Source organism: Algoriphagus sp. 10J20-15 (assembly GCF_055809615.1).
In genome coordinates, this window is the sequence record NZ_JBVVUG010000053.1 from 1 (window position 1) to 57671 (window position 57671).

The window sequence follows — 57671 nt, forward strand, 5'->3', positions numbered from 1 at the left end:
GTGCATTGTTAAACAAGGCTATTGATTCATCCCACTTTTCATCCTGTTTTGTCGAGAGTTTTTTGGGATTGACCGGTGGGAAGTAGCTTAGATTTTTATTCATGGTATTTGTTTTGACTTAGGTTCTTTTCGAGCTCAAGCTTTTTGAAAAATAATGTTACCAATCCAGCAATGCTTATTGGAAAGGTTTTTTAGGTTTAGAATCCTATGATTTTGGCTTAATAATCCATAGAAATGAAGTTCCCGCTTAGGTCATAGCTATAGGTGAAAGTAGTTCCCCCGTTTTCCGGCTGTAGCAGAATCTGGTATTCAATTTTTGACTGCACTCCATCTTTGGGGATTTTCACTATTGCCATTTGAAGGGAAGGGTTTTGGATCTCCTTTTCTACCTCCAATTTTTCTTTGGATTTTTCTACCAAGTCTCCCAATTTGCCCAGGCTCGATTGGATCGCCCAATTGAAACATAAAGTCCGAAGCATTCATGCCGTCAGGTACTTCCAAAGTGATGTCAGAAGTTTGTCTCCAATTATCATTGGATTGCGTCCATTGCCCCATTTTTAGGGAAGATGGATCACTGGTGACAGTCACTGAGAGGATGTTTCCAATTGATTTATTATGTGTGATTGTTAAATCAGTGAAATATGCATCCTCTCCAAATTGGTCTTTCAGGTTTTCCTCTATGACAAGGAAGCCATCCGCATTTGCTTCTTGATTGCTCGTGCCACTACCACTACCACAGGCATAAAAGAATGTCAGCAAAAGAAATAGACAAAGGTTTTTAAGATTATTCATTTCTAAAAGGTTTAGGGTTATTCTTCTACTTCTTCGGATTCTCTACCATAGATATAGAATAGAGCTCCTCCAATACCGATCAATAAAAACCGAATGATCCAACCCATTCCGCTTCCCCAGATATCTATCCAGGATAATAGTCTGATGTTGTAATTAAAGATTGATAGGACCATTGACATGATCCCCATTGCAGCTAGTAAAAGTCCGCCTTTCCCGAGTTTTGATTTGATGTCTTCCATTTGAATTGATCTTTTAAATTTTATAAAAAGTGATCCAGGGTTTGTTATACCTTGAATCCCTGAAATCTTAAGATCAATCTTGGCAATTTTTTGTTGTGGTGAAATAGGCAGTCTATATCCGTATTACCTAACTGTATATTAGTGAAATGTTGACTGGTTTTCGTTTGGTTGAAAATTGGGGATAAGGATGTTTTTGTACATAAGAAGAGATTCTAATGCCTGTTGAACTCTAGAAAAGTTGTCAAAAAAGCTTCTTTTTTTCGGAAGGAAACGGGGATTTGCTTTCCGTTTTTTAAGTAAATTGTCCCTGATTTATCGTATTTGTCAATGAACTTCAGGTTCACCATAAAAGACTGATGGGGTCTAGTGAAATGTACTTTTTCAAGTTGTTCCTCATAGTTTTTGATGGGTTTGGAAGCCATGTATTTTTTTCCGTTTGATAAATGAAAAGTGGTGTAGCCTTTATCTGATTCGCAATACAACAGTTCGGTTAGGTCGATGACCTGAAAGCTGTCGCTTAAAGAAAGTACAAGCGTGGAATCATCTTGGTACCAGACTTTTTTAGTTTGATTGATCTGTTTTTTCTGTTGGACTGAACTTTTGCTTTGCACTTTTTTCAATGCGATTTGAAGCTCTTCCGGATCAACTGGCTTCATCAGGTAATCTACAGCACCTATTTTCAGTGCCTTAAGTGCAAATTCTTCATAGGCTGTAATGAATATGACCTTAAAGTCCAAATGTTCGGTTTGATCCAAAAAATCAAATCCAGTTCCATCCGAAAGGTTGATGTCCAAAAAAACAAGCTCAGGTTTGCAGGCATTTGCGACTATAACGGCTTCCTTGACAGATTCACATTCACCAATGATATTAACATCAGAACTGACTGAGTTGAGTAAATTGATCAGGCCTTTTCTGATATAGGCCTTGTCTTCAATGACCAGTGCATTCATGATTCTTGGCTTAGTTTATAGGGGATTGTCAAAGTCACTAGGGTCCCTTTTTTCATTGAATTTGGTTCTATCGGCTATGCTTATTTCTCCCTTCATTTTAAGGTCCTTGGAAAGTATTTTTAGCCGCTCCGAAGTGATAGTGGTAGCCAAAGATTTTTTGGTGTTTGATCGACTTCCAATTTGGGAATCTATTCCTATTCCGTTGTCGGAGATGGTACAGATAAGTTGTCCTTGGTCTAGCATAAGAGAAATATCAATTTTATTTTCTCCGGATTGCCCATTAAATGCGTGTTCTATCGCATTTTCGACAAATGGCTGAATAAGCATAGGAGGGATTTTTATCGCTGCCGGGTCAATTTGATCTGCCACATGAATTGAAAAATTGAATTGATTGTCTTCCAGATTATGGAGTGAAAGATAATTCTCAATTGCAGTAATTTCCTTGGAGAGCAAAACCAGTTTATCCCTGGAATTTTCCAATATGATTCGCAGAAGTTTGGAAAATTTGGAGAGATAGTTCACTGATTTACTTTCCTCTTTATTGAGAATCATCCCTTGGAGTACGGAGAGAGAATTGAAAATAAAATGTGGGGTCATCTGAGAGCGAAGCAGCTTTTGCTCCACGATGACATTTTTGGTTTTGGATTTTTCGTTTTTCAGCTTTTCAATAAAAATCAAAGTTCCCAAGACTATGGAAATCAATAGAATTCCTATAATGGCCCATAGGTAATTCTGCCTCGTTTTTGCCAAATCCTGAGAGGTGTCCAAAACGGTTTTTGTTAACTTCAACTCTCTGATATTGGCAGAATCCAGTTCCAACTTGTATTTATATTCGTATTCCAATTGGGCTATTTTTTCTATGTTTTCCTTATTGAAAAGGCTGTCGTCCAATATTTTATATTGCTTATGGCTGTTGAGCGCTTCCATATAATTTCCCGTTGCTTCATAAATTAAGGATAGCATTTCGGAGGCTTCTTTTTGATAGTTTAAGAACCTCGAAGCTGTGGAAATTTCATTGGCTTTCAGCGCCTTGGACAAAGCTGGGCCATATGCTTTTTGCTTTTCTAAAATTCTGGACTGTCCGATATAGGCTCCGGATAATGTCTCGACGTTTTCAATTTCTAAACTGATTTTTTCTGATTTAGTGAAGTAGCTGTTTGCGTTGGCAAGGTCATTAAGTTTTAGATAGGTTCCCCCGATATTATTTAGAATATAGGGGATTTCACTGGTAGCGTACTATTTGTTTACTTATTTCTAAGGCATTAAAATAGCTATTCAAGGCATTTTCATATTCCTCCAGATCTTCATAAACGGTTCCAATTCCATTCAAGGTATTGGAAACCCCTTGCTTACTGTTCATTCGCTCATAGATTCCCAAAGCGCTTTCAAAACTTTCCATCGCCTTTTCAAAATCTTTCTGGACTTTGTAAATCGTCCCAATATTCCCAAGGTTATGAGCCATACTGATGCTGTCTCCCAGTAACTCATTTTTATATAAAGATTTTTTGAAATGTTCCTGGGCTAGCGGATAATTGCCTTGCTGCATGTAGACGTTTCCCAAATTGTTCAGACTGTAGGAAATCCGCTGCTCGTTTTGATTTGCTTCGGCTATCGAAATCGCTTTATTCAAATGAGAAATGGCTTCATTAAATTCACCCAATTCTTCATATGCAGCTCCTAAATTCAAAAGACTTGCTGAAAGATTATCGCTTCCGATTTCTTCTTCAATAGCTATTGCTTTTTTATAATTCTCGATCGCATTCCTGAGCTCGCCTTTATTTTTATAAGTGATCCCCATAGCATTGTAACAGCTAGCTATTCCTTTTTTAATCGCCAGGCTTTCATATAGTTTTTGTGCCTGGTCATAATAATCCAAAGCCTGCTCATAATTGGATTGGATAGCTTCTGTTATGCCCTTGATAAAAATACTTCTTGCCTTACCTTTTTTAAATCCGATAGCATCTGCCAACTCCTTAGATTCGCTCAAATAATCAAGTGATTTTGAAATGTCTCTGCTGAAAAAGGAGAAAGCAAGTTCATTTAGAAGGTTGACCCGTATAGTGTCTTGATTTGTATGGAGTTCTAACTCTGATAGTAAGCTATCAATAACTTGGTTTTGCGCATATGCACCCGTCCAAATTAGGTGGAAAAACAATAAAATAGGAATCGTTCTAAAAGTAAATCGCATGTTTTTAGGACAAATCTGATTAAATGCAATTCAAAAAAATGAGGAAAAAAATAGGCCTTATTCCTATGCATTTTTAGAATCTTTTATGATTGTTTGTACTCTGATTGAGTTCATATTCTGGTCCAAAATACTAGTTTATATCCCATTTTAGTAAGAACGTTAAAGTTTTTTGGAAGAAATTTTTATTGCAAAAAATTACCGTTTCCTTCTAGGCAATATCCGCTGGGAAGGGAATTAGATCCGTAATGGGATATAATATCATGATAAAGTTTTTTAGAGGTACTGCTGAAATTTTATCTTACTGGGATATCTTTTTTTAATCGAATAATTAATTATCTTAACCTAAAATAGCAATTCTTAAAGAGTTGATTTTTCTATTCCCTTTTCTGCCAATTTACCATGTGAACTTCATAAAGCCAGAGCTCTTGCCTTTGATGGTTTACTCCGTTTCTTCTTTCTCTTAATGTTGAACTGCCCTCGGCTCGTACAGCAATATTTAAGCGGCGTTGTATAATTCTTGTAACAGGTTATTATGAATAGAGATATTATTAGCGTAAAACCTATCCTTACTTCATACACCCGGAAGGTCCAGGTGTTTTTCATTGGGGAGGAGTTGACAGATTAAGAAACGGGGGAACCCAACGTACCTACGCTATAATTACCACAGAAGCCAATCCATTGATGGTACAAATTCACAACATCAAAAGGCGCATGCCCTTGATTTTAGATCTTGGCAAGGCTAAGAAATGAATTGAACCAGATTTGGGCAAGGAGGAATTAAAGAAATGATGATCCGGTTTCAATGGAAAAAATGGCCGCTTACACCATCCCCTGATTGGTTACTTCAAGAAATGAAAATCCCAATGTAGTGGAGGTTATAGGGAAGGCGGAACATGCTGAACTCCTGAATTAGAACTTTATATAACCTCTTCTTTTATTATTTCAGGCAAGTCTTCTAATAGGTTGTGCAAATACCCTTCACCAATTGCAACTAACACAAATTTACCACTTTCAGACTTGGAGATTTTAACAGGGATTTCATGGCGATTTTCTAACATAAAAAAGTCCCATAATCCATTATTAATCCCTTCAATGGCCTTTTCTGCAGAAATTACCCATCGTTCTCCTGTGTTATTGATTCCACCAATTTTACTTATTATTATCGATCCTGAAGCGGTGGTTTCTTTTTCGACGAAATGTATTTTTAATCTATTCATTCTTGGCTATGGCTGGGCTGTATACAGATTGGTTTGAAATTAAGAAACGAGAATATTGAGTGGAAGGATGCATTGCGTTTAAAGTTTACAGGCAAATCATTTTATTCTGGGGTTTGTTTGCTTTACAAAAGCATTTCGTTTGTATTCCACAGGATAATTAATACGTAGTTCACCTTTATGCATTGAAAATTAAATTTTATCCCCTTTGCTGAAGTAGGAGTAAAGTAGCATTTATATTACCCTAATGCATAGCTAGGTAGAATACAATGTATAGGATTAAGATTGTCTTGCCTTTCTACAACGTATCAGAAGCAAAGGAGTAGCAAAAGTATATTGAGAATAATCCTCTTGAGTTTATTCTCAAATTGAACAGATTTTTAAAATTGCCTTTTTTTGAGCTTACTTACTGAAGTGTTTATTCTACTCAGATAGGAAATAAGAAAACATTAAAGTTTATGAAAAAAAAATAGGGTTTCTGTCTTTCGGACATTGGGCCAATCATCCTGCTTATACTACCAATCCTGCAAGCGATACCTTGCTTGATCTGGCTGTTGCTGCCGAAGAAATTGGAATGGATGTGGCTTATTTTCGGGTGCATCATTTTGCCCAGCAATTGGCTTCTCCATTTCCATTGTTGGCTGCTGTTGGAGCTAAAACTCACAAAATTGAAATCGGAACTGGTGTCATCGATATGCGATATGATAATCCATTGTACATGGCGGAAAATGTAGGTGCTGCCGATTTGATTTCTGAAGGTCGTTTACAGCTGTGAGTTAGCAGAGGATCACCTGAGCAGGTTATAGTTGGGTGGATGTATTTCGATACGAGTTGGAAAATGGTGAAACAGATGCTGAAATGGGAAGAAGAAAAACGTTGGAGTTTTATAACATTCTAAATGGTGTTGGCTTTGCAAAACCTAACCCAATCCTATATTTCCAAATCCTCCGGGATTACCGAAAATTGAGCCTTATTCTGAAGGGTTGCAGGATCATATTTGGTGGGGCTCTGCTTATTATTTCGAACTGGATGAAAAGAAATTTGAACTAAGGGTGTACCGAACGGTCAAAGTAGAGTAAGTTTATCTCTAGAGAAACCGCTTTTTCATCGATACTTCATCCTCAGCTTTTTCGGCTGTAGGTAAAATCAATGCGACAGCAACATGGTAAAGCAATTGCATACCTAGGATTTTAATAATGCCGACTATTTCAAAGGCAAGCACGAGGATATTAATTAGAACAATATTTGTATAGAAGTTAATTTAAAAATGAAAAAAAACTATAGTAGTATGGAAAAATTTGGCTTGATCATTTTAGGGATTCTTTTACTCGGGGCCATTGTGGTGCTTACGCTGGTGATGAAAATCATCGAGTTTTTTATGGGGGCAATCTTATTTGTATTGGCCATAATTCTTTTGATTTATCTCTACACTAAAATAAAAAATAAGGTTTCTTAACATCCAGAGTGTTTCTAAACCCTATCAAGTTTTTATCATATATTTATTGTAGGATCTTATTAGAATTAATGAGTAAAAATAGTATCTATACTAGTTTTACCCTCTTGAGTTGGGATATTTGTAAACTGACAAGCATATTCAAGCAGCTTAAACTAGAGGAGTTCAATAAACTTATTAAGTATTCAGAATTGTATAATTGGGATGTTGACCTTAAAAAAGAATTAGCTGTAGTATACCAAGCGCTTGTTCTAACTGATCTGGATCAGAAAATTTTATATGTGAATGAAGGGTTTCAGGGAATGACGGGATATTCTCCTGATTTTGCTATTGGGAAATCCCCGGCTTTTCTCTAAGGAAAAACCTCAGCTACGGAAAGGGTTCGCAATTTCGGACAGCAGTTAAGTACGGGTAAACGCTTTACAGAGTCAATTGTAAACTATAGAAAGAATGGGGAAGTTTACCTATGCGGGATTTCTATAATTCCTATTTCAAGTTCAGGTGGTGAACTAAGTCATTTTCTTGCTTTAGAGAATGAAATAAAGCGAGGATCCTTTCAAAATCTATAGGTTTTTTTGTTCCTAATGAAGGAAAGGACATTAAATGTCTTATGTAAAAGCTCTAATTGAGGTCAATTTAAAATCCAATATTCTCAATTTTCTGAATTCTGTGAATTTGAAATTACTGACACTGGCAGTAGTTGCTAATCAAATGATTTTAAGGTTGTTATTATTTAAGAAATGAGATGGATTTATTTTTTAATTTTCCGTCGATTCTGAATTAGGCTGGTGGCTAAAATAAAAGAATTAAGCGTTAAATTCGAAGAAGTGCTTCCTATAACCTGCAGTATTTATGAATAAATAGGACTAAACCTGGTATAATGGGAAGTCTTACTAAAGCTATTTTCGCTACAAAGAAATGCCAAAGACTAGGAAGTATGCCCTAGCAAAGTACAATTCTGTGGCTTCTAATTGATCAATGCCTTTATGGTAGATTATCTGAGAGTCTAAAAATAATCTGCATTCCGCTTAGTATTTGAGTCATATTCATTTCTACTAGCACTTTTTACTTTTGAATCCTGTTTCGGCCATGATTATGCAATAAGGGATACCTTATTTCTTGGAAAATTCCTTAGTTTCTATTTCGTTATTTATTAATTCTAAATCGATAAAGGGATTATTGTTAAATGTGTAATATGCGCCTTCTTAGTGATTACGGGGCTATGTAGTAATACTTTAAAAAGAAAATGATGGATACCGTATTTGTAGTTTTTTCAGCTGAATATCAGCTTATGGAGGTGAGATCCAGACAGTTGGAAGGTACTTTGCCAGTGTTTAGAATAGAGGCAGTTTTCAACAGGGAGCAAAAATGTTTAGAATGGATTGAATGGCATTCAACGGGTAAACAAACATGCTTATTGAGCTATATTGAAATTCCTGTAGATCTGGAAGTTGGACAAACGGAACAGAATCTTGATGCGTATACGGTTCATATGAATGCTGATTTTCAGATTCAAGAAATTTTTCTTGGTAAAAATTTGCCCATTTCTGAAGGTAAAAAATATTGTTTTAAAACAATTGAGAACGGCGATATTTTGGGAAGTCTTTGGGCTCGGGATTTTATAGACGCCTGCAAAGTAGCTTACATTGGGGCAAAAGAAACTTTGGCTAAAAAGTAATGCGTTTTATCATTTGTAATAATTCAAATGAGTTTTTTGAGCTCAACTTGTGTTAAAAAAAGTATAAAGCCGACAATAATCCAGCCGATCTATTCTTACTTTAACTTTATGGCCAACTTTGTTCCGGCTAGACTTGGTTTTTTCTATATTCTTTCCTGAAATTGGAAGGAGTGGTATGGTATATTTTTTTGAAGAGTTCGGTAAAATAACTCTGATTGCTAAACCCAACTTTCTCTTTGATTTCCTGTAAGCTATCGTCTGTATTTATTAATAGATCCTTGGCTAGGCTTAGGCGCAAATATTGAAGATATTCATTGGCAGTTTTACCATAAAAATGCCTAAAGCCGTTCTGGAATTTTTTTAAGTTTAAACCAACTCGCTGAGCGATCAAATTGACTGAGGTTATCGAATCAAGCTCTGATTTCATAATTCCTACCGCTTCCTTTATGGCATGGGCTTCTGATTTGCGAAGTATCCTTTTATCGGAATTTCCCCTTAGATCATCATCATATTGTATTAATTGCTGTCCAAGCATTCTGTAGGCCTGACCTTCCAAAGATATTTTTCGTATAAGATGATCTTGTTGTTGAGTTTTCATTTCATCGAATAATTCTCCAAGCACTAAGCTATTAACTGCCATTGTAATAAAATGTTTGGGATGCTTTTTCTGTCTTCAAATATAGATTGTAGGCCTGGTTTCGACTTTTTTAATTCACAGGCCATTTTCGCTTTAAACCTTTCTCTATCAACTTCCAGACTGTAAATCGACAGTAAAACGTATTTGCACTTAATTGAAGCACATGACCATTTTTTCCTTGGCTCGCTACAATGATATTTTGGTATTGCTGCAGGGAATGGGATTGTTCATCCTGCTCAAAATAATGTGAAAGGTTACCCTCCAGGCAGAATAGAAATTTTAAAGGATGAGTGAGGTTTACTGTAAAGCTCATTTCCAGATCGCAGTTGAACGTACAAGCGTAAATCAATAATCCCAACCCCCCTTCAAAGTTAATTCCTTTGATTACTCCAGAGCTCAAGCAGTAGGAAGATGTACGGTGTATTCTCCACAGTCATTTACAAAGCTTGAATCTAAACCACGTGCTATATCTGCAATTACCTCTTTGAGCGGAAGTGAGTGGATTTGGAGCTTTTTCATAGAGGCACAAGATATTGAGGGTTAAATAACAGGAAGTTTAATCCAATTAAGGCAGATGATTGATTCTAAGAACTATGTGTTTTTTTAAGTTTGTTGTCCATTTGATTATTTCATATCGACCACCACTATTACCATATTGTTATAAATTCATCGGGGAAAAGCATCCAAAGGTTGCACCTTTAAACAAAATAGTATTTCTAGTTTTAATAGGCAACTAAATAAAGGATAAATGCTGCCTCTTCACTTCTTTTGTATTAATTTTCATTTGTTTGAACTTACGGAAATTGATAGTTGGGATTGAAAAAGAAGTGGCGATTGGCTATGACTTATTAAAAATCAATATAGGGTTGATTGGAGTTACAGATACATGTAAATTATGGAATTTAGAATATGTTATTTTATTAGTGATTAAAGGGAACCTTTAAGTGCATATTCATGTATAATTATGATATATAAAATTGATAGTTTTTACCTATACAAAACAACATGAGAGAATTAATTAAAGAAGCTATAGCTGATCTTAAAAATGCTGATGGTTTTATTTATGTTACTGGAGATGGAAAACAGATTGATTTGCATGAAGCTGCCAGTAGTGGAATAGCAGTCACTCCTGTCAATCCGAAGAAAGAAGTAATTAAGAAATTAGAAGCTGCTGGACTTTTCCTGAAAGACACTGAATTTCATAAATGAATTGAATGAATTAATCTCCCTGGGATTCAGGAAAGGATGTAGCAGTAAAATCTTCCAAAAGAAGATCTTTCAGTGAATCTGAGAAAAATAAAATTGTAGAAGAATGGGCTAGAGTAGAGGCAACAGGCAAAAAAACTAAGGCTGCATTTGCTAGAGAAATAGGGGTGGGTTACCAGACATTAATTAATTGGTTAAGATGATAGGTCATTCACTTAAGTTGCATTAAACAGGAAAACCCTCAGCTAAGTAGAACTACGAGTCGTGGGTTTTGTTGTTTAACATGATAGGTTAAACAACCAATTACTTTCTAAATACTTAAGTCTGAAAAGGATATACTTTCCTAACTACGTTTTCGAGCTGACTGCTAAGTGATTAGTATATAAGGCTTTAGTTTTTGGTCTTTCAAGATTTGTCAATTTTTTATTACTTCAGTCAAATTAATTTACTGTCAACCAGTTATCTAAGTGTTTCCTAATTTTCTAAGATCTGATAAATCCGCCGCCCTCGGTTTTCCACCATAAACTTATCGGGTTTGGGCTATTTCGTTTTTTCACAAGAAAATCTGTGATGTTTTTTTTTAAAAAGGTGAGTTTTTGGAAAACGAAATGGAGTGCAGGCTAAAGGGATATCCAAATTAAATGAGGTGTATTTAGGTTTTTTAGAGTACGAATGTTATTCGGTCATTGAAAATCAGGAGAAAAGAATAATCAGTACCGTGGATGGACTTGATAAGTTGTGATTTTGTTAGTAAAAATACTGCTAAAAGATTCGCTGAAGGACTTTCCTAAAGTTCGACCCCGGTAATCCGACAATTTTATGGCACTAAATCTAAAGCTTGCAAATAAATAAATTGGATTTTAACATGAAGCTAGAAAGGGTTCCTTTTGTATTTCCTGTAAATCCTTTATTTTTTGTCAGGAGGCTATTTGTTGATTTAGGGATAAAGCTACTTATCATCATTGTCGGTTTATGATAGCTATTGCCTAAAATTTTTTCTAAAGTCCATTTTATATCTTAGTCAATAGCCAATTGAGTCAGTTCACTGTAGAACAACTTAATTTTTTTTGGATTTAACGGCTTGTGGAAATATTGAAGCACCCTCTCAAATTTTAAAGCTTTCTCTACCGTATCCAGTGATGAACTGTGCATAAACACCTTTATTTGATTATGAGGATCTATTTGATTTAAGGCTTCCAAAAAACCCCATCCATCCAAAACTGGCATACTGATATCAAGAAGAATCACAAGTAATTTCTTGGATTTTGAGCTTTTCTTTTCATTTAAATAGGTAGTAGCTATTTTCAAACCTCTTGTTGGGTCGCTACATAGTTCAAGTTCAAAGTTTAATCCTGCGGAAGATGAACCTGTAACAATTTGTTGGCGATTAACAGGCATAAATTATCATCGTCAACAACTAGGATATTAATGGGTTTCATCTGGCAATTCAATATAGAAGGATGTTCCCAAAGAGGGACTGGATTTAACTTTAATGGTACCACCTAAGGCACTGACTCTGACTCTGGTCATGTATAAACCAGTTCCCTTATGATCTGGGGTGGGAGTTATGGCGTCGTAAAGTTTGAACAACCTGTCTTTATATACCTCTAAATCAATTCCGACACCATTATCGCTTATGATTATAAGAGAAGAACTTTCTTTCCTTGAGGCTTTAATAGTGATATTTAGCGGGGTATTCGGTTTTCTGAATCGTATTGCATTATTAATTAGCTCCTTTATAATATTCCTTAAGTAATTTTCAACAGTGAAAATCCGAAATCCTTCAGGTAGTTGAATATCGAGTGTAATAGAGAAATCTATAAGTTCCTTCCAAAACCCGGTAATGATGGAGTGTAACAGTTCTTCTAACGATACATTGATCCGATCAGCATTTTTATTGTTTTGTAAGTGAAGTACATTGGTAACGATATGGGTAATTTCTAGTAAGTTGCTGACAGTAGTTCTTAAGTGGGAAAGAGTACTCCATTTTATCTTCAGGCGAATTCATTAATTCCATAAGCTGAACTAGCCCCTGCAGGTTAGCTACTTGGGAGCGAACATGATGATTAATAATATTGCCAAATTCAATAGAACGGTCATTTTGTAAAGTAACTTTATCAACCAACTCCAGTAATTGTACTTTGTTTTTTTCGAGAGTAGTAACATCAATACCTATAAAAAGGATAGTCGGGGTAGTTTCAGTTGTTTTACCTATGCTCGGAGGCAATCCCAGGCGATAATGGATTTTCTTCCCGAGGGATCTTCTCTTTCTAAAGAAAGAGGAAAAGAGATACCGGGAAACTGTAAGCATTTTCTGATAATCGTGCGGATTTTTGACTGGTTATCCTCAGAGTACTGCAGCAATTCATCTCTTCCTATCAGATCAATCGCATTATCCTGTCCCGTAAAAACTCGATTATAGGAAGAATTGGAATAAACAAGCTGACCAGTACTACTAAGCTCAAAAATTAAAATTTTCTTATTATTCAGTATTGTGTCGTAAAAATCTAGCTGCTTTTTGTTATCGGTTTTTACATTGGAAAGTAAATCTAAAGGAATTTTGTCTCCAGTAAGGTCCTGTATGGTGCCTTTAATGCGAATTATATGCTGGTTAGCAACAATTGGTATTCCTTTTATTCGAATAGTTTTACTGGGTTTTCCTTCATTCCTGAATGTGTGGTATCCGATATATTCTTTGCCTTTGTTGATGGCTAAAATAAAGTCGTAAGTCCTAAAAGTCTTATAATTCAAGATTCGTTGATCTAAGTGCATTGAATCAAGTGGGAATTCCTGTAGCCACGGTATTGACAGTACCTGTGGCCGCTTTTCTAGACATGAAGATATTTTTTGTGACTAGGTCATATTCCCATCCTCCAATTTCTGAAAGTGATTCAGATTCATAAGGAAAATTGTCGACTGTAGATTTGCCTGAGACAACTTCCAATAAGTTACTTTCATTTTTAAATACTACATAAATATCATTTTCACTTCTATGATAAATCATATGGATATACCTATTCCTTGGTAAACCAAAATTGAGGGTATACAGGTGGGAGTATTGGGTTATCTCTTTGTTTCTAATTAACACCTGAATTTCTTTGAAGAGCTTAAAGACATCGTTATTAGCCCTTAAAGGAGTGGTAAAATCCGGATTGATGAGGTCGTTAAATTGTGGTGACCATCCTGGAAACTGAGGTTCAGTAGGAAGTTTGTGCTGGGATTCCATCTAAGAGTATTGGTGGTTGCATCAGCGTAAAACCCACCAAAATCAGCTCTTCCGGAAGTTTTTTTTACAAAAAGTTCTTCTTCTGAACTATGGGTAAAGGAAAGTTTATTAAACTTTCCTTTACCGCTTTTAAGCAGTTCGGCTATGTGATTCGCCTTGTTCTGTAAATAGGAAAGCTGCTCTGATGTCAACTTCTTTGGAACAAAGTCAAAAATGCAGAGTGCACCTACACGTATGCCAGGCTCTAGCTCTATAGGCGCTGCGGCAAAAAACTTATACAACAAAGAGGTATGGTTGTAATGGTCTTTATACCTGGCATCGGCACCAAAGTTTTCAATGTTAAAAAATGGATTTTGACTTATAACCAGTTCCCTGGATAATGAAGAAGATGAATTTGTCTCATCTCTAAGAATTCCATATTTGGATTTAAACCAAACCCTATTTCGGGAAACAATAGAAATTGTTGCCCCAAAACAGCCAATTTCCTTAGTTATCCCCTCCGTAAGTCTATCAAATTGAATTTCACTGGGACTATCTAATAAGTCGTACTTGTCTATTAGTTCCTCTCTGAGTATATCATTATGCATTTTAGAGTTAAGTAAATTAGGATAATAAAAGTTGTTATGGGTTTAAAGGATGAAATTGGCTTGGATTATAGGAGAACCATGTTAATTCAAAATTTTGGAAGGTGTATTTTCCATTTGCCAGGTTTCTGTTCAGAAGAGGAATCCAACCGATAACCAGTATAATACACTTAATTAAAAGACAAAGAATAGATTTCTGTTTTTAAATCCATGGCGAATCTGTACAACAAGGAATAAAATCATATATAGCGATTAAATAATAGATATGACTTTAAAAAAATACGTGTTTATACGTATTGAGTGTCTTAGAAATATAAAACATATATTGCTATTTAAAATGCTTAAAAGTAATATTAAAGTGCAATAAATTAATTAATTTAAGTCTTTTTATGTTTGTAAACAGTTGATTTATAGAATGTTATGATGTATTTTGTTGTTCGGTAATTCTATATGTTAATTTATTAATTATTACTAAAATAATTTTGGATTTAAGGATCCTTTGCTAGATAAATTAGATTTTTAAAAATTGATCGTATGATCGTTCGCAAAGATGCAAGCAACCTTAGGTTGTGTGCTTTTCAGGTTGGAATACTACGATTACGCTCAATAGAAGTGCCCGTAGCCCGAAGTGGCCTCAATTCTTTACTTTAACATCTCGCGCATTGGGTTTGCTTACTTAGTGGTGAAAGCGTTCAGACAAATTAGACAAATATTAATATGGAAACTTTAATTTTTGGAAATTGGGAAAGTACAATAAGAACTGGATTATTAACAATATTGGGTTATCTGGCGATGGTATTTCTGCTCCGAATCTCAGGGAAGAGAACTTTATCCAAAATCAATACTTTTGACTTTGGGGTCACCATTGCTTTAGGCTCAATGTTTAGCCTCTATAATAGCGACCCATCGTCCTCACATTATTACAGAAAAGTTGTTAACCAACTGGGGGGTGAATTTCACTTAATAGCACCAAATTATTCAGGTTATGCTACTAGTGATTTTCCTTTTTCTGCCATATAGGAATACACCTTTGATCATATGGCCCTACCATGCACTCATTTATAAAATTAAAGGGATTAGACTCCAATGCTAAAATGGTACAAAATTATGGGGCTCCTACCGGTTTCATAATTTCAAGTGCAGAGCTAAAAAAGAGAAACTGCTACTATTACTCAACATATCAACGCTTACAAGGAAGGTATGGGGCAAGCTTGGTCAGGTAGTTAAGAATTCTGGAAAAACCATATGAAAGTGGTGAAAAAGTTTTGCAGCTAGCTTGTAGGGTTACAATGACACAGAAGATTTCAAACTGAGTATTTGTCTAAGAATAAAAAAACCAGACAGCTATAGAGCAGTCTGGTTTTTTGAATTAAGTAACTTTAAATTAACTAGCAGTTACATTAATATGAGTTTCGACAGCTGTTATGTTACCATCTTCGTCTTCTATAGTAAAAATAACGTGGTATTCACCCGTTGGAGCGTTAGCCGGTACATCGATGTGCTCGTGGAATTCAGCTTCTGTAAGACCATGATATCCCTCTTCATAAGATTTCCCCAAAATCCCATTCGACTTCACCAGCACCTGGTGTAATTCCATGGGCATGGACGTCAACAGTGATTTGATGGATCCCATTCACAGCATTGATCATAAATTCTACATGGAAATCAGTGCCTCTAGCCACCGTTTCGTCCATCTCAAAGTCATTGATAGTCACTGGTGACATGACTTCCAAATGCCCTTCAGTCTCTGTGGTTTTTCCTGCTTTATCAGTGACTTCAATAGTCACATGGTATTCTCCAGCAGGTGCTGTGGCAGGAATGTCAATATGTTCGTGAAATGAGGGGTTTTTTACCAAATATTTTTCATCTATGTAAGTATGAGAATAATCCCATTCCTCTTCGCCTTCTCCGACTTCTAGGTCATGGCCATGAATGGTAACCGTGATTGATGCTACGGTAGCTTCTGCTAGAATTTCAGCCTCTATATGGAGATCTGATCCTCTAAAAGCTGTTCCGTCTGTTTCGTGGGTTCCACCTTCCCCGTATTCAAATCCAGAGATTACAGGTGCATCAAAGTTTACATCCTCATCATCCTGGCAGGAGAAAGTGCGGAGTCCCGAAAATTGGGACTATTAAAGCGTGTTTAAGTTTATTCATTGTGCTCTTACTTTTTGTTTGTTATAGATTTGATTTAGTGTTCATAAATAATCTTGCATTCGGGAAACAATTCCAGCAGTCAATACCTGTACTGTATGAACTAAATAGTCATCAGGGATAGGTACCTCAATAGGCTTGGGTTTCAAAGTGTAAATAGTATTACATTCCATACATTGAAAGTGGTTGTTAGTAAGTACCCCATTGGATTTAAAGCAAATTGAGTGTCTGAAATCCCCGTTTAAATCTGGAAATCGATAAATCAAACTTTCTTTTTCCAGTCTAAAAGTAACATCCGGTAAATAGTCACTCTACTTACTGAATTCCCCACTTGATTTTTGATCCCAGAATAATTAATGGGATGCTTAGCAAGGCTAATAATTTTGAGAATTTTTCTTCTGGCTATGGTATTTCCCATTCATAAATTTACATGCAACAGTATTGCAAATATGGTAGATTAATCTTTAAGTGCAATAGTATTGCATTTAAGTTTTTGAGATTTTTTTTAATGAAATATTTTAAAAAAGGCTATTCCTGTGAGAATTAAAGGGTTTTGCATTTTTTTCAATTTTATTAAATGCAACATTGTTTCATGTAATTTTGATTCTATATTTGCAATAATATTGCATTTAACCGTTGATGATCCGTCTTATATTTCTTTTTTCTGGTCTTTTATTACCTGGAGTAGCAACAGCATTTTCTCTGATAGTTTTCTCTGAAAATATGGCTGGTCCAAATATTCATTCCTTTAGTTTTGAGGCCATGTTTTATTTTCTACCTGACACTATGCCTAAAACTCAGGAATTGGAGGAAGTGGTGGTTATTGACCGGGCAGAAATAATTCGAAAGGAGCAATCAAACAGCATTGAATTAGTCGGGAAAGATTTTATCCGTGAAAACCGAAGCGGGAGCTTGATGAAATCTCTAGAAAGGATCCCAGGAAGTAGGTATGATCGGGATAGGTTCTGGAGCCTCTAAACCTTTGATCCGTGGACTGGGATTCAATCAGGTCATTGTAGTGGAAAACGGTCTCAAACATGAGGGCCAACAGTGGGGAGCCGATCATGGACTTGAGGTGGATCAATTTGCGGCAGATCAGATCTTCATCATCAAAGGCCCTGCTTCATTTAAGTATGGTTCTGATGCCATAGGAGGAGTGATTGATATCCGTGAAAAGCTACCTGCTGCAGAAGATGGTTTTGGGGGGGCTCTCGAGCTAGGTACCCGATCTAATAATGCCTGGTTTGGAGGTTCTTCCAATCTATTTTACAGAAAAAACAACTGGTTTGCCGAAGGTAGACTGACTGTAGCTGATTATGGTGATTTTAGAGTTCCCTCAGATTCAGTGTTTGTTTATGATTTCGGGGTGGCATTACACGAGGGACAGGTCAGAAATTCGGCTGGAAAAGAACTCGATTTCTCAGCTAGGGTAGGATATCTGGGAAAGAATATCCGCAATTCTTTAGGGTTCAGTAGAGTAAGTACCAAAGCAGGTTTCTTTGCCAATGCCCATGGTCTTGAACCAAGACAAGTGGATACGGAACTTCATGATCGCTCCAATCGGGATATTTTACTGCCTTTTCAGGAAGTGACCCATACCAAAGTGATCAATAAATCTACCTATACGACTGGGAATAACTTCCTTCAATTGGATTTCGGCTATCAGAGAAATGATCGGAAGGAATGGAGCCAGTATGTCAACCATGGTTATATGCCTGCGATTTTTCCATCTGAGTTTCCTTACCCATCCACCCTTGAAAGGGCATTTGATAAAGAGGTGTTTTCTGTAACCCTGAAAGACGAACTTTTTCTAGTCCGGCATGAACTGGAATTCGGTACCAGTGGCGAATACCAACACAATGATATAGGCGGATGGGGCTTTTTGATCCCGGCATTTCAGCAATTTAGCTATGGAATTTTTGCAATCGATAAGTTCAGATTGACGCCACTTTGGCAATTGACTGCTGCTCTTCGCTTTGATCACAGTCAGATCCATGTGGAGGAATACCCGGATTGGTTTCCCAGTGTTGAAGACGCTTCCCAGGCAACTCAAGCGGATTACTTGGTGAGGGCAGGGGAGTTTCAGCGAAAATTCAATAATCTGGTTTGGTCAGTAGGAGTGAATTATAATCCAGGAGATCTGGTGTTAAAGGCAAATGTTGGGACTAGTTTCCGAATGCCTATTGCCAAGGAGTTAGCTGCCAATGGGGTGAATTACCATTATTTTCGATACGAACGTGGTAATATTAATCTAGACCCAGAACGCTCTCTTCAGCTGGATTTGGGAGGTGAGTTAAAAAGGGAAAATTTGCTACTTTCTTTTAGTCCATTTGTGAATTTTTTCTCGAATTACATTTATCTCAATCCTACTGCCGAAATGGATGTGCTCTATGGTGCCGGAAATCAAGTGTTTACCTACACCCAAGCAAAGGTATTGAGGTATGGTGCAGAATTCAGCGCGAACTATCAATTGAATTCGAATTGGAGTTTTGAATTACTCGGAGAATATGTTTATAGCGAGCAGATGTCCGGACAGAAGCAAGGATTTACATTGCCGTTTTCACCGCCTCCATCAGGGATTATTAATGTCACTTACAAGCCGTTGGCTCAAGGTTTTTTTAAAAATCCATATTTCGCTGTTGATTTCAGAGCTACTGCCAAACAGGTAAATATTGTTCCTCCTGAGAAAATCACACCAGGTTATCAGTTAGTGAATTTAAGGGCAGGGACTTCTATTACAATACTTGGGCAACGAATTCTGACCGACCTTCAAATCCAGAATCTCTTCAATACCCGATACCTGAATCACACGAGTTTCTATCGTCTGATCAATTTGCCAGAGGCAGGTAGGAATATCAGCATTTCACTTAACTATCAGTTTTAAATACTCTAACCTAACCATGAAAAGACTAACCAACAATTATTTATTACTACTTTTTTCAGTGCTGATTTTCTCTGCTTGTGAGGATGATCCAAAGCCTGTCTTGCCTTCGCCAACTATAGAAAACATTGAAATCGGTGCTGCCGATAACAGAAGGGCCATAATCGGGAGAGATTTTCACCTTGAAATGGATGTGCTGGCCGGAGATAAAATCGATGTAATACAAATTAGGATTGAGCCCAAAGATGGAGAAACCTATGCCTCAGTCTGGAGTTTTGAGCTGACTTGGGAACAATTCAAAGGTGCCAAAAATATCACTGTACATCAGCACTTCGATGTACCTAAAGAGGCCGTGGAAGGAAAATATGACTTCATTATCATCGTTACTGATGAAAATGGAACCATGTTAGAAAAGTCTTACGATTTGCATATAATAGACCCTGCCAATCTAGAAGTTGATCCTATGCTATATATCTGGATGATTATGACTGATCAAGGAGATTTTCATTACGTCAATGAGTTGCTTGAGAGACCAGAAGGAGTTGAATTTTCAAAAGGTGAAGTCCTGACTTCCAGTATTAATATCAATAATGTAAAAGGAGACGGCGAACTGTATCTTTTGCTGATCAAGAAAGGCCAAAACCACAAGCCAGAGTCAGTTGAGAATATTGATTTTTCTAAAGTAGTAGTATACGATACTTTTAAACATCAAGATGAAGTGGATGTTTATTCCTTCAGTAATATTCTATATGATGGTATACGTCCAGCTCCAGAATTTACTATTGGAGCTCCGGTGGACAACAATAATCCACAGAGTGATTTGACTTCAGGAGATAATTCTTGGTCAAACGGTGAGTATTATTTTGGTGTGGTTTATACAAATACCACCTATAACTTAAACCTCCATTTTTATTTAGACATAAACATGACTGGCATTTAAATAAGGATGGCCAACACATTCCTATTTTGACTAGTTGAAGATAAAAAACTAAAGAAATTAAAATGAAAAATTGTCTAATGTTCTTGATGATGGGAAGTTTATATGGCTTCTTGTGGGGAAGATGAAAAGCCCCTTATCGATACAGAATACCCGAAGATTCTTATAGAAGGTGACTCATTTCCTTTGCAATGCAGTGTGATTGACCGAGGATCAACTTTGCAGTTCAAGGCCTATTTCTCAGACAATATTGAGTTGGGAAGTTATAGTCTGGATATTCATCACAATTTTGATCACCACACCCACAGCACAGAGGTGAGCAGCTGTAATGAGGATGCGATTAAGATGCCGGAAAATCCACTTTTGTTGATTCAGACTTATACCATTCCTGACGGGCGAAAAGAATATGTCGGGATCGCTGAAATAGAAATCCCTTCAGATATAGATCTTGGTGATTACCATTTCCTAATTCGCCTGACAGACCATGAGGGATGGCAGACTCTTCAAGGATTAAGTATTAAGATAAAATGATTTGGTTGATGGTTGATTGGAAAGGCTGTTTAGGAATCTAGGCAGCTTTTTTTATTAACACTAAAGCTCATATCATCCTACAGTTGTAGTAAAGATATATTTTCCCATAGGGTACAGTGATTTTTCAATATTAATAAATTGAAGAGTAAGTAGGTACGAATGGTTATTTCAGTTGATCCATTCAGATTCAAAAGCAAGGGCCTTAGCGAAATACTGTTTAACTATAGTTCTTATTGAGTTCTCATAGTCGTTGAGAAGGTTAGTCGAACGCTCAAAAAATTTAATGTAAAGGGTATGAAGTGGTTTTTCATCAAGCCTTTCGCCGTAGACCTGAACCCTAGCTATTGGATATAGACTTTTTAAGTGTTGTTTCACATCAAACTCACTAATGAATAAGTAGGTAGGAGATGGTAGGGTTTTCATAGTGGCTAGTCTCACATTTGAATGTTTAATTTAGTAAAAAGTAATGATTTTAAGTGATTGATTATCAATTTTTTTTAAAGATTTCTGTATGTAATTAGTACTTGAGTTTCGTGACGTTAAATAGTTTGTATTTAGACGATAAAATGCATTTTGTTTTTAAGGAAGCATTGTGGAACTATTTGGTTATTCAATTCATACCATAGAATTTCCAGAATACTTTTTCTGCATTAAACTCTACACACTGAGGATTATTTTTCATAGCCACAAACCTCTGAACTGATTTTTTATTGATTATTCAGACACTATTAAATCCAGCCCTCAGAATTTTCTCCCATTGTCTTTAGCATTATCAGGTTTGGAAAAGCACAATCAAAATATATGGTTATGTCTGGGATTAAGACATTCTGTGCTGATGGATGACTGGGGCGAGGTTGAAAGCCAATTGCTCCCGAAAACAAAATGTGGATAGATAGGAATATTTTGGGCTTTGACAGATCAATTTACGTGTAATTAAAAATCCGTCGGAAGCCAAAAACTCAGACGTTAGTAAAATTGACTATAAAATAGGCTTGAATTGGAAACTTATCTACATAAACCTCAAATATCCAAGTTTAATCTTGTACTCGCAACTATTTGTTAATAACACGGTTGGACTAAAATAAGGGATTCAGCCAAAGGTTTCTCCAGTATTTTTTCCCCAACCTTAAGTTGAACTGTGTATTCTCTAAAAGGCGCCCAGTAGGTAGCTGGGTCAATTGACTTGAGTATTAGCTTGCTCCAATACTGTTTTCCGTTTGAATCAGTGTAGGAAGATTCAATTTGTGTGATGAGCTGATCGGTGCCAACTGAAAGTCCATTGCTGAACAATTCAGGAAGACGAAGTTCTTGAGCCTGTTGGTTGAAAGCATAGATAAGCCTTGCATCAAAGTCCACTTTAGCTAGGTGAATCTTTTCGAACCCACTTGGGTCTTTGGATTTCCTGATTTCAAAGGCTTTGCTCTCCAATCCTGCAAGTACTTGGTCAGACTCAGGGATTGCTATAAATTCTAGGTATTCATTCATGGCAGGGATGGCAGTAAGTTGCTCTTTGGGTTCCAGATATACGGAGTCCACAGTGACGGTCTTGCCGTTGCCTGGCCCTTCGGCTTCTGTGCCGAAGGTCAGGTAACTGCCATCAGGCTGGGCAATTACATAGTGGATCATCTCATCTTCCCTTCCCCATGCCGCATGGTCGAAGAGAAAGCGTCCGCTACAGGTACTGTAATAGATCCACACGTCTGCTGATTGACCGGTATGATCTGAATAGGAGTAAATCAACACCTGATCAAAATACAGCCCTCCTTCTTCAGTGTCATAGGTGGTAAGGTCTATGTCTTGGGTAAACCCGACTGTCATTGAGCCTATAATGCTGAAGAAATGAATCAGAATTTTGGTTAGAAGATTCATCTTTAACAGATTAGGTGTTTCTTTTAGTTTCTATCATTTTCTATTCAATAATTTCCACAGTAAAAGCGATCATTACTGCTGGAGTAGAAAATTGTTGATCCTTTTTGATTGCAAAAAAATAGTAAGGCGGACTTACTAATGATCCTGCATGAGGATGCCCTTTTCCTTCTAATTTTCTATTGAATTTTTTTTCCTCCTCAGTAAGTTTACTCTGATCAGTCAATTCATGAAGATAAACTCTACGATGCATATTCCCGAAATTAGCATCCCCAAAAGGAAGAGCATTTGAAAGGTGCGCATGTCCATTAATTGCTATGCGTTCTGTTTTACCCTCCAAAGCGGCACGACTCACTTCAAATTCAAGATAACGATTAACAGGAAATATAGCACCTCTTGTGTGTTTATCACCCCCTGGGGGGTTGGGGAAATCTGCGTCTTTAGCAAAACTATAGAAGCCAAAGAAATGATAGTTTAAACCTCCCCAAGAACGATTTTTGCTTTTATCAAAATAAGAAAGGTTAGGCTTGCTTGCAGCTCTTGATTTTGGAGTATCAAAAATTCGTGCTGAAGCATTATTGATAGCTTTAAGCTCTGTAGTGTTAGAGGAAGTTTCCTTATAAACACGGATACTTCCCGTCCCGTACAATGCCATTGAGCCTTTGTCTGTTAGGTTGTAGTTTAAAAATGACTTATCCCAATAAAGGGATGAAGCCAGATAAATAAACTTATAATCCACCCTCACCTTCACTGTAGCACTCAGCTTTTTACTCTCCCGCTCTGCTTCTGCCTGACTGATTTTGATCATTTTGTAGCCTTGTTTTGGTGCTATCAGATAGATTCCTTCAACCCGCCCATTTGCCATGGTGTTCTTTTTATTCAATTCATAGATCGTGTCAAACATGACTGTGATATCATCTCCGTTGGTTTCATAACCAAACAGTTTTTTCTGAGCTGATCCAATACCATACGCTTCTCCCATAATTAACGCTTCGCCATACGCTTTACTTCTGTCTTTGGGATCTGGGAAGTTTTTTACATTTACATAGAGATTTCTCTTGGTTCCATTAGCATCACTCATTCCTTCTATACGATAATATCCGCCAATATTTCTGGCTGTCTTCGTGGGTGTGGTTGCCATTGCTACGCCCACTTTAGGTTTAGCAGTTGACTGCTGCACTACCGTACCACTTCCTGAAGAAAATGCGCCTTTTTGTAGTGAAGTTGCAGCCTGAGCTTTACTAGCTTGCTGATTGGTGAGGGCTTGGTTTTTGAAGAGGGGACCTCCGAAATACCGTGCACCTTTTGTACTCTCATGCATAAAAATAGTTGCATTGTCAGTGGGCCTGGTGAAAATCCTGAACTTTTGATCCAGAGATGCCCACTGGTTTTTATCATACTTTAAGGTGCCGTTCACCTCACCATTGGCAAGTGTTCCTGTGACTATAGCCTTCATGTTTTCCTTCTTGTGGATAATTTCTCCTGTGACAGTATTGCCATTTTGTGTGAGATGATACTCAATGTTCGTATCCACTTTCGTTTTGTCATTCACCATAGCGGCGTTCCATACACCTGTGTAATTCTGAGCCTGTGCCCATCCTGCCAAAAAGAGTAGAAATAGGGGTATATAAATGTGTTTTCTCATGATTTTTTTAAGTTAAAGTTGAGCTTGGTTAGTATTCTGTCAATAGTCGATTGACCAAGAGCTGAGCACCTTCGGAAGTCAATAGGGGGAGTTTGGCGTCTTTGCGCTCTCCTCCCCACTTAGTCCACTCGCTCTGCATTCCCCATCTATATGTACCTTCAAACTTGGTTTCGCTGACCCGGGTGATTTTGAAATAACCGTCGCCCTGGGTATGGGATGTAAATTCTCCTTCTACTTCATTGCCATCAAAATCAATCAGTTGGATGACTCCGGTATCTTTAAAATCTCCCACCACGAATACGTTGCCTGTAGCGATATCATTGATATGGATTAATCTGATCATTCCTAGATGTGTCTTCCAGGGCCCGGTCCAGGATCCTTTTCCCAAGAAAGGCTCCTGAATATTGGCTGTTCCTTCGGCACATTGAAATGCAAGTGTTGGCCTGCTTCTTCCTTTTCGGTTTCCTATGGCTTTTCTGTCATCAGGGGCAGTTCCAAAATAAATTTCTGAAACATTCGCATCGCCCCTGGTGAAAAAAAAAGTTAATTGCTCTTTATTGCCGTCACAATACGTCATCTTGGCAAGTACCTTCCCTGTGTCCTTATTGTAACTCCCACTAAAATCTGCCAACTTTTCTTTTTTGGCATTGGCCAATATTCCGTTGATTTGTGTAGAAGTAAGATTCTGTAATATCCTCAGTTCATTACCGTCGTTTAAGGTAAATATTCCTGTTGCCTGAACCGGGAAAGTCTGGGCTCTGAGAAAGTTGTTCCCAAATAGAATTACAAGAGTGGACAGCAAAAAGGTTTTGATATAATATTTCATAGGGAGTAGGTGTTAGGTAATGGGCAAAGGAATCTCTATTGCAGCTGGTTGCTCAGCTACAGCATAGATTTGATTGCCTGATTTGGTTTAGATATTCGGAGAAAAGGGCGAAAGAAAGATCACTTAGCGAGGATCAAAACCCTTTACCCAGCCCTTGATTTTCACTTTTTCTCCTGAGTTAGTTTCAGTAAAATCGCCTTCAAACTCAGCCTCGATATCTAAAATTGGATACTCTTTCTTAGTGATCTGGTCCACCCAGGCTTTCTTGTTTTTTGAAACTACTTGATAAGAACCGCCATTGGATAAGAAGGTATATTTCTTATCATTTTTCTCCACCTTCAGTTCTATATAGGAATTCTCCCCAAATGGATTTTCTTCTGGCTTTAGAGGACTAATTTTGTCACCTTCCCAAATCATCCTAAACGTACTATTGCCTTGTGGAGGATCTACAAAACCTATGGTGGTGGCACTTATTTCTGTGTTCTCATTCCATCGGCTATCAATTCCTCCCTGAGCATATACAGGCGTGGTGAATGTCTGCCCGTTTAGTGTGCCTCCTGTAATTTCAAAGGAATAGAAGGACTTGTTCTTCAATTTCTCCTTGTCCATACCCAGCTCTTTGGCAACTTTTTCTAAGGCTTGATCTTCGGATGATCCGGCGCAGGCAAAAGCCAGTAATGACATGCCAGTAAATAATAGAATCCGATTAATTAAATTAGTCTTCATAGCATGTCTATTGGATGTTGAATGAAAATGTGGCAGGCTTGATCTGCCCCTTGGCTTCCAAGGGACGGGCAAGGAGCTTCACCTGATAGCTACCCGGCGCAAGCTTTCCTGGCGTTTCCTTTAGAGAAGCACGGCTTTTTTCATTGTAAGATAGCAGGGAGATGAAATCAAATCCTTCCGTGCCTATAATCATGTCCCCGGGGATGTATGGCATTGGATTTCGGGAGGTCTTGCCCATCAATTTGCCATTGTGATATACCTCTGTAATAAACTCGAAGAATATGATTTCTTTGCCCTCTTTTGATTTGATGTCCTCTCCCTGAAAAGAAAATAAGATGGGATACCTTTCTTTTCGGAAGTCAATAAAAATATCTATCATGTTGTCGGATCGGGTTTCCAGTTTCAATTCAGATTTTTTCCCGACCGAAATGGCTCCTTTGACAGTTTGGGCATTGGATTCGACCAGAATAAAGGTGAACCAAGCCACAGCGATAATTCGAATAAACGTTTTCATAGTTGATGTGTTTGATGTAAATGAATAATGATATTAATAGCGTTATGGTGGCTGTTTTGAAGTTTTTGTTTAATCAGTAAACGGCAAGCATAAACCTACAGGTGGAATTCCTGATAGTTTTGCGCTTTCACATAGCCTGAAAATGGTTGCCAACTCTCCGGTTTATCGACGGCATCGCTTTTCCCCAGTTTGCCTTCGAACGCAAATTCAAATTCTTCTGGAGTCCAGTTGATGACTGTTAATCTGCCTTCCATGATATCTGAGGGAAAGGAAAGATCGTACTTGATCTGTCTTGGATCCCGCTCTTGGTCGAGTTTTCCAAAAGCAATAAAAAACACATCGCCATTCTCACTATATCCATGGAATAAACCAGGATGGTCAAATTTCAACTCCATGGGCTTTCTTGAAGAAATATCCTTGCCTGCAAAGGTCAGTGAGATATGTTGACCTTCATTGTCCATGATGCTAAATATGTGCTGGTTAGGATAGTGGGAAAGCGTGGCGTTTGCCATTTCCATAGAGTCAAAAACTACCCGTTCACCAATCTCCAAATACACTAGGTGTGTTTGTTGACGGTCAGTATCTGTACCAATTGGAAATTTCTTTAACTGCTCATTTTGGAATAGAAAAATCGGAATGTACAGGATTATCAATACGATCAAATGCATAATTCAGCGACTTTATCCGCAAGTTTCCTTGCAAGTTCAATGCTTAGGGATTCGTTTACAGATCCGTAGGGTCCCACCTGTGCACTTAAGGTGATGAGCACATCTCCCAAGACCATGTAGAGACTAAAGCTTTTTCTGTTGTACACCGCATAATCTGCCTTGGAATCCAATGGGACATAGGCCATAGTTTCCATCCCCATCCCTTTTTTTTGGAGAGCTTTATTTGAGGTGCCGGAGGACGTTTGGATCTTCGGATTTATCCAGTTGCTCATCTAATAGCTTGTTCAGCCTGGTTTGTTCTTCTGGGGTTTTGTCCCGGTAGGTCATTTTTACATAGTCGATTAGGGGTGTGGAGCTTTGGCTGTGTCCCTTGTCTTTAAGAATGCTCAACTCTTTGGCTGTCTGCATTTCTTCAAATCCTATGAAATGGTCTACGCCTTTTTCTTTCCAGTAAAATTTGTAAAGATGGGCTGGCTCATAATGGTCGGCTGTGATCTCATTGCCATTTGCCAGATCTTGGATCAACGTTTCTGTAAAAAATTTTCCTTTATTTTCTTCAGAATAATCCTTCAGGCAGGAAGAAACCACTGTCTTTAAATGGAGCTGTTTTCCTGCTTCTGATTCTGTGGTGGTAGAGCTGCAGGAAGATGCCAGCGCCAGTATAAGTAAGGTGAAAATGAAATTTTTAGGTTTCATAGCCAAGATATATTAGAATGTCATTCCATTTTTATAGTCAGACATATTGATCATCTGATCTATCTCTCCGAGTTGCACCACTTTCATTGTTGAGGTCACTTTTCCTTTTTTGTCAAAAGCAGTCATTTCCATCATGAATCCCTGCATTTTCTCAGGTAAAGGCACTGGGTTTTTAGAGTAAGAACTCAATGATTTGGCAAAGGCTGACTGGTCAAACTCCACATCAGGAGCCATCCAGAACTCACCTTTTAGGTTTTCATCCTCCATGATGTACTTGGTAGCGGTGTAGCCCAGGATAGATTTGGTCTCATTGGTCTTTCTCATTTCAGGTATACTGGCATCATCGGCTGCATCAGCAGCATTACCAAACATTCCCATCATAGCCGTAGACATGGCTGTGTAAGTTTTATCTTTGGGATTGAGTGTCACCATTACATCACTGTCCAGGTCATAGATGATCAGCATATTGGACATTTCTATTCCAAAGTAACTTTCTGCGATGTTGTACTTCCATACCTGATTCATGGACTTTCCTTTTTCCATCTGCATTTCCATGGTGACCTGAAAGTCAAAATTGTAAGCGGAGGGGGCTTTGAAATCTTTTGTCTGCCCCATCATGCCAGTAAGGTCGATTCCACCTAATGCATTTTCCCCGTCTGATTCAGCGGATTCGGAGTTAGGTTTCACGGCCATCTGTTCCCGGATTTTTTTCAGGATTTGGCATTCCCCTGCATTTCCCAGAAAAAATAGTGAGAAGGCTAGCAGGAAAATTTTAGAAATTGAGTATCTGTTCATAGCTGTTGATTTTGTTTGCTATGTCTTAGTCTGGGTGGGAGGAAAATGGTAAACAGAAAAGTATTACAAATTTCTAAACTGGCTGTATATCTGATAATTATCACTGATACAGACTCTTCTGCATAGCTAGAAAAGCGACTGGTATTATTCCTAAGGAAGAAAAGCTGAAAAATAGAGCTAAGTAACTACTTGCCAGAAAGTAAGGCTTCTTTTTATAGATTGGTCAACTAACTAGTTGTCAATAAAGAAAAAAAGGATATGTTTACCTTATTCCAATTTTTAAGACTAAGGGTAAATGCGTGATATTCTTATAGAGCGACTTAAGTCTGGTGATAAATCAGCTCTGGCAGAAGTGTATAAGTTGTATAGGGAGCCATTCCTCCAGTTTGCCAAAAGGTATCATCAGGGAGAAGAGCTTTTGCAGGACATCTATCAGGATGTAAGCATCGCCTTATTTGACAGGGCGGTGAGCGGAAAGTTGGAACTTGAAAAAAGCAGCATTAAAACTTACCTGTTCTCAATGGGGAAATTTATGCTCTTTACCCGATTGAAACGAGAGCAACCTGGCTTGGAATTAAAGGAAGACCAGGAGTGGTCTGCGGGATTGTATGAAGAAGCCAAACTTTTCATCGAAGAACCGGATCCAAAGGTGTCCTTCCTGGGAAAGTCACTCGCTAAGCTAGGGGAGAAGTGCAGGAAAATCCTCGAGTACTATTACTACGAAAACAAAAGCATGAAGGAGATCCAGCAACTTATGGATTACAATCATCCAGACGTGGTGAAAAGCCATAAATCACGCTGTATGAAGTCACTCAAGGAGTCGTTCAAACACAAAAAATTTGATTACTGATGGAAAGCAACGAATTGCTGGACCGTTTCATTAAAGGCAGCCTGACAGCAGATGAAAAACTCATTTTGGAAGAATTGCTTCGCTCCGATGCTGAATTCAGGGAAGAATTTGAGTTGCAGCAGGCGACCCGGGAAGCGATAATCCGAAATAAACATTCTGAGATCAAAGCTTTTTTAGGCGGAGTAGAGGAGGGGTTGGTAAGCAGCCAAAAAGTTCGGAAAATACAGGCCAAACCATACCTATGGAAGGTTGCAGCAGGAATAGTGTTATTGGTTGCCGCCACTGTCCTTATCCTAAACCTTTCTGATACCACTTCCTCCGCGCCTGCTACGGATTCTTTTCTTTCGTATTACACTGCATATCCCAACGTAGTTTCACCGATCACTCGTGGAGAAGAGTTGAATCCGGAGGATTTGGAGAAAGCCTCATTCATAGCGTATGAAAGCAAAAATTACAGTCTTTCTGATAGTCTGTTTACCAGGATTCTCCCATATCAGACCGATTATGTTCAGTTCTATAAAGGAATCACCAAGTTTGAACTTGGCCAATACGATAGCGCAATCCATTATTTTGACAATTATATATATAGCGACGGCACCCAGCTTCGGGATCAGGCCAAATGGTACATGGCACTTGCTTATCTTGTAAAAGGTGATACCCTAAGGGGTAAAGAAGAGATGATCCGGCTCAGAAAAAGCAGCGGATATAAGATGGATGAGGTGGAGAGAATTCTGCTTGTTTTGGATAAATAGAGTGAGAATCAAGTAGAATCAAAATTCCCCAATGCTTTTTAAGGGGCTGGGGAATTTTTAAATAACTTCCGCCACCATTTACATGCGTAATGAGGAGTGTCTTCTCTTCAACATGTCTATTTATTCTCTTTGATAATTCTCTTTCCAATCCTATCAGAATAGCTATTGGTAACCTTACGATTAAATTAGCGATTGACTTAACTTGTTGGCTTTTAGTTCCAGCAGACCGAAGTTAGTGTCTGATTGTCTTGCGAGTCCTAGCAATTTTTTTCCTTACTAAGATCACTATAAGCAATCCGATAATAACTAAACCAACTAGAAGTGCATTGAAAGGCAAACTGCTTCTATACACTGGCGTAACCTCACCGCTTACGACAAATCCTGCCCAGAAAAATGGCATGTTTTTAGCTTCCTCATTGTTTTGCAAGTAGGATTTCTGTGCAGCCTGCAGCGCAAGGTCTTTTTCCAAGCCAGCTTCTAGATAGCTGTAATAAAGAGTCATTAGTTCAGCGCTGGCGTAATCATCTACTTTCCAAAGCGTGAATAGTAAGCTTTTGGCGCCTGCATCAGAAAATAATTTGGCAAGACTTGAAATGCCTTCACCGAGTTGGAATCTACCATATCCGGTTTGACATGCGCTTAAAATCAGCATCTCAACGTCCCAATTTAAACCTGCAATTTCATAACCAAATAGGCTGTGTACATCTTCATTGCCGTCACCTGAAAATATAATTTTTGAGAACATAACATTAGGTTCCGCAAAGGCATGTGTGGCTAAATGGATAAATTTATTGTTCTTGCTTTCCCTTATGAAATTTTGCTTAGTAGCAGAGAGTCCTTCGTATAGCTTGGTTTTGAAATACCTTGAGATTCCAGCTACTTCCTGTCTGGTCCCACCTAGATAGCCATATAAATTTCGTTGGAACTGCTGCTGCGAATTTTCAAAATATGGAGCAAATGCCAGAATTTCAGTAGGCTTTTTAGGCCTGAATGAGCTTTTATCTTTCTTCTCAAACCTATTCTTGATAGAGATGGAATAATTTTCCACCAGATAGTTGCCATTTACATCGATTAAAGCAGCAAAAGGAATCAGTCCAATATTTCCATGTGGGTAAATCACCAGCCTTTTGGATCCTGGAGAAATCCGACCTTTTAATAGAATTTGAAAAAGTTGTTTGCCTGCTTGCTGCCAGCCCGAATCTGAAATTTCACGAAAAGCGGTGTTTGAGGTTTCAATCAGTCCATCTAGATTTTGTGTCGGAACACCTGCCCAATTCCAGTCATTTTCCTTTCCTGACCTTGATAAAATATAGAGTGTACTTTCCGAATAATAAAAGAGAAACGCTTGCTGATCTTCAGCTAGATTTATTCCTTTAAGGATATCTTCATTGACTCGAAACTCTGCCATTGATTGTATTTCAGGAATCGCTTCGATTAACTGATCATTTATTTTCTCTAACCGATAAGATACTTTTACAATGGAATCCACAAGGATATCACCTACCCCTGAAGCAATGTTTTTCTCCAACTCGTCCAGTTTTCGCTGCAATTTTTTTTTCTCATTCACAAGGCTGGAATCAGGATTGTTTCTCGCCAAATGACCTGTAATTAATTGATCATTATAGTTCTTATTATTTGAAAACTCAATCACATTTAAGGCCTCAATAAGGGTATTCACTTCCGGATTGCGCTTGTACAGCCGGTATAAATTTGCAATGTAGGAGTCAAGCGCAAGTTTTGTGGGCTCTGTTAATGAATTGCTTAGTCCTGCTTGGTTCAGCATGCCTATTTGATTGGATATACTTAAGGCCTTTCGGTTAAAATCTAAAAAATTGGACTCATTCCATCCCTCATCTACCGATGATACCTTCGCCAATGAATTGGCTTTGAGTGCATACATAGATACAATTGAAGTTTCAGCACCACTATAGTAGAGACGTATGGGATCAGTTTCAAAATCGACTCTTGATAGCAAATGATTACTCAGACTGTCTTCATTAGTATTTTGATAAAAATCAATGATTTTCCATAAATACCGATACTTAGAAGGTTCTGATGTTTTAAGGTCTTTCAGGTACTTTAAACTTATCTCATAATTAGACTTGGCAAGATCGTAGATGCCGTTTTTGAAATATAAGTTTGCCAAATTTTGTCTTGCCTCTATTCTCATTTGGAGATTGACTCTTTTTTCATATTTCTCCAATTCTTCTATTCTATTTTTCATTGCCTTCTCCGCTAGCTCAAAATCTCCCAATCCCTTATAATAATCTCCAAAGGAATTATTGATTGCGGCTGCCATTGGTGAATTTTGGTAATATGGATCGGTTAATTTTGAAAAGGTCAGAAGGGCAGAATCTAAGTACAATTTGGCATTTGCAAATTCTCCGGCTAAGATTTCATTATTTGCGATATTCTTATAAAGAATTACTTTGGTAAACTCATATTCGTCTTTTTCAGAATAGACCCCATCCAAATATGCTTTGTGGAGTAAGTCAATGGATCGTAAAAAGGATGCTTTAGCTCTTCTCAAATCCCCGAATTTATAAAAATTCAGAGCCCGGCCATTTTCTAGCTTCTGCATTGAAGTATTCTGCATTTGGGCCGGAAGTTTAGGGATAAGTTCTTGAGCTTTGGTCAGAAATACTTGGGAGGTCTCTATATCTCCGTCATTGGCAAGAAAACCGGAATACCAGTCATATATTTGGAATTTATTGATTTCTTTTCGGATTTTCCCTTCTTCAGATAGCTTAACTAGAGAATCTAATATTTGCAGTGCCTTTTCAAAATCTCCATCATAGAGCTCAAAACTGCTGATTTCAATCATGTGTTCGACCCATTTATTCTCCCAGTCGTTTTTATAAGCCAACTCACTTAACTTTATAACATATTGCTTTGCTTTACCGTGATCGCCTTTGATATAATAATCCATTCCTTCCTCATATAGCTTGAGGTAATGCACTGTATCTTGCGATAGGTTTTGCGCAGATAGAGGGATGGTATGGAAAAACAGTATCAGACCGCAAAGCAGCTTGTGAATTTGTGTGATCATATAAGTTGATTAAAAAAAATATCACTAATATATTCGGATTTAATTGATTCTAACAAAATTCAGATAGAAGTCTGGGGAGCTAAGATTAAATATGCTTTATATTAAATGACATTTTTTCTCTCTTGTATAAAGAATTTTTCAAGCAATCCCAAAATCTTTTATTGAAATTGAATTGAGTAAATAGGTATTCTATCGGGTCAACTCAACTATCCCAAGATCGTCATTCTCGAAAGTTAGCTTAAGGCTTGTCACGGAAGATTTCAATAGCGTAGCATTTCCTAGTTCACTTTCCATCCGATTCCCACTGATGCTGTAATTTAAATCAAATCCATGCCCATCATTTATCGGAGCAGTACAGTAGGGGTTGTTGTTTTCATCATAGGCTGTGGCAACCGGATTGATGTTTAGATTTCCATCGCTGCCAAAAGTGTAGGTAGTTTGGAAATTGCATTCATCGATGACCTCATCGTTTATAAAATTGCTTGCTGCTAGAGTCCATTCACCTAGGACAAATTGTGAGAAGTCCGTTGCCGGCTCTTCTTTTTCCTTGCAATTGGAAAGTAAAAGGACGGCTATCAAGCTTAAGGCCGGAAGATGGAAATAGTGTCGTTTCATTGTGTATGATATGTTTTATTATAAAAATGGATTTCAGATTGTCAAGATAATTATGGTCTAGGCACCTGCCAAAAAGCTTTGGATCAGAATTAATTCAGGATAAATTCCACCCTTCTGTTATTCGCTTTTCCAGTAGGGGTGTCGTTTTCAGCGATGGGAACTGAAGCCCCTTTACCGGAGGTCTCAATGGCGTTATTTACAGCAAATTCGGTTTGCAAGGCATGCATTACAGCAGCTGCACGTTCCTCAGATAGTCGCTGGTTCAGTTCTGCGGAGCCATCACTATCTGTATGGCCGATTATGGATACTGATTTAGTTGGTTCAGCGTTTAGGGCTTCGGCTATCTCCTTTAGGATGGCATAAGACTCAGGTTTAATCTCAGCCGAACCGAAGTTAAATGTGATGGCGGAAGTGCTGTAGTTGCCACTTTCCAGGAGTTTGCTGCGGGAATCCGGTTGACCTACCGCATAGCGAATGTTGCTTAGGTAATAGTTGTCAGCATCCGTCGCATTGTTGACAAAGAATCGGGCACTGGTTAGGTTCACATCTTTTTGAAAAGCAGCAGTAAGGTCCAAGACTTTCTCCTCATTGGCAAATACCTGGACTCTTCTTCCCATTCTGGAAATGGAAATGTGTATCGGCTTATTAGCCTCTTCTGCATTTATCAGGTTACCGGCATTAAAAGAGTTACTGAAATTCAATCCTTTTTCAGTGTGAACCGCTTTTTTACCAGTTATGTAAGGTCCTCCGTCATGGCTATTGCCAGAAAATTCAACACCAAGGTAATTATCTGACAATTTTTGAAGGTTGAAATAATCCCCACCTCCATCCCAGTCAAGCTTTGCTTCCGGGTTGGCAATATCTGAGAAAACTAGCATGATTCTTCTGCTTCCGCTGAAAGTACCAAATGCAAAATCGTACATCAGATCAAATTCTAAAGTGAAATTTTCAGGAAAATCGTTCAAATACTCAGGGACAAAATTGCCTTTGGTTTTATTGAACCAAACCCAATTCCTCTTCCAATCCTTCAAAATTGACCACTTCGGCAGCACCTGTTGTAATCCAGGAGGCAGGGAGATCACCTACGTTGTCTTGCTTAAAATCATCAAAGACAACTATTTCTTCTCCTTGGATAAATGAAAACTTCGTGTATTTGGATAGGCTGGGAGTGTCCTGGCCACTGGAATGATTCGGGCTGGAGTTATCCTTGAGACCAATCCGAGAAACCATCTTCCATCACAGTGGAATCTCCTCCGATCTCATTCTTGGAGCCTTTTTCCTTTTTGTCTTTTTTCTTGAATACTCCTTTCACTCCGTTGATGATACCATCACCCACCGATTCGATGGTTTGGTCAACAGTTCGCTCTGCCTTGCTTGCTGTAGATTCCTTAGCTTGGTTTACTACACGTTCCTTGACTTGTGCCTGTGAAAAAAATATAGGAATTAAGACGATAGCGCCATTCAGGAATAGTGTTTTTCTAAAAGATATTGTCTTCATAGCAGTAGTTGATTTTTTATCTGTTTCTGCTACTTAGTCATCTGAACCTAAAAAAGGTAAACACTAATAATCTTCTATCTTCTACTTCTTTTTCGTCAATTCCCCAATTAAAAATTATAATCGTTTTAAATGCACTTAAGTTGAAGTCTATTCAAAATAATCTTTCCAGTAGGGATAGTAAGCCAATGCATTAAAAAAATGATCATAAATCATTTTAATCTTTCTCCAGTCAACAACAATTTATGGGAGGAGTGTAGGCAAATTCCACCCAGAAACCATTGTGGGTGGAATACACATAGATAGGAAATTCTAACCATTCCAATTGAACTTGACTGCATCAATATGAAAGTCTTTTAACTCTTTGAAGGGCCAGGGCTGTTGGAGATAAAAGGAATGAGATTCTCAACCGTACTATCTCTGATGAGCGAAGTCGGGCCAGATGGAATCAAAAAGTTCAAAACCGCCAGGGGACTTTTTTTCCTGGCGTTTTGATTAGCACTTATCCCAGTATCAGCGGAGGGAAACTCCTGTTCAGCAAAGTACTTTAAGGAAGCAATAGACTAAAAATCCCATTCTGAAACGCTTCTAATGCTATCGAAAACTTAAAGGAATCAACTCCTCTGGGGGACTTGTTCCAAAGAATTAGTTTTAGAAAAGGCCGAGTCTCTGCCACCAGCGCCACAGTACGAAAATTGGCGGTGACCCTTTGGGACATGGTGGTAAAAGAAACTCCATCTCTCAATCAGGAAGGTTATCTCTTTTCAGATCAGGAAGAAAGTGGGGATTAGTTAAGAAATAAAAGAATCAAATCGATAAATTCGGTCTCATAGAAGACGATCTAGCACTAAAAACTGCTGATTTTTAAGAGTTTTGGATGCCGTTAGTCCGTACTCAGAAAAAACAACCTAAAGATAAATGGACTATCAAACATTTGAACCACATGCTGACCTAAAATCACTTGTTAGTTGCTATTGGACTTTGGAATTACCTAAACAGTCTGAACCGCAAAAACAACGAATTGTACCTGATGGTTGTATTGAAATTGCGTTTATTCTTGGAGCCGACATAAAACGATACACTTCTGAAAATGAATTTATACTTCAACCTCGGGCAATGGTGCTTGGCCAAACAATTGAACCGTTTTACATTGAGCCCACAGGGATTGTCAAAACATTTGCTGTCCGTTTTTACCCTTATGGATTTGCAAATTTTGTCTCTGTACCAATCAGCAATTTGGCTAATAAGGAAACGTCTATAAACCAACTTTTCGGAGGAGAAATCGCAAATGATTTGGAGCAAAAAATAATAAAAGCGAAGGATACTGAAGAACGCATAAGTATTATCGAAAAATTTCTTTTGGATAGGTTTAATGACCAAAAGACGATAAATACAATTGTAAAAAACACCGTTGACTCACTCTTATCCACAAACGGTAGTGCCTCAATAAACTCAATCCTAAAAGAGAACTTCTCAAAACGAAGACAATTAGAAAGGAACTTCAAAAAGCAAATTGGGGTAAGTCCTAAACAATTGGGAAAGGTTATTCGGTTTCAAACCGCTTTAAAAATTTTGCTTGACAAGAAATCAGAAGATCTTACCAATGTTGCCTATGAAAGTGAATATTTCGACCAAGCACACTTCATAAAGGACTTTAAAAAATTTACAGGTACAAACCCCAAAGAATTTATTAATCACGAAAACTTAGTTCTTTCCGCCCTTTTCTATAAATAGTTTAATGGTGTCGCATTTTTACAATTTCTAGCGACTACCTACTTGTAATTTTACTTCATCTACAACGGACATAAAATGAAAGGAAAAATATTTATAACAATAATGGCTTTGACTTTTGGAAATGTCTCCTGCAAAAACAAAGGTACAACTGCTACCAATTCAAATCTTACTAAAGAATCAACAATCAAGAACGATAATAACATGAATAGTTTTATATCAATATTTGAGATTCCAGCAACGGATATTTCGAGAGCCATAAACTTTTACAAAGGAACTTTAGGCATAGAAATTGAAAAATTAGAGTCCCAAGGAATGGAAATGGGCATTTTTCCATACCAAAACCAAATGGTGACAGGAGTTATTATGAAAGAAGAAGGTTTAGAACCTTCTGTCAAGGGGGTTACCATTTATCTGAATGGTGGGGATAACTTGCAACCTATTCTTGATAGAGTAGAAGGAAATGGAGGAAAGATTATTATTTCTAAAACACCCCACGCAGACGAGAGTGGATTTTTTGCAATTTTCCACGACTCGGAAGGAAATAAGATCGGACTTCATTCGCCATATTAGAAAAAGAACGATCGCACAACCGAGGTAGTGTCTTAAATATCAAATGATTTATAAGATTATTTGCCAATTCACGTTAGCGAAAAGAGGGCTTCAGGCGATTCGTTGTACGGAAGCTCATCTAGTGAAGCTCCGGTTAATTCTGGAGCTACTTTTTTGATGTCTTTTTAGGGGCCAAGCGAAAAGATGGGCTTAGGTGGAGCTGCTACATTTGATTGGTCAGGAAGTTAAGCTCTCCTAACTTTGAATCAATGAGTGACAGATCAAGAAGAACTTTTGACAGGGCTTTTAATTGATGGCAGTTGAATTACAGAAAAGCTGTAAATCCTCCATTGAGATCGGCAGGTAATTAGGTGTTCCTGGCGATATGGTCAGGCGGTGGAACCGGGAATTTGCATTAACTGGAGCGTCCAGTTTCACAGGCAATGGAAAACCGGTTTTGATTGCTGAACAACGCGAATAGCCGAATTAAGGTAGGCACTAAAAGAAGCGAAGATCGAACGAGATATCTTAAAAAAGGCTGTAATCATCTTTTCCAAGAGCGACAACAAATATTCAGGTTCATGAATACCAATCGGAATTTGCTGTTGAGAACATGTGTAAAGTTTTATGTGTATCAAGAAGTGTCTATTATGTCTGGCTAAGCAGAAAACCTACTAAAAGGGCCTTAGAGAATCAGGTTTTGAAAGCAGCTATTCAAGAACTGCATAAACAGACCAAATCTCGCCTGGGGAGTCCCAAAATGAGGATAGAACTCAAGGATCGGGGAATGCTTGTTTTCCGACCCAGGGTAGCCAGCCTGATGAAACTGCTGGGCCTGCGTAGCATTATCTGTAAGAAATTCAAGGTGTCGCCCACAGATTCGAAGCATGGATATCCTCCTACGAAGAATTTGATTGACAGGGAATTTAGCGCCAGCCGACCTGGAGAAAAATAGGTGTCTGACATCACTTATGTAAGAACTAAGCAGGAATGGATTTATCTGACCATTATCATGGATTTGTTTGACAGGAAAATTAAGAATTCAGAAATCTGCTTATAATCTATAAAATCCACCAGAGTATGAGCAGAAAAGGAATTTGTTGGGATAATGCAGTAGCTGAAAACTTCTTCAAAATAATCAAATCAGAGCTTATTTATCATATTCCAGAATTGACTATCTATCATACACAAATGGAACTCTTTGAATTCATCGAAATCTGGTACAATAGAAAAAGGAAACACTCCTACCTGAATTTCCTTGCCCCAGAACAGTTCGGGAAAACACAATCATTCATTGCCGTATAGAAAATAGAAACTCGAAATTCTCTGGGATTTTCCTTCAAAATCCACCAGAGAATTTGAGTAGCCCACGGCAGGCGATATAAAATCAATTTATAACCGAGTTTAAATGTTTGCCAACCATTTTCCTGGAAATGAGTAAAAAATGCAATGGCATCTTTTTCTGGAATATCCTGTTGGGCACACATGATTTTAACATATTCAAGGAGAGGAGGGACTTCAGTCCCATATCCCAAGTTTGACTTATCTTCCATGTCGGCATTCCTATATTCCATCATGGGGAAATTTATTGACTCGCTTATTATTTTCAAATAGCTTTACTATATCCTCATGATCGTAGTAAATCACTCCTCCGATCTTGGTGAATGGCATAGTACCGTTCACCCGCAGGTGCTGAAGGGTTCCAGGGGAAATATCCAAAAGTTTTCTGACCTCATGGGATTTCAGCCATTTCTTGGTTGGTTGCCCGTTTAGGTTTGAAAGCATTTTTTTTAAGTCTGCCTTCAGTTCAGTCCCAAATTTCTCCAAGTCATTTAATGTGATGATTTCTGTTGGCATGTAATTTTGATTTTGGTTTTGAATTCGCAAAATCAGGCTAATATCCAACAGAAAGTCACATCACCACCCGAAGGTGGTGATGTGATTATTTTGATTTACCCAGTTTCCTTTTGAGTTTTTTCATATCATCACTTACTTTTTTCTCCAACACCTTAGCGTAAATCTGTGTAGTTCTAATACTTGCATGCCCGAGCATTTTACTTACTGTCTCAATCGGAACACCATTAGACAGCGTGACAGTGGTTGCAAAGGTGTGTCTTGCCAAATGAAAAGTCAGGTTTTTTTTAACCCTACATATGAGTGCAATTTCCTTGAGGTAAGCATTCAACTTTTGATTGGATATGAGGGGAAAAATCTTTCCTTTGGAATAGGGCCTGTCTTTGTCCTGGTAGAGCTTGATAATATCCAAAGCTTTAGGTAAAAGGGGAACTTTGGACTTTTGTTGGGATTTTTGCCTGCTTATGGATATCCAATACTCTCCGTCCATGCCTAATACTATGTCATCATGCATCAGGTTCATGGTATCTATGTAGCTCAGTCCGGTGTAACAGCTAAAAACAAACAAATCCCTGATATACTGTAATCGCTGGATATCAAATTGCTTTTCCTCTATTCTGCTGAGTTCAGTAGGATTGAGGCAGGTTCTTTCTACTTTTTGGTATCGGAAACTGAATTTTGCAAAGGGATCCTTTACCATCCATTCCATGCGCAAGGCTAAGTTGATTACTTTTCTAAACCTTTCCAGATGCTTCATGATGCCGTTATTTCCAAGCGGCTTATGATGATCCTGAGGCTCGTAGTTTATAAGGTATAGCTCAAATTCATTCAAGAACCGGTAATTGATGTCCTGAAGGAAATAGTCCTCTGTTCCATACTGTTCTTTGGAAAAGGCCATCACGTATTTTTGTGAAGTGAAGTAATTTTTAAGGGTGCCCCATGCTAAAACATTTCTATACTTCTCATTGTGGTATTCAAAGAGCATGGAAATGGTATGTTCTTTAGCATGGGTTCCCAAGAGTTCATGCTTGATAGCATCAGCTGTAATTGGAATTCTTTTGAGTTGAAACTCCTGATAAATCTGGATAATCTTTGCCTCTAATTCTTTCAAATAGTGGTTCAAGGATTTGGAGGATTCTTTGGATCCTTTGGCCGATCCCAGCACAGGGTTCCAATCGTAGACCTTTATTTTTCTCTTTAAAGAGATGTCTACCCGGGTTCCATCTACTGTGACCCTTACATAGATAGGAGCCTCTGAATCCTTAATAAGGTGAGTTTTTACAAAAAACCTGACTCCAAAAGTATTAGTCGTTTTCATGACAATTGAATTGTTTTAAAGGTTTTTACAGCACTTTAAAATATGTCACCGAATAAGACACAACAAATAGCACTAAAATGTATCAAATAAGGTTTAATTACTTTAATCCAAGAATTTGATTAACAGTAAGATAAAGCACTTTCTGTGTCATAAATTTAAGGACTAAAATAAGACCTCGAATAAGACACATTTTTTTTGATATTTGTTGATATGAACTAAAGTCTAAAAAACAGAAAAGCCTGTAAATCAGTAGATTTACAGGCTTTTGGTTTCCCTTGGAAGGGTTTCCGTCGGGGTGGCAGGATTCGAACCTACGACCTCCTCGTCCCAAACGAGGCGCGATACCGGGCTACGCTACACCCCGAACTATTAATATTTGATCCATGACTTGCTCTTGAATCGGATGCAAATGTAGCAAAATTTATTTCTGGCAAACACTTTTGAACAAATGATTTTGAAAAAAACGTACTATTATTTCAGCCTTTTTTTCAAGTGGATTGAAAATGAGTGGGATAGCTTATTTGCAAATTTGATATGCGAAAGAAATAATGGACTAATAGAGTAAAACCTTTGAGTAAGGAAGGGAAGAGGTTTTCTTAATTGACGATTAACAGATCCAGAGTTAAATGAGGATTGTTTGGATCGGATGTGTCCAGATTGAGTTTGTAGGTATAATAGCCTTTAGAAAGTGGCGTTTCACCTACGTAATCGTAAGGCTGAATTCTTAATTCCTTCCCATTAACTAATAAGCTTACGAAGCCGTAGCGATAAGCTGATTCAAATTCTTTGTAATCAGATCTCTGTCCGGCAGAAATGTCTCCAAATTCTATGGGTATAGATCCTGAGCTGATCAAAATGTCTTTGAAATCTACTGCGGAGCCATTTTCCACTCGAATGAGTACACCCTCAGGGCTATTGTCCTCAGTACATGAAGTGATCAGAAATACTGTTAGAAAGAGCGTGAATAGATTTTTCATAAAGCCTAACTAGTAGTTGTCAAGAAGACGAAAATAGGCTGAGTAACGCTACCAATTTGAAATGTTATTTCTTTAGAATTCCTTCTCGCCAAATTCACTCTTAATAAACTTTGAATTGTTTTTCAGTTTATTGAACGTATAACTGATATTGAACTGGATGACATCCACCTCATAGACATAATTTGTCGTGGTGTAAAATTCACCCTCTCGCCATGTGGTGATTCGTTGCTCGTTAGTGGGAAGTAGTCCCATATCGATATTTTGCCACTGCATGGTTGCGCTGAGTCTACCATCCAAGAAGGTTTTTTTGATATTCAAGTTTGGTGAAAGAAAGCGTGAATCTTCTCCTTGCGCTGTGTTGGTAGGGGAAAGGTAATTCACCGCCAACTGAGCTTCCCAGTTTCTGCCGAAGTTAAAGCTGGTGTTTGCATTGATAGAGTATATCCAGCTTTCAGAGTCGATTGGCTGATTGTCAAATTCCCCTTGAATGGAATAATGGTACACATTTGCACCAGCGAAAATCTGCCACCAATTGGTAGGGTTTAATTCCAATCCTACTTCCAATCCAATTGATTTTCCAGTACCTACATTTGTATAAATCCTATTCAAAATACTGTCATTATATACAGTGTTGACACGGTTTACCAAGTTTTGGACATTTCTGAAATAGGAAGTACCCGTAAGAGAATTGCTACCAAAGTTTTTAACAATACCTACTTCAACCAAGTCAATAAATTCCGGCAAAAGTGTAGGATCACCTTGCTCTAGTGTTTCGGAATGCTCCCTCTCTGGAAATGGATTCATCTTGAAAGTAGTCGTTCTCTCAACTCGCTTGGAATAGGAGGTTTTTAGCTGCAATTCCTCATTGATAGAATATTGCAAACTCGCAGACGGATACAGCTTGACAAAGTCATACAGATATGTCGTATCCACTGTACCTGCTTTGTCTGTCAAGTCTAATGTCCTATCCATGATTTCCAGCCTTGCGCCAGCCGCATAGCTCCATTTGCCGTTAGTTCCTGATAATTGCCCATACGCAGAATGCAGAATTCTATTCAAATCAACCGTACTCGAGAACTTAGGAACCAATTCAAATTCACCGGTTTCATTGTTTTTCCGCTCATAGACAAAGTCTCCGGTATGATTTAGATACCTGTATTGATATCCAAATTCCAGTGTTCCAAAGTCTTTTGGCGCTGCTTTGTAATCAATTTGAAGGCGTGTCCCATGGAGCGGGTTGTCGTTCGTGTTATATTCGTCTTGATATATAATACTTGTGTCGGGATAGCCTAGATTGCGGTTGATAGTCGGGCCTCCTAGCATGGTGTACTCGTAAAGGAAAGAGCCTGAGATTTGAGATTTATTTTGGAAGGTATGCTTATAATCTAGGCTTCCTAATACGAAATCACCTCGTCGGATTCTCAAGTTTTCATTGTAATACTGCAACGTATACAATCGCTCTCCATTGACCTCCGCATGATTATCGTAATAAAGTATATCGGCTGTTCGGTCAGCGGTCTTTTTACCTGCATAAAATCCTATGCTGAAATCATTTGATTCATTAGGGGTAAATCCTAGCGTGAATCTTCCAGCGTAGGTTTTTGCATCTGTGCTTCTTTCTCCATCTGAAGGGAAATAGGTAGTGGTATCCCCGCTTATCGTATAGACATTACCTTCACGTCTTCCATTGATATCATTCCTCTGAAAGCTTCCTCCGAGAGAAAGGTCCCATTTGCCTTTTTTATGGTTAATAGTGAAATCGGCACCATAGCGCTGCGGCTTTTCTTTGTTATCATAAGGTTCAATACTTGGCGCACCGATTTTGGTATTGACCTGCACAAAGGTACCGTCGGTCAAACCTTTTTTGGTAATGATATTGATAATGCCAGCTTTTCCTTCCGGGTCATATTTGGCGGAAGGAGAGGTGACCAATTCTATTTTTTCAACTGCATTTGCAGGAAGTTGAGAAAGGAGCGTTTCAGGACTTGATTGGGTGGGTTTACCATTGATCATTACCACAAATCCAGTGGTGCCTCTTACAGATATTTCGCCTTGTGCATTTATGCTTACCGAAGGGAGGTTTCTCAAAACGTCAGACGCAGTTCCTCCTTGGCTGGTGAGAAAATTGTCTGAGTTATAAACTTGACGATCCACTTGATTCATCGTAGTGAATTTTCTTCCAGAAACTTCTACCTCAGCGAGTAATTGCTGATCGGGGCTAAGAAATATGTTTCCTAGATCCTGAATTTGATTTTTCAATAAAGTGATTTCTGGAATTACTTTGGTGTCATACCCTAAAAATTGAGCCTGTAGATAGTAATTACCTGGTTTCAAGTTGTTTATAGTGAATGTCCCGTCTTGGTCAGACACTACGCCAGCGACCAGTGTACTATCTTTGCTTTGGTGAATCGCTACACTGGCATATTCCAGCGGATTGTTTTCCGATTGATCTATAAGCCTTCCCTTAACTCCAGTTTGAGAAAAAGAAGGTTTGCTTAGGAGGATAAGAAAAATTAGAAATGATAATTTGTTCATTGAAATGCTACCCATTATTAAAGCGACAAAATTGTACTAAACATATTTATTTGAATAGCCATTTAAATAATAATCGGCCCGAATTTGTGAATTTGATAAAACTAAAAATTTTTAAAAGGGTGAATTCTCATTTATAAAAAAATCGAAGAAGTTTCTAAAGTAATCTTAAAGCCTAGTATTAGCTATTTTAAGTCCATTACTAGTTGATTATCAGGTATTAATAGTCTAATTTTTTCGAAAAATACTTGCTAAATCCGCGGGATTATTTTTCTGGAGGTAGGCGGAATATCAAAAACGCAAAGTTTGTAAGGAAATATTTTTGTTAATTTAAGAATGAAAGGGCTGTGTTGAAGGATTTCGGTTAAAAGACTTCTCTTTCTATAAGTTGAATCAGATCAATTAAGTAAATTCTATCTAATGAGTTTTCAAATCAAAAATTCCGGTGAAGCCTACGACGTAATTATTGTGGGTTCTGGAGCTGGAGGCGGAATGGCCTCTAAAATTCTTTCCGAAGCAGGATTATCTGTAGCCGTTGTGGAAGCAGGAGGTGACTTTGATCCAGCAAAAGAGGAAGATCGTACGCAGTTAAGACCACCTTGGGAATCTCCAAGAAGAGGCGCAGGTACTCGAATTCGTCCTTTTGGCGATTTTGATGCAGCGATCGGTGGTTGGGATATCGATGGAGAACCTTACACTCGAAAAAATGGAACTGAGTTCGATTGGTTCAGATCTAGAATGGTAGGAGGAAGAACTAACCACTGGGGAAGGATTTCTTTGCGCTTTGGACCAAATGATTTCAAACGTGCCAGTATTGATGGACTAGGTCACGATTGGCCAATAGGTTATGATGATCTTAAGCCGTATTATGATAAAGTAGATAAGCTGATTGGTGTTTTTGGTACCAAAGAGGGGATATATAATGAGCCGGATGGCTTTTTTCTTCCACCTCCTAAACCAAGACTACATGAACTTTACATGAAAAAAGGAGCAGATAAAGTTGGTATCCCTATGATTCCTTCCCGACTATCAATGCTTACGCGTCCTATCAGTAAAGAAAGAGGAGTTTGTTTTTTCTGTAGTCAGTGTAATCGAGCTTGCCAAGTTCATGCAGATTTTTCTGCGGGCACTTGCTTGGTTCATCCTGCAATGAAAAAAGGTAAAGTTGACCTTTACACGCATTCCATGGTTAGAAAAGTAACCACAGACGAAAGCGGGAAAGCAACTGGGGTATCTTTTGTGAGCAAAGAAGACATGAAGGAATACAAACTGAAATCAAGAGTAGTCGTACTTGGGGCTTCAGCATGTGAATCTGCGCGAATCATGATGAATTCCAAATCAAAATCCCATCCTGATGGGATAGGCAATAGCTCAGGAATGGTAGGTAGATACCTGCATGATTCCACTGGCACTGACCGTATGGCGATTGTCCCAAGTATGATGGATCGTCAACGCTATAACGAAGACGGTGTAGGCGGATTACACATGTACACACCTTGGTGGGGAGACAACAAGAAATTGGATTTTGCAAGAGGATATCATATTGAATACTGGGGCGGAATGGGCCAACCAGCCTACGGAACCGGTGGAAGTATGGATTCGATGAGAAAATACATCAAGGACGAATTTGGTGAACCAAGTCCCAACGGTGGCTATGGTGTTGGGTTGAAGAAGGACATCCGAAAAATCTACGGTTCTACTATGGGTATGTCAGGCAGAGGAGAAAGTGTACCTATGTATGATAATTATTGTGAGATAGATCCAAATACGGTAGATAAATATGGTATTCCTGTTCTTAGATTTAATTACAACTGGACAGATCAGGAAGTGAAGCAAGCAAAACATATGCATGATACGTTTGAAGAGATCTTGACTGAGGCAGGTGGGATTCTACTTGGCTCTAAGCCAGGTCCAGAGACTAAATACGGTCTTTTGGCACCAGGGAGAATTATACACGAAGTAGGTACTACCCGAATGGGCAATGATGCTGCCACATCAGTTCTGAATTCCAATTGTCAGGCGCATGATTGTGATAACCTATTTGTAGTAGATGCTGGGCCGTTTGTGTCTCAGGCAGATAAAAACCCAACCTGGACCATTTTGGCTCTTGCTTGGAGAACTTCCGATTATATAGTAGGTGAATTGAAAAAGAAAAATATCTAAACCATGAACAGAAGAGAAAACCTTAAATTACTCTTTACCGGCTCTGTCGGTACAGGTTTATTATTGGCAGGGTGTTCACCTGAGGAGCAAGCAATCCCAGAAAATGCATTATTGGCTGGTGGGACCATAGGAGGAAGAACAGCTGAAGAAAAGCAACGTGATCAAGAGTTACTATCTGAAACTTTTTTCACTGAAGATGAGCGCAAGAAACTAAGCACGCTAGTCGATATAATTATGCCGAAGGATGATGAATCTCCTGCTGCTACAGAAGTGGGAGTAGTGGACTTCATGGAGTTCATGATGAAAGATCAGCCTGGCAACCAAACACGCATGCGAGGTGGTCTGATGTGGCTGGATTTTGAAGCTGACGAGAAATTCGGTAAGTCATTTAACGAGCTAAATGAATCAGAAGTCATTACAATTGTAGATGAAGTGGCTTGGCCAGACAGTGCAAAGCCTGAATATGAAGGAGGAGTTCGTTGGTTCAATATGCTTCGAAACCTTACTTGCTCAGGATATTTCTCTACCCCTGAGGGTTGGAAATACATGGGTTATGTAGGAAATACTCCAAATGCCTGGGACGGTGTGCCTCAGGAAGTGATGGATAAGCACGGTGTTAAGTTGGAAGAAAAGTATATTCCGCAATACCTAAAGCCAGAAGATCGTGGTACCATTATTCAATGGGATGATGAAGGAAATATCATAGGCTAATCCATAAATAGGAATATGATTTTATATAAAACCAATGGGTGCAAACTCATTGGTTTTTTTATGGAGTTTAATTGAGCTTTTTTGCCGAATGATTCGCTTTGGAACCATTTAATTTAAGCTATCAATTGGTATTTCTCTCAAATTCCCACCATTTGAGAAAATTAATAAAATATTATGGGGTCATTTTGACCATTTGCATACTCTTAATTTTAGAATCGGGATAGATCTCCAATTTTCAATGAACAAAAACCCAAAAGAGCAGTCTAATTCTATTTTCATACCTCCAAATCATTTAGAAACTTTCAAAGTTTTTGAGAAAAAAGCTGATTGTGACATTTGGGAGGCTTTCAATAAGGGGGATGAAATGGCTTTTAATTATCTGTACAGAATTTATGTACAGGACCTCTATCGCTTTGGGTGCCAGTATTCCCGTGATTATAGTTTGGTAAAAGACAGCATTCAGAATCTCTTTATTTATTTAAGAAAAAAGAGGGGGGAACTTAATGAGGTAACCCACATCAAAGGGTATCTATTCAGATCATTACAACGGGAAATAATTAAGAATATCAAAGCCAATGCATCAATAGAGGATTTTGAGGATAATTTTCTGGAATCTCATTTTCAAATTGAGGTGTCTCCTGAGGTTAGTTTTATTCAAAATGAATCAAATGATGCTAGGAAAAAGCAAGTTCAGCTAGCATTAAATCAACTGACTACCAAGCAACGAAAAGCGATCCTTTTGTTTTACGAGGAAGAATTAAGCTACAAGGAGATTGCTGAAATCATGAATTTCAGTGAAACCAAAACTGCCAGAAAGCTAATTTATAGAGCCTTGTCCAAATTGAAGGAATTTGTTAAACCAACGCGTAATTAACCAATGTCTAAAAATATAAGTCAAAAGAAATATGAGGATTATGAGTTGGAGGACTTTCTCACCGATGAGTTTTTTACTCAGTGGGTGAAATCACCAAACGAGAATAATTCTCACTTCTGGGAGAAATGGTTGAATTCCAACCATAAAAAAAGTGACTTGGTAAGGGAGGCTGCTGGGTTTATAAGATCAATTCAATACCAGGAGAACGCGGAGCTTTCCAATGAAGATTATATTGAGGTTTTTGAGAATATTTTAAAAGGAGATTTATCCGCCACGCCTATAAAATCGAAAAATTCAAATTCTACTAAATGGTATTCTTTTTTTTCGATTCGTTGGGCTGCAGCTATAGTATTGATTGTTTTCTGTAGTTGGGCCCTTTTCGAATCCAAAATTTATTCAGATGGAGAAGCTTCAGAGGTGGTTTGGGTCACAAAGGTGAATGCAGCTGGGAAAAAGACTATTATCCACTTAAGTGATGGTACCTCTGTACATCTCAATTCGAATTCTAAAATTTCCTATCCTGAAAATTTTTCAGATTCGCTTCGGATAGTATCTATAGAAGGAGAAGCATTCTTTGATGTAATTAAAGAAGAGAGGCCATTTATAGTGGAATTGCAAAATGCCAATATCGAAGTGCTCGGCACTACTTTCAATGTTAATAACACCAATGAGGATAAAGTGGAAATAGCATTAGTTTCTGGCAAGGTTAAAGTAAATGACAACATAGGAAATCAGATAATGTTGGCGCCAACTGAAATGATAGTCTTGGAGAAAAATGGACAATTTTCTAAGAAGAAATTTGATCTCAGATCAATTACTGGCTGGAAAGACAAGTATCTAATATTTACTGAAGATGATTTTGATACTGTGATCCAGAAAATCGAGCGCTGGTATGGAGTAGATATCACAGCAGCAGGGCAGTTCAAAGAACACTGGGCCTATACTGGGCAATATCATGATGAGTCCTTGGAAAATGTATTGGAGGGAATAGCCCAGACATCAAAGATCAGCTATTCTATCAATGGTAAGAAAGTAGAAATAACAAAGTAACCCAAATGAAAAAACCTATGAGAATGATACACAGTCCTTAAAAAAAGGCAGAAGAAATTCTGGGGAGAACTTCTATCTGCCTAATTCTAATTGCCTGTAGTAGCGCTAACCATTTCAGGCAAAAATTCAAGTAAATCATCACTTAAATCATAACAATAGTATGAAAAAAAATATACGGGGACAACTCATTATGTTATCGAAACGATTGCTTTACGGGTTTATTCTTCAGCTGCTTTTTTGCACTGTATTGCTTGCTAATACTGGAAATGCACAGAGGAAAAATATCGAAAAGATCAAAGTTGGGGTGAGTGTGGAAAACACTGCTCTTGAGAAAGTTTTTAAGCAAGTCGAGGCCCAGACCGGATTAGCATTTACTTACAACACTACAAAAGTGGATGTGAAGCAGAAAATTGACCTTAATGTTAAGGACAAAACGGTTTATGATCTTCTCTTGGATTTGAGTAAGGATACTGGACTCAGATTTATTCAGATAAACGACAATATTCATGTTCGCCCTTTTCAGCCAGGAGTTCTGAAAGGGGTAAGTATAAAGGATTCTGAAGCAATTGATGTCACAGGTAAAGTGATAGATGTCAATGGGATAGGAATACCTGGGGTTACTATTATAGTCGAAGGCACTACAGTAGGAACTGTGACGGATATCGATGGTAATTATTCTGTAGAAGCCCAGCCGGGGAATGTATTGGTCTTTTCATTCATTGGTTACGCAAATCAAAAAGTGACAATTGATAACCAAACTACGGTGAATATCACTCTTCTCGAAGATGAGAAAGCATTAGATGAAATTGTAGTGGTAGGGTATGGAGAGCAGAAGAAAGCAGACGTTATTGGAGCGGTTTCTCAGTTGTCTTCGGATAATATTGAAAACAGGCAGGTAACAAATACATCTAGTGTCCTTACAGGACAAGTTCCTGGAGTGACAGTAATTCAAAGAGGTGGACGGCCGGGATCTAGTGGAGGGACAATTAACATACGAGGAGTTGGTTCTTTCGGAGCAGGCACAAATCCGCTAATTCTGATTGATGGGATTCCAACAAACAGTTTTAATGATATAAATCCAAATGATATTGAATCAATCTCAGTACTAAAGGATGCTTCATCTGCCGCTATTTATGGAGCTAGAGCAGCCAACGGAGTGATCTTGGTGACTACTAAAACTGGCGGGAGCGAAAAAGTACAAATCACATATAATGGCTACGTAGGTTTTCAAAAAGCCACCCAATACCCTGATTTTGTTAATTCTTGGGAGTTTGCAGAGCTATATAATGAAGCTGAGGGAAATGAAGTATATACTGCTGAAGATATTCAAAAATATAGAGATGGCAGCGATCTGGACAATTATCCTAATTCCGATTTTATAGGACAAATTCTGACTGAAACACCTGTTCAGACTTCGAGTAATTTCACCATTAATGGAGGCTCCAAAACTAGCAAGTACAACTTGTCATTTGGGTATTTATACCAAGATGGACTGGTCATCAAGAATGATTATTCTAGGTACAATGTGCGATTAAATATGGAGAATGATCTTAGTTCTAAGCTGAAGTTAACCTCCAGAATTTCTTTAATAAATTCTGTGACAAATGAACCTGCGCCACCTGCGACGATTGATATTTCGGATTTAAATGGAATTATTGGTCAATCAATCAGATTCCCGGCTATCTATGTAGATAGATACAGTAACGGTGATTATGGTCTTGGGGTAGTGGGTAAAGGTACTCCGGTATCGTATCTAAACAATGATTCCTTCTACAAGGCTAAAAACTTCGATGTCAATGCCAATTTGAAACTGGATTATCAGCTTGCGAAATCTTTCAAAGTTTCACTTATAGGGGCATATAACCAAACTACATTTGATGATAAGCGCCTATTGGCAACTCAGGTATTAAATCCAAATATCACCTTAGGACCAAATGAGCTTAGTATAAATAATGAAAAAAACACATACAAAACCATTCAGGTAGTTGCCAATTATGATAAGGTTTTCGGACTTCATAAACTTAGTGTTTTGGGTGGATATTCTTATGAGGACAATTTGAATGAATTTACTTATGCCTATAGAAATAATTTGGCTAACAATGATTTGACTCAATTGAATGTAGGGGCTCCTGACAATCAGAAAAACAATGGAAGTGCCTCCGAGTGGGCGCTGATGTCAGTATTTGGGAGAGTAAAGTATGATTACATTGAAAAGTACCTATTTGAAGCCACCATGCGATATGATGGTTCTTCCCGTTTCCCTACAGATGAGAAGTTTGCCTTTTTCCCTTCAGCAGCAGTTGGCTGGAGAATCTCAGAAGAAAATTTCCTGAAGGATAAAACCAATTGGCTTGACGACCTGAAACTGAAAGCTTCCTTTGGTATTCTAGGGAATCAGAACATCGGAAATTACCCGTATCAAAACACATTAAATCTAGGTCAGAATTACCCTTTTGGTGGAGTAATTAATACGGGTGTCACTAGAAATGTAATCACAGATCCTACTTTACATTGGGAAAGTACGCGTACCACTGATGTTGGTTTTGATTTAAGTTTACTACAAGGCAAAATCAATTTTGGAGCGACTTATTTCAACCGATTCACTTATGACATCCTAAATAGTCCAAGTTCCAGTGTTTCTAGCATTGTTGGGTTTGGGTTGTCTCAGCAGAATTCTGGTGAGCTGAGAAATTCAGGATTTGAATTAGTATTGGATTATCGCCATGCCGGGGAGAATTTTAATTTTCGGGCAGGAGGTAATTTGACAGTAGTCAACAATGAAGTGATAGACCTTGGAGTTGGAAATATTTTCCAACCAAATGGGCTAATAGGAAATGGAAGTAGCCTCTTTATAGGCTATCCAATGAATATTTATTATGGATATCAGGCAGAGGGTTTGTTTGTGGATGAGGAGGATGTCGCAAACTGGGCTGACATGAAATCAATCAATCCAAATGCAAAACCTGGAGATATTCGCTACAAAGACATAAGTGGGCCAGACGGAGTGCCAGATGGTGTGGTGAATGCTACTTACGACAGAACTGTATTGGGTAGCCAAATCCCTAAGTATAATTATGGATTGAACTTGGGTGCAGACTTTAAGGGATTTGATATTAGTATGCTCATTCAAGGAGTTGCAGGAGTAAAAGGCAACCTGTCAGGCGATGCTGGATATGCTTTCAACAATCAAGGAGGAGTTCAGACTTGGCAGATGGAAGAGCGTTGGACAGAAGAAAATCCTGATCGAAATGCAGGATATCCTAGGCTGGAATTTATTTCAAACTCAGGAACTCCCAATACCCTTATGTCCTCCTTCTGGACACTTAATGGCTCTTATGTAAAGCTCCGAAATATACAATTAGGGTACAGTCTTCCAGTGGCAGCTCTTGATAAATTAAAAATTTCAAGATTAAGAATGTATGTGAGTGCTGAGAACATTCTCACTTTCAGCAATTACAGAAAAGGATGGGATCCTGAGGTAAATACAGCGAGAGCTTATTACCCTATACTAGCCAATTACACCTTTGGAGTGAACTTACAGTTTTAATTAAAATACAACTTGTAATGAAAAACATTAAATATATATATAGCTATATCAGTTGCATTTTGCTGAGTAGTGTGCTTTTGAGCTGCGTGGATCAGTTGGATAAGTCTCCCTTGGACAGTTTCGATAATGCTACTTTTTGGAGTAATGAAGCCAATGCTGAGTTGGCATTGACGGGTGTTTATAGAGGAGGAATAGTTCAAAATGGTACCACTGTAAATCCTTCTAACTGGTGGGCATACGATGGATTGCTGTTTATGGAATTTGCATCCGACAATGCATATGATAGAAGGGGAGATAATTCCGCATTTCATCGCTTGTCAAACGGAACACTTACTTCTAGCATTAATATTCTGAATTCCTATTGGTCCTCATCCTACAAGAATATTGCGAATTGCAATTTTTTCTTGGAGAATGTTGATCAGGTACCAATGGATGAATTAAAGAAGGAAAGAATGAAATCCGAAGTCCGTTTCTTGAGAGCTGCCCAATACTATTACATGTCACAGTTTTGGGGCTCTGTACCTTTGGTAGAAAGGACACTAAGTCCTGAAGAAGCAAATACTGTAACCAAAGCTCCCAAAGCTGAAGTTGTGGCTTTTGTGTTGAGTGAATTTGCAGATATCCTAGAGTACCTTCCGAGTCATGCCGAATTGCCCTCTGCACAAAGGGGACGGGCTACTAAGCAAACGGTTTTGGCATTTCAAGGAAGATTGCAATTATCAGAGAAGATGTTCGGTGATGCAGTCGATACTTATGCGGAAATTATAGAAATGGGAGAAGAATATAATAGATCCGGATTATGCAGGACTATTTCTAAAATCCAATGAAGATAGTAACGAGATAATTTTCAGTACCCAATTCATAGATAACCTAGCTGCAAATGGAATGCTTCAACATTTTTTTCCTGCTCTTGCTGGTGGATGGCATATTTTCAATCCATTAGGAAGTATGGTGGAGTCTTATGACTTTACAGATGGTAGCGAATTTTCATTTGATAGTCCTCTTTACGACCCCAACAACATAGCTGCAAATAGAGATCCTAGATTGAAAGCCTCTGTATTGTATGATGGATCTACATTCAAGGGAACCTATATCACTCATCCGGATTCAGCTTCTTCACCAGATCAATTGGGGGCCGGAAAGCAGACTACTCAAACTGGCTTTGGATTGAAGAAATTTGCTGATGAAAGCTTCTCAGGCAATCTTACCAATTATGGGGGCAATCTTCCCATCATACGTTATGCTGAGGTGTTATTGAGTTACTTGGAAGCAAAAATAGAAGCAGGTCATGCTATCAGTCAGGCAGATTTGGACGGGACAATAAATTTGGTTCGTGCAAGAGCATCTGTAAATATGCCTCCAATCACGATAACAGAACCAGCTGCTTTAAGGGAAATTCTAAGAAAGGAACGAAGAGTCGAGTTAGCCTTTGAAGGAATTCGGTATTGGGATTTGTTGAGATGGGATATTGCCAAAGATGTACTGAAAGCTGATTTTTATGGAGCTTCATTTCCTGGGGCCAACAAAAAAAGATTAAAAAATGGACAACCTGATCCCTATAGCCGCTGGTTTGTAACCACAAGATCATTCCGAGATGGAGTGGACAATACATGGCCTATACCTCAAAGCGAGGTAAATATCAATCCTGCACTCGAATAGGTATTTCTTTACCCCTTATTTAAGATTAAACCCTTTCAAGGCAAAGCTGCTCCACTTAGCTTTGTTTTGAAAGGTTTTATTGATTTTCCAAATCATCTTTATCCATAAATAATCATCCTCTTATACTATGAAACGCCGATCCGCGGTCAAGGCAATGGCCTTAACCACCCTTTCTACACCATTTTTCTTTTCCCAAGGATTTACCAGCATTAAAAAATTACTATCAACTGAAGCTTCAGGATTTAAAAGTAACTGGGAAAATTGGCCTGATATGAAGTGGGTTGGACCGGAGTTTTGGGGGAACCGATTGCAGGATTGGGAAATAGTAAGTGGTAAAGCTTTATGCAATGTTTCCGGACCTAATCGTGCTCTGCATATCTTGACACATCAATTAGGAACTGACAATAGGAATTTTCAGGAGTCAGTATTAATTGATTGGAGTAATCAAACTCTGGCAGGAAATGTAGGTGCTTATGCTGGTTTTAGACTTGGCGCAAAAGGCGTTTTCGATGATTATCGGTCAGCGGCTGTCTTTGGAAAAGGACTGGATGCTGGTATCACTGGCTCAGGTAATCTGATGATAGGAGATAAGTTGAGCGAAGAAAAATTAGATTTATCAAATTCGATTTCTTTGTCTGTAAATGCAGAATTTAACCAAGGGAATTACTCACTAACTCTGACTGGATCATCTGGCAAAAATCTTGTTTCATTAACTTTAGATGAGGTTTCTCCTCAGATGTTAGTAGGGAATTTGGCTTTGGTGGCTCATTGCCCAAAAAAGGAAGAATCCTCAGATACTATTGCTACTTTCTCAGACTGGGTTTTTCAAGGCGAAAAGATTGTAGAATCAGCTAACCAAGTCTATGGGCCAATATTTTTCGCTCAATACACGCTTCATAAAAACACGCTTAAGTTAACAGCTCAGCTGGCTCCACTTGAGCTAATCTCAAACCTAAATGTTAAGCTTCAGCTTAAAAAAGGATCTACTTGGGAAACGGTTCAAACTTCCCCACTTGATCCAAATGGAAGAATTGCCAAATTCAGAATAGATGATTGGAATCAGCAGGAAATGATTCCATATCGGGTTCATATTGAAGTGCCTTTAAAAGATAAAAGTCAAGAGTTCAATTATTATGGACAAATCGCTGCACAACCGGCTCCTAATGAAAATCTGAAAGTTGCAGTGTTTAGCTGCAATGCTGATCATGGTTTTCCGGATCAGGAGGTAGCCTTACATGTGGAGAAACACAGGCCAGACATGGCTTTCTTCCTTGGTGATCAGTTCTATGAGGGGACTGGAGGATTTGGAATTCAAACCAGCCCGCTTGAAAAGTCCTATCTGGATTACCTACACAAATGGTATATGTTCGGCTGGTCATACCGCGATATTTTCAGAACCATCCCGGCAGCTATTATACCGGATGATCATGATGTCTATCATGGTAATGTCTGGGGCGAAGGTGGAAAGCATGCGCCATCTGACGAAGGATGGGGATATGTGGCCCAGGATCAAGGTGGCTACAAAATGCCACCCGAATGGGTGAATATGATTCAAGATTGCCAGACAAGTCATCTTCCAGATGCTTTTGACCCCACTCCTGTGAAGCAGGGAATTAATGTGTATTACACAGACTGGGAATACGGAGGAGTGAGTTTTGCGATTTTGGAAGACAGGAAATTCAAATCAGCCCCTAAAAATGTCTTGCCTGAAGAAGCCAAGGTTATGAATGGATTTATTCAGAATCCTGACTTTGATATCAAAAAGCACTACGATATAGATGCTGAATTATTAGGAAAGAGACAATTGAATTTTCTGGAAAACTGGGCTTCACAATGGGATTCGGGCGTGCAAATGAAAGCTGTTTTATCTCAGACAAATTTCTGCACTGTGGCGACCTTGCCTGAAGGAAGTATCATTGATAGCATAGTGCCAAGTTTGCCTACGCCAGAGAAAGGTGAGTCATGTACCTGGGGATGCGCCTACTACGGATATGGATTCCAATGGCTGGCCGCAAAAAGGAAGGGATGAAGCGGTACGAATCATCCGAAAGGCTTTTGCGCTGCACATTGCGGGAGATCAGCACTTAGCAAGTACAGTGCAATATGGGGTTGATGACTACCGGGATTCAGGGTTTGCATTTGCGGGACCTGCTCTGAATAATCTTTGGCCGAGACGCTGGTGGCCTCAAGTCCCAGAAGGCCATGAGCCTTTTCCTGGAGGCACCAAAAACACAGGTGATTTCGAAGATGGATTTGGAAACAAGATGACTGTCATGGCAGTAGCCAACCCGTACAAATCAGGTTATGAACCAGCAAGAATTTACGATAGAGGTACAGGATACGGTATTATCACTTTTGATAAGAATGAGCGCACCACGAAGATCGAATGCTGGCCAAGGAATGTTGACCCTATTGCCAATCCGGAGGGACAGTATGATGGTTGGCCGCTGACAGTTTCGCAAAAGGATAACTATGCAAGAAAAGCAGTTGGCTATCTCAATACATTGAATTTAGAGAAGGTTGAGAATCCACTGGTTTCTGTCTATAACGAGTCAACTGGAGAGTTGGAATACGCTCTCCCGGTTAATACCAATAACTTTCAACCGAAGGTATTTTCTGACGATAAGTATAGAGTGGAAGTAAAGGATCAGAATAAAGGTAGAATGAAGACATTTGCAGGTCTTGTGATTCAAACTGATATTCAAGAAACGATTCAGGTGAACCTGGCTGAATAAAATAGTGATCAAGGTCCCTTTGAGACTTACTTCATTATTCAGGATTATAAAAATATTGAATATCGAATGATGAATTGGGAATGTCGAAGTTTTAAGAATTTTAAGGATACATAAATAATATACCATGAGTTTTAAGCGTAGTCTATTACTTGGATTAACGGGTGTTTCACTTTTTTGGAGCTGTAGTGCTCCCAAGGAAGAAACAAATGAAGCAGAGGCTAAAAAGCCAAATATCGTCATCATCTACATGGATGATTTGGGCTATGGAGACATGAGTGCTTATGGCGCCACAGAGCTGTCGACGCCTAATATGGACAAGTTGGCCAATGGAGGAATTCGATTCACCAATGGATATGCGACTTCGGCTACCTGTACTCCAAGTAGGTACGCCTTACTTACAGGTGTTTATCCATGGAGAAATAAGGATGCTAAAATCCTTCCCGGCACAGCTCCTTTATTGATCAGCACATCCCAGATGACTGTTCCAAAAATGTTGAAAGGCCAGGGATATGAAACTGCTGTGGTGGGCAAATGGCACTTGGGTCTAGGTAATGGAGATGTGAATTGGAATGAACACATCAGTCCAAGTCCAAATGAAGTTGGTTTCGACTATAGCTACATTTTGGCAGCGACCCAGGATCGAGTTCCGACAGTTTATATAGAGAATGGAGATGTAGTAAATCTGGATCCAAATGATCCTATCGAGGTGAGTTATGAAAAGAATTTCGAAGGCGAGCCTACCGGAAAGGACAACCCAGAGTTGACCACGATGAAGTGGCACCACGGGCATAACAACAGCAT

General features: G+C 38.4%; 61 protein-coding genes, 1 tRNA gene and 2 pseudogenes (1 of these 64 running past the window's edge). 29 read left to right on the forward strand and 35 right to left on the reverse strand.

Annotation, left to right across the window (positions count from 1 at the left end; translation table 11 throughout):
• Positions 1-309 precede the first annotated feature (309 nt).
• The 5 genes from AC0L6R_RS24815 to AC0L6R_RS24835 all read right to left on the reverse strand — a co-directional run bounded on the left by AC0L6R_RS24815 (position 310) and on the right by AC0L6R_RS24835 (position 4169).
• A complete protein-coding gene (locus AC0L6R_RS24815) occupies positions 310-792 on the reverse strand; it encodes a hypothetical protein (RefSeq protein ID WP_473273560.1) in 483 nt (160 codons plus the stop codon).
• A gap of 17 nt (positions 793-809) precedes the next feature.
• Positions 810-1031: a hypothetical protein gene (locus AC0L6R_RS24820; protein WP_473273561.1), complete on the reverse strand. Its 222-nt coding sequence runs from the start codon at positions 1029-1031 to the stop codon at positions 810-812.
• Between the two features lie 212 nt (positions 1032-1243).
• The gene (locus AC0L6R_RS24825; RefSeq protein WP_473273562.1) at positions 1244-1981 is read right to left on the reverse strand and encodes a LytR/AlgR family response regulator transcription factor; all 738 of its coding nucleotides are present in this window, start codon (positions 1979-1981) and stop codon (positions 1244-1246) included.
• A gap of 15 nt (positions 1982-1996) precedes the next feature.
• On the reverse strand, positions 1997-3019 hold the full coding sequence (locus tag AC0L6R_RS24830) for a sensor histidine kinase (protein WP_473273564.1): 1023 nt from the start codon (positions 3017-3019) through the stop codon (positions 1997-1999).
• 184 nt (positions 3020-3203) lie between these two features.
• Positions 3204-4169: a tetratricopeptide repeat protein gene (locus AC0L6R_RS24835; RefSeq protein ID WP_473273565.1), complete on the reverse strand. Its 966-nt coding sequence runs from the start codon at positions 4167-4169 to the stop codon at positions 3204-3206.
• Between the two features lie 567 nt (positions 4170-4736).
• Here AC0L6R_RS24835 and AC0L6R_RS24840 point away from each other — a divergent pair.
• Positions 4737-4919 (forward strand): annotated as a pseudogene (locus AC0L6R_RS24840) (SOS response-associated peptidase family protein); the annotation flags it as partial.
• A 167-nt stretch (positions 4920-5086) separates the two neighbouring features.
• Here AC0L6R_RS24840 and AC0L6R_RS24845 read toward each other — a convergent pair.
• Positions 5087-5386, reverse strand: a complete 300-nt coding sequence (locus AC0L6R_RS24845; RefSeq protein WP_473273567.1) for a DUF3892 domain-containing protein — start codon at positions 5384-5386, stop codon at positions 5087-5089.
• 535 nt (positions 5387-5921) lie between these two features.
• Between AC0L6R_RS24845 and AC0L6R_RS24850 the strand changes: the two genes are divergently transcribed.
• From AC0L6R_RS24850 to AC0L6R_RS24870, 5 genes and pseudogenes are all read left to right on the forward strand, one after another.
• On the forward strand, positions 5922-6158 hold the full coding sequence (locus AC0L6R_RS24850; protein WP_473273568.1) for an LLM class flavin-dependent oxidoreductase: 237 nt from the start codon (positions 5922-5924) through the stop codon (positions 6156-6158).
• A gap of 492 nt (positions 6159-6650) precedes the next feature.
• On the forward strand, positions 6651-6839 hold the full coding sequence (locus AC0L6R_RS24855; protein WP_473273570.1) for a hypothetical protein: 189 nt from the start codon (positions 6651-6653) through the stop codon (positions 6837-6839).
• 68 nt (positions 6840-6907) lie between these two features.
• Positions 6908-7192 carry a PAS domain S-box protein gene (locus AC0L6R_RS24860; protein ID WP_473273571.1) on the forward strand — a complete coding sequence of 95 codons (285 nt, stop codon included), beginning with the start codon at positions 6908-6910 and terminating at the stop codon, positions 7190-7192.
• A gap of 30 nt (positions 7193-7222) precedes the next feature.
• Positions 7223-7405, forward strand: a pseudogene (locus AC0L6R_RS24865) (hypothetical protein); the annotation flags it as partial.
• A gap of 680 nt (positions 7406-8085) precedes the next feature.
• Positions 8086-8514: a hypothetical protein gene (locus tag AC0L6R_RS24870; protein WP_473273574.1), complete on the forward strand. Its 429-nt coding sequence runs from the start codon at positions 8086-8088 to the stop codon at positions 8512-8514.
• Positions 8515-8641: 127 nt separating this feature from the next.
• On the opposite strand, the gene AC0L6R_RS24875 is transcribed toward AC0L6R_RS24870, so the two are convergent.
• The 3 genes from AC0L6R_RS24875 to AC0L6R_RS24885 form a co-directional block, all read right to left on the reverse strand.
• The gene (locus AC0L6R_RS24875) at positions 8642-9154 is read right to left on the reverse strand and encodes a helix-turn-helix domain-containing protein (RefSeq protein WP_473273576.1); all 513 of its coding nucleotides are present in this window, start codon (positions 9152-9154) and stop codon (positions 8642-8644) included.
• 67 nt (positions 9155-9221) lie between these two features.
• The gene (locus tag AC0L6R_RS24880) at positions 9222-9551 is read right to left on the reverse strand and encodes a hypothetical protein (RefSeq protein ID WP_473273577.1); all 330 of its coding nucleotides are present in this window, start codon (positions 9549-9551) and stop codon (positions 9222-9224) included.
• Complete coding sequence (locus AC0L6R_RS24885; protein WP_473273578.1) at positions 9548-9670, reverse strand: hypothetical protein; 123 nt, start codon at positions 9668-9670, stop codon at positions 9548-9550. The genes AC0L6R_RS24880 and AC0L6R_RS24885 overlap by 4 nt, the downstream gene beginning before the upstream one ends.
• Before the next feature lie 486 nt (positions 9671-10156).
• On the opposite strand from AC0L6R_RS24885, the gene AC0L6R_RS24890 reads away from it, so the two are divergent.
• The gene (locus tag AC0L6R_RS24890) at positions 10157-10360 is read left to right on the forward strand and encodes a hypothetical protein (RefSeq protein ID WP_473273579.1); all 204 of its coding nucleotides are present in this window, start codon (positions 10157-10159) and stop codon (positions 10358-10360) included.
• Between the two features lie 1014 nt (positions 10361-11374).
• Here the strand turns inward: AC0L6R_RS24890 and AC0L6R_RS24895 are convergent.
• The 5 genes from AC0L6R_RS24895 to AC0L6R_RS24915 form a co-directional block, all read right to left on the reverse strand.
• Positions 11375-11755, reverse strand: a complete 381-nt coding sequence (locus AC0L6R_RS24895) for a response regulator (protein WP_473273580.1) — start codon at positions 11753-11755, stop codon at positions 11375-11377.
• Positions 11756-11782: 27 nt separating this feature from the next.
• On the reverse strand, positions 11783-12361 hold the full coding sequence (locus AC0L6R_RS24900; RefSeq protein ID WP_473273660.1) for a sensor histidine kinase: 579 nt from the start codon (positions 12359-12361) through the stop codon (positions 11783-11785).
• A gap of 207 nt (positions 12362-12568) precedes the next feature.
• Positions 12569-13108, reverse strand: coding sequence for a hypothetical protein (locus AC0L6R_RS24905; protein WP_473273583.1), 540 nt, complete (start codon positions 13106-13108; stop codon positions 12569-12571).
• A 25-nt stretch (positions 13109-13133) separates the two neighbouring features.
• Positions 13134-13361 carry a hypothetical protein gene (locus tag AC0L6R_RS24910; RefSeq protein WP_473273584.1) on the reverse strand — a complete coding sequence of 76 codons (228 nt, stop codon included), beginning with the start codon at positions 13359-13361 and terminating at the stop codon, positions 13134-13136.
• A 125-nt stretch (positions 13362-13486) separates the two neighbouring features.
• Positions 13487-14170 (reverse strand): hypothetical protein, encoded by a 684-nt coding sequence (locus AC0L6R_RS24915; protein WP_473273585.1) that lies wholly within the window; start codon positions 14168-14170, stop codon positions 13487-13489.
• Between the two features lie 714 nt (positions 14171-14884).
• Here AC0L6R_RS24915 and AC0L6R_RS24920 point away from each other — a divergent pair.
• The gene (locus AC0L6R_RS24920; protein ID WP_473273586.1) at positions 14885-15187 is read left to right on the forward strand and encodes a hypothetical protein; all 303 of its coding nucleotides are present in this window, start codon (positions 14885-14887) and stop codon (positions 15185-15187) included.
• Between the two features lie 364 nt (positions 15188-15551).
• On the opposite strand, the gene AC0L6R_RS24925 is transcribed toward AC0L6R_RS24920, so the two are convergent.
• Together AC0L6R_RS24925 and AC0L6R_RS24930 are read right to left on the reverse strand one after the other, a co-directional pair.
• Complete coding sequence (locus tag AC0L6R_RS24925) at positions 15552-15743, reverse strand: DUF4625 domain-containing protein (RefSeq protein WP_473273587.1); 192 nt, start codon at positions 15741-15743, stop codon at positions 15552-15554.
• Complete coding sequence (locus AC0L6R_RS24930) at positions 15709-16227, reverse strand: DUF4625 domain-containing protein (protein WP_473273662.1); 519 nt, start codon at positions 16225-16227, stop codon at positions 15709-15711. Before AC0L6R_RS24930 ends, AC0L6R_RS24925 begins: the two co-directional genes overlap by 35 nt.
• A gap of 733 nt (positions 16228-16960) precedes the next feature.
• On the opposite strand from AC0L6R_RS24930, the gene AC0L6R_RS24935 reads away from it, so the two are divergent.
• From AC0L6R_RS24935 to AC0L6R_RS24950, 4 genes are all read left to right on the forward strand, one after another.
• Positions 16961-17299: a hypothetical protein gene (locus AC0L6R_RS24935; protein WP_473273589.1), complete on the forward strand. Its 339-nt coding sequence runs from the start codon at positions 16961-16963 to the stop codon at positions 17297-17299.
• 4 nt (positions 17300-17303) lie between these two features.
• A complete protein-coding gene (locus AC0L6R_RS24940) occupies positions 17304-19205 on the forward strand; it encodes a TonB-dependent receptor (RefSeq protein WP_473273591.1) in 1902 nt (633 codons plus the stop codon).
• Between the two features lie 16 nt (positions 19206-19221).
• Positions 19222-20142 carry a DUF4625 domain-containing protein gene (locus tag AC0L6R_RS24945; protein ID WP_473273593.1) on the forward strand — a complete coding sequence of 307 codons (921 nt, stop codon included), beginning with the start codon at positions 19222-19224 and terminating at the stop codon, positions 20140-20142.
• Between the two features lie 102 nt (positions 20143-20244).
• Complete coding sequence (locus AC0L6R_RS24950; protein WP_473273595.1) at positions 20245-20670, forward strand: DUF4625 domain-containing protein; 426 nt, start codon at positions 20245-20247, stop codon at positions 20668-20670.
• A gap of 1059 nt (positions 20671-21729) precedes the next feature.
• Here the strand turns inward: AC0L6R_RS24950 and AC0L6R_RS24955 are convergent.
• From AC0L6R_RS24955 to AC0L6R_RS24995, 9 genes are all read right to left on the reverse strand, one after another.
• The gene (locus AC0L6R_RS24955) at positions 21730-22539 is read right to left on the reverse strand and encodes a hypothetical protein (protein ID WP_473273596.1); all 810 of its coding nucleotides are present in this window, start codon (positions 22537-22539) and stop codon (positions 21730-21732) included.
• Positions 22540-22579: 40 nt separating this feature from the next.
• The gene (locus AC0L6R_RS24960) at positions 22580-24181 is read right to left on the reverse strand and encodes a hypothetical protein (RefSeq protein WP_473273598.1); all 1602 of its coding nucleotides are present in this window, start codon (positions 24179-24181) and stop codon (positions 22580-22582) included.
• Positions 24182-24209: 28 nt separating this feature from the next.
• Positions 24210-25007: a hypothetical protein gene (locus AC0L6R_RS24965; protein ID WP_473273599.1), complete on the reverse strand. Its 798-nt coding sequence runs from the start codon at positions 25005-25007 to the stop codon at positions 24210-24212.
• A gap of 123 nt (positions 25008-25130) precedes the next feature.
• Positions 25131-25733 carry a hypothetical protein gene (locus tag AC0L6R_RS24970; protein WP_473273601.1) on the reverse strand — a complete coding sequence of 201 codons (603 nt, stop codon included), beginning with the start codon at positions 25731-25733 and terminating at the stop codon, positions 25131-25133.
• 7 nt (positions 25734-25740) lie between these two features.
• Positions 25741-26247: a hypothetical protein gene (locus AC0L6R_RS24975; RefSeq protein ID WP_473273602.1), complete on the reverse strand. Its 507-nt coding sequence runs from the start codon at positions 26245-26247 to the stop codon at positions 25741-25743.
• A 95-nt stretch (positions 26248-26342) separates the two neighbouring features.
• Positions 26343-26915: a hypothetical protein gene (locus tag AC0L6R_RS24980; RefSeq protein WP_473273603.1), complete on the reverse strand. Its 573-nt coding sequence runs from the start codon at positions 26913-26915 to the stop codon at positions 26343-26345.
• Complete coding sequence (locus AC0L6R_RS24985; RefSeq protein ID WP_473273605.1) at positions 26906-27109, reverse strand: hypothetical protein; 204 nt, start codon at positions 27107-27109, stop codon at positions 26906-26908. The genes AC0L6R_RS24980 and AC0L6R_RS24985 overlap by 10 nt, the downstream gene beginning before the upstream one ends.
• Positions 27110-27134: 25 nt before the next feature.
• Positions 27135-27611 carry a hypothetical protein gene (locus AC0L6R_RS24990; RefSeq protein ID WP_473273608.1) on the reverse strand — a complete coding sequence of 159 codons (477 nt, stop codon included), beginning with the start codon at positions 27609-27611 and terminating at the stop codon, positions 27135-27137.
• 12 nt (positions 27612-27623) lie between these two features.
• Complete coding sequence (locus AC0L6R_RS24995; protein WP_473273610.1) at positions 27624-28406, reverse strand: DUF4412 domain-containing protein; 783 nt, start codon at positions 28404-28406, stop codon at positions 27624-27626.
• A gap of 295 nt (positions 28407-28701) precedes the next feature.
• On the opposite strand from AC0L6R_RS24995, the gene AC0L6R_RS25000 reads away from it, so the two are divergent.
• Together AC0L6R_RS25000 and AC0L6R_RS25005 are read left to right on the forward strand one after the other, a co-directional pair.
• A complete protein-coding gene (locus AC0L6R_RS25000) occupies positions 28702-29256 on the forward strand; it encodes an RNA polymerase sigma factor (RefSeq protein WP_473273612.1) in 555 nt (184 codons plus the stop codon).
• Complete coding sequence (locus tag AC0L6R_RS25005) at positions 29256-30008, forward strand: tetratricopeptide repeat protein (protein WP_473273614.1); 753 nt, start codon at positions 29256-29258, stop codon at positions 30006-30008. The genes AC0L6R_RS25000 and AC0L6R_RS25005 overlap by 1 nt, the downstream gene beginning before the upstream one ends.
• Positions 30009-30240: 232 nt before the next feature.
• On the opposite strand, the gene AC0L6R_RS25010 is transcribed toward AC0L6R_RS25005, so the two are convergent.
• The 5 genes from AC0L6R_RS25010 to AC0L6R_RS25030 form a co-directional block, all read right to left on the reverse strand.
• Entirely contained in the window at positions 30241-33057 is a 2817-nt protein-coding gene (locus AC0L6R_RS25010) for a CHAT domain-containing protein (RefSeq protein ID WP_473273615.1), read from the reverse strand.
• Positions 33058-33246: 189 nt separating this feature from the next.
• The gene (locus AC0L6R_RS25015; protein ID WP_473273617.1) at positions 33247-33672 is read right to left on the reverse strand and encodes a hypothetical protein; all 426 of its coding nucleotides are present in this window, start codon (positions 33670-33672) and stop codon (positions 33247-33249) included.
• Positions 33673-33761: 89 nt separating this feature from the next.
• Positions 33762-34703: an OmpA family protein gene (locus AC0L6R_RS25020; protein ID WP_473273619.1), complete on the reverse strand. Its 942-nt coding sequence runs from the start codon at positions 34701-34703 to the stop codon at positions 33762-33764.
• Complete coding sequence (locus tag AC0L6R_RS25025) at positions 34666-34902, reverse strand: hypothetical protein (protein WP_473273620.1); 237 nt, start codon at positions 34900-34902, stop codon at positions 34666-34668. Before AC0L6R_RS25025 ends, AC0L6R_RS25020 begins: the two co-directional genes overlap by 38 nt.
• Positions 34874-35170: a hypothetical protein gene (locus tag AC0L6R_RS25030; RefSeq protein WP_473273623.1), complete on the reverse strand. Its 297-nt coding sequence runs from the start codon at positions 35168-35170 to the stop codon at positions 34874-34876. Before AC0L6R_RS25030 ends, AC0L6R_RS25025 begins: the two co-directional genes overlap by 29 nt.
• A gap of 629 nt (positions 35171-35799) precedes the next feature.
• On the opposite strand from AC0L6R_RS25030, the gene AC0L6R_RS25035 reads away from it, so the two are divergent.
• The 5 genes from AC0L6R_RS25035 to AC0L6R_RS25055 all read left to right on the forward strand — a co-directional run bounded on the left by AC0L6R_RS25035 (position 35800) and on the right by AC0L6R_RS25055 (position 38755).
• Positions 35800-35958, forward strand: coding sequence for a hypothetical protein (locus tag AC0L6R_RS25035; protein ID WP_473273625.1), 159 nt, complete (start codon positions 35800-35802; stop codon positions 35956-35958).
• A gap of 127 nt (positions 35959-36085) precedes the next feature.
• Positions 36086-36901, forward strand: coding sequence for a DUF6597 domain-containing transcriptional factor (locus AC0L6R_RS25040; RefSeq protein WP_473273627.1), 816 nt, complete (start codon positions 36086-36088; stop codon positions 36899-36901).
• A 75-nt stretch (positions 36902-36976) separates the two neighbouring features.
• Positions 36977-37471: a VOC family protein gene (locus AC0L6R_RS25045; RefSeq protein ID WP_473273629.1), complete on the forward strand. Its 495-nt coding sequence runs from the start codon at positions 36977-36979 to the stop codon at positions 37469-37471.
• 592 nt (positions 37472-38063) lie between these two features.
• Positions 38064-38405 (forward strand): IS3 family transposase, encoded by a 342-nt coding sequence (locus AC0L6R_RS25050; RefSeq protein WP_473273631.1) that lies wholly within the window; start codon positions 38064-38066, stop codon positions 38403-38405.
• A gap of 113 nt (positions 38406-38518) precedes the next feature.
• The gene (locus AC0L6R_RS25055) at positions 38519-38755 is read left to right on the forward strand and encodes an integrase core domain-containing protein (protein ID WP_473273663.1); all 237 of its coding nucleotides are present in this window, start codon (positions 38519-38521) and stop codon (positions 38753-38755) included.
• 258 nt (positions 38756-39013) lie between these two features.
• Here AC0L6R_RS25055 and AC0L6R_RS25060 read toward each other — a convergent pair whose 3' ends face one another.
• The 5 genes from AC0L6R_RS25060 to AC0L6R_RS25080 form a co-directional block, all read right to left on the reverse strand.
• Complete coding sequence (locus AC0L6R_RS25060; RefSeq protein ID WP_473269942.1) at positions 39014-39307, reverse strand: helix-turn-helix domain-containing protein; 294 nt, start codon at positions 39305-39307, stop codon at positions 39014-39016.
• Positions 39308-39392: 85 nt separating this feature from the next.
• Positions 39393-40622, reverse strand: a complete 1230-nt coding sequence (locus tag AC0L6R_RS25065; RefSeq protein ID WP_473273634.1) for a site-specific integrase — start codon at positions 40620-40622, stop codon at positions 39393-39395.
• 290 nt (positions 40623-40912) lie between these two features.
• A tRNA-Pro gene (locus AC0L6R_RS25070) sits at positions 40913-40986 on the reverse strand.
• A gap of 232 nt (positions 40987-41218) precedes the next feature.
• Positions 41219-41599, reverse strand: a complete 381-nt coding sequence (locus AC0L6R_RS25075) for a hypothetical protein (protein ID WP_473273635.1) — start codon at positions 41597-41599, stop codon at positions 41219-41221.
• Positions 41600-41671: 72 nt separating this feature from the next.
• A complete protein-coding gene (locus AC0L6R_RS25080) occupies positions 41672-44134 on the reverse strand; it encodes a TonB-dependent receptor (protein ID WP_473273637.1) in 2463 nt (820 codons plus the stop codon).
• Positions 44135-44551: 417 nt separating this feature from the next.
• On the opposite strand from AC0L6R_RS25080, the gene AC0L6R_RS25085 reads away from it, so the two are divergent.
• The 10 genes from AC0L6R_RS25085 to AC0L6R_RS25130 form a co-directional block, all read left to right on the forward strand.
• Positions 44552-46294 carry a GMC family oxidoreductase gene (locus AC0L6R_RS25085; RefSeq protein ID WP_283411301.1) on the forward strand — a complete coding sequence of 581 codons (1743 nt, stop codon included), beginning with the start codon at positions 44552-44554 and terminating at the stop codon, positions 46292-46294.
• A gap of 3 nt (positions 46295-46297) precedes the next feature.
• Complete coding sequence (locus AC0L6R_RS25090; protein WP_473273638.1) at positions 46298-47005, forward strand: gluconate 2-dehydrogenase subunit 3 family protein; 708 nt, start codon at positions 46298-46300, stop codon at positions 47003-47005.
• A 238-nt stretch (positions 47006-47243) separates the two neighbouring features.
• On the forward strand, positions 47244-47879 hold the full coding sequence (locus AC0L6R_RS25095) for an RNA polymerase sigma factor (protein WP_283411299.1): 636 nt from the start codon (positions 47244-47246) through the stop codon (positions 47877-47879).
• A gap of 3 nt (positions 47880-47882) precedes the next feature.
• A complete protein-coding gene (locus AC0L6R_RS25100; protein WP_473273640.1) occupies positions 47883-48929 on the forward strand; it encodes a FecR family protein in 1047 nt (348 codons plus the stop codon).
• 160 nt (positions 48930-49089) lie between these two features.
• Positions 49090-52476: a SusC/RagA family TonB-linked outer membrane protein gene (locus AC0L6R_RS25105; RefSeq protein WP_473273642.1), complete on the forward strand. Its 3387-nt coding sequence runs from the start codon at positions 49090-49092 to the stop codon at positions 52474-52476.
• A gap of 17 nt (positions 52477-52493) precedes the next feature.
• A complete protein-coding gene (locus AC0L6R_RS25110) occupies positions 52494-53303 on the forward strand; it encodes a RagB/SusD family nutrient uptake outer membrane protein (protein ID WP_473273643.1) in 810 nt (269 codons plus the stop codon).
• Positions 53304-53361: 58 nt separating this feature from the next.
• Positions 53362-54135 (forward strand): RagB/SusD family nutrient uptake outer membrane protein, encoded by a 774-nt coding sequence (locus tag AC0L6R_RS25115; protein WP_473273645.1) that lies wholly within the window; start codon positions 53362-53364, stop codon positions 54133-54135.
• A 127-nt stretch (positions 54136-54262) separates the two neighbouring features.
• Entirely contained in the window at positions 54263-56164 is a 1902-nt protein-coding gene (locus tag AC0L6R_RS25120; RefSeq protein ID WP_473273646.1) for a metallophosphoesterase family protein, read from the forward strand.
• Positions 56091-56870, forward strand: coding sequence for a hypothetical protein (locus AC0L6R_RS25125; protein WP_473273647.1), 780 nt, complete (start codon positions 56091-56093; stop codon positions 56868-56870). Before AC0L6R_RS25120 ends, AC0L6R_RS25125 begins: the two co-directional genes overlap by 74 nt.
• A gap of 124 nt (positions 56871-56994) precedes the next feature.
• A protein-coding gene (locus AC0L6R_RS25130; RefSeq protein WP_283411294.1) for a sulfatase family protein crosses the window boundary here: on the forward strand, positions 56995-57671 show its start. It continues 877 nt past the right edge of the window; only the first 677 of its 1554 coding nucleotides appear in the window; the start codon lies at positions 56995-56997; its stop codon lies beyond the right edge, outside the window.

Excerpts from the sequence above, each read along its gene's own strand:
- AC0L6R_RS25000 (WP_473273612.1), top strand. The coding sequence starts at position 28,702 with ATGCGTGATATTCTTATAGAGCGACTTAAGTCTGGTGATAAATCAGCT.
- AC0L6R_RS25095 (WP_283411299.1), top strand. The coding sequence starts at position 47,244 with ATGAACAAAAACCCAAAAGAGCAGTCTAATTCTATTTTCATACCTCCA.
- AC0L6R_RS24935 (WP_473273589.1), top strand. The coding sequence starts at position 16,961 with ATGATCCGTCTTATATTTCTTTTTTCTGGTCTTTTATTACCTGGAGTA.
- AC0L6R_RS24825 (WP_473273562.1), bottom strand. The coding sequence starts at position 1,981 with ATGAATGCACTGGTCATTGAAGACAAGGCCTATATCAGAAAAGGCCTG.
- AC0L6R_RS24895 (WP_473273580.1), bottom strand. The coding sequence starts at position 11,755 with ATGCCTGTTAATCGCCAACAAATTGTTACAGGTTCATCTTCCGCAGGA.
- AC0L6R_RS25025 (WP_473273620.1), bottom strand. The coding sequence starts at position 34,902 with ATGGTTTCTCGGATTGGTCTCAAGGATAACTCCAGCCCGAATCATTCC.
- AC0L6R_RS24920 (WP_473273586.1), top strand. The coding sequence starts at position 14,885 with ATGGAAACTTTAATTTTTGGAAATTGGGAAAGTACAATAAGAACTGGA.
- AC0L6R_RS25060 (WP_473269942.1), bottom strand. The coding sequence starts at position 39,307 with ATGCCAACAGAAATCATCACATTAAATGACTTGGAGAAATTTGGGACT.
- AC0L6R_RS25040 (WP_473273627.1), top strand. The coding sequence starts at position 36,086 with ATGGACTATCAAACATTTGAACCACATGCTGACCTAAAATCACTTGTT.
- AC0L6R_RS25005 (WP_473273614.1), top strand. The coding sequence starts at position 29,256 with ATGGAAAGCAACGAATTGCTGGACCGTTTCATTAAAGGCAGCCTGACA.
- AC0L6R_RS24815 (WP_473273560.1), bottom strand. The coding sequence starts at position 792 with ATGAATAATCTTAAAAACCTTTGTCTATTTCTTTTGCTGACATTCTTT.
- AC0L6R_RS25115 (WP_473273645.1), top strand. The coding sequence starts at position 53,362 with ATGCTTCAACATTTTTTTCCTGCTCTTGCTGGTGGATGGCATATTTTC.
- AC0L6R_RS24970 (WP_473273601.1), bottom strand. The coding sequence starts at position 25,733 with ATGAAGACTAATTTAATTAATCGGATTCTATTATTTACTGGCATGTCA.
- AC0L6R_RS25100 (WP_473273640.1), top strand. The coding sequence starts at position 47,883 with ATGTCTAAAAATATAAGTCAAAAGAAATATGAGGATTATGAGTTGGAG.
- AC0L6R_RS25050 (WP_473273631.1), top strand. The coding sequence starts at position 38,064 with ATGTGTAAAGTTTTATGTGTATCAAGAAGTGTCTATTATGTCTGGCTA.
- AC0L6R_RS25030 (WP_473273623.1), bottom strand. The coding sequence starts at position 35,170 with ATGAAGACAATATCTTTTAGAAAAACACTATTCCTGAATGGCGCTATC.
- AC0L6R_RS24910 (WP_473273584.1), bottom strand. The coding sequence starts at position 13,361 with ATGATTTATCATAGAAGTGAAAATGATATTTATGTAGTATTTAAAAAT.
- AC0L6R_RS24965 (WP_473273599.1), bottom strand. The coding sequence starts at position 25,007 with ATGAAATATTATATCAAAACCTTTTTGCTGTCCACTCTTGTAATTCTA.
- AC0L6R_RS24870 (WP_473273574.1), top strand. The coding sequence starts at position 8,086 with ATGGATACCGTATTTGTAGTTTTTTCAGCTGAATATCAGCTTATGGAG.
- AC0L6R_RS25120 (WP_473273646.1), top strand. The coding sequence starts at position 54,263 with ATGAAACGCCGATCCGCGGTCAAGGCAATGGCCTTAACCACCCTTTCT.
- AC0L6R_RS25065 (WP_473273634.1), bottom strand. The coding sequence starts at position 40,622 with ATGAAAACGACTAATACTTTTGGAGTCAGGTTTTTTGTAAAAACTCAC.
- AC0L6R_RS24945 (WP_473273593.1), top strand. The coding sequence starts at position 19,222 with ATGAAAAGACTAACCAACAATTATTTATTACTACTTTTTTCAGTGCTG.
- AC0L6R_RS25045 (WP_473273629.1), top strand. The coding sequence starts at position 36,977 with ATGAAAGGAAAAATATTTATAACAATAATGGCTTTGACTTTTGGAAAT.
- AC0L6R_RS25015 (WP_473273617.1), bottom strand. The coding sequence starts at position 33,672 with ATGAAACGACACTATTTCCATCTTCCGGCCTTAAGCTTGATAGCCGTC.
- AC0L6R_RS25010 (WP_473273615.1), bottom strand. The coding sequence starts at position 33,057 with ATGATCACACAAATTCACAAGCTGCTTTGCGGTCTGATACTGTTTTTC.
- AC0L6R_RS25080 (WP_473273637.1), bottom strand. The coding sequence starts at position 44,134 with ATGAACAAATTATCATTTCTAATTTTTCTTATCCTCCTAAGCAAACCT.
- AC0L6R_RS25075 (WP_473273635.1), bottom strand. The coding sequence starts at position 41,599 with ATGAAAAATCTATTCACGCTCTTTCTAACAGTATTTCTGATCACTTCA.
- AC0L6R_RS24955 (WP_473273596.1), bottom strand. The coding sequence starts at position 22,539 with ATGAATCTTCTAACCAAAATTCTGATTCATTTCTTCAGCATTATAGGC.
- AC0L6R_RS24835 (WP_473273565.1), bottom strand. The coding sequence starts at position 4,169 with ATGCGATTTACTTTTAGAACGATTCCTATTTTATTGTTTTTCCACCTA.
- AC0L6R_RS24975 (WP_473273602.1), bottom strand. The coding sequence starts at position 26,247 with ATGAAAACGTTTATTCGAATTATCGCTGTGGCTTGGTTCACCTTTATT.
- AC0L6R_RS24990 (WP_473273608.1), bottom strand. The coding sequence starts at position 27,611 with ATGAAACCTAAAAATTTCATTTTCACCTTACTTATACTGGCGCTGGCA.
- AC0L6R_RS25090 (WP_473273638.1), top strand. The coding sequence starts at position 46,298 with ATGAACAGAAGAGAAAACCTTAAATTACTCTTTACCGGCTCTGTCGGT.
- AC0L6R_RS25085 (WP_283411301.1), top strand. The coding sequence starts at position 44,552 with ATGAGTTTTCAAATCAAAAATTCCGGTGAAGCCTACGACGTAATTATT.
- AC0L6R_RS24985 (WP_473273605.1), bottom strand. The coding sequence starts at position 27,109 with ATGGAAACTATGGCCTATGTCCCATTGGATTCCAAGGCAGATTATGCG.
- AC0L6R_RS24885 (WP_473273578.1), bottom strand. The coding sequence starts at position 9,670 with ATGAAAAAGCTCCAAATCCACTCACTTCCGCTCAAAGAGGTAATTGCA.
- AC0L6R_RS24875 (WP_473273576.1), bottom strand. The coding sequence starts at position 9,154 with ATGGCAGTTAATAGCTTAGTGCTTGGAGAATTATTCGATGAAATGAAA.
- AC0L6R_RS24950 (WP_473273595.1), top strand. The coding sequence starts at position 20,245 with ATGGCTTCTTGTGGGGAAGATGAAAAGCCCCTTATCGATACAGAATAC.
- AC0L6R_RS24860 (WP_473273571.1), top strand. The coding sequence starts at position 6,908 with ATGAGTAAAAATAGTATCTATACTAGTTTTACCCTCTTGAGTTGGGAT.
- AC0L6R_RS24915 (WP_473273585.1), bottom strand. The coding sequence starts at position 14,170 with ATGCATAATGATATACTCAGAGAGGAACTAATAGACAAGTACGACTTA.
- AC0L6R_RS24960 (WP_473273598.1), bottom strand. The coding sequence starts at position 24,181 with ATGAGAAAACACATTTATATACCCCTATTTCTACTCTTTTTGGCAGGA.
- AC0L6R_RS24855 (WP_473273570.1), top strand. The coding sequence starts at position 6,651 with ATGAAAAAAAACTATAGTAGTATGGAAAAATTTGGCTTGATCATTTTA.
- AC0L6R_RS24980 (WP_473273603.1), bottom strand. The coding sequence starts at position 26,915 with ATGCATTTGATCGTATTGATAATCCTGTACATTCCGATTTTTCTATTC.
- AC0L6R_RS24820 (WP_473273561.1), bottom strand. The coding sequence starts at position 1,031 with ATGGAAGACATCAAATCAAAACTCGGGAAAGGCGGACTTTTACTAGCT.
- AC0L6R_RS24890 (WP_473273579.1), top strand. The coding sequence starts at position 10,157 with ATGAGAGAATTAATTAAAGAAGCTATAGCTGATCTTAAAAATGCTGAT.
- AC0L6R_RS24995 (WP_473273610.1), bottom strand. The coding sequence starts at position 28,406 with ATGAACAGATACTCAATTTCTAAAATTTTCCTGCTAGCCTTCTCACTA.
- AC0L6R_RS25105 (WP_473273642.1), top strand. The coding sequence starts at position 49,090 with ATGAAAAAAAATATACGGGGACAACTCATTATGTTATCGAAACGATTG.
- AC0L6R_RS25110 (WP_473273643.1), top strand. The coding sequence starts at position 52,494 with ATGAAAAACATTAAATATATATATAGCTATATCAGTTGCATTTTGCTG.
- AC0L6R_RS24845 (WP_473273567.1), bottom strand. The coding sequence starts at position 5,386 with ATGAATAGATTAAAAATACATTTCGTCGAAAAAGAAACCACCGCTTCA.